Source organism: Streptococcus oralis (assembly GCF_016127915.1).
Classification (GTDB): domain Bacteria; phylum Bacillota; class Bacilli; order Lactobacillales; family Streptococcaceae; genus Streptococcus; species Streptococcus oralis_BO.
The window spans coordinates 1,007,672-1,065,342 of record NZ_CP066059.1; the positions used below are offsets into that span (position 1 = coordinate 1,007,672).

General features: G+C 41.7%; 56 protein-coding genes and 8 pseudogenes (2 of these 64 running past the window's edge). 17 read left to right on the plus strand and 47 right to left on the minus strand.

Going from position 1 to position 57,671, the window contains the following annotated elements; genetic code table 11:
* The 7 genes from I6H78_RS04865 to I6H78_RS04895 all read left to right on the plus strand — a co-directional run.
* Positions 1–77 carry the 3' end of a hypothetical protein gene (locus I6H78_RS04865; RefSeq protein ID WP_198458970.1) on the plus strand. The gene continues 238 nt to the left of window position 1, outside the view, so the window shows 77 of its 315 coding nt (coding positions 239–315); the start codon falls outside the window, past its left edge; it ends in the stop codon at positions 75–77.
* Positions 77–1,153, plus strand: coding sequence for an ATP-binding protein (locus I6H78_RS04870; protein WP_198458971.1), 1,077 nt, complete (start codon positions 77–79; stop codon positions 1,151–1,153). Before I6H78_RS04865 ends, I6H78_RS04870 begins: the two co-directional genes overlap by 1 nt.
* Positions 1,150–1,776, plus strand: a complete 627-nt coding sequence (locus tag I6H78_RS04875) for a hypothetical protein (RefSeq protein WP_198458972.1) — start codon at positions 1,150–1,152, stop codon at positions 1,774–1,776. Before I6H78_RS04870 ends, I6H78_RS04875 begins: the two co-directional genes overlap by 4 nt.
* A 158-nt stretch (positions 1,777–1,934) precedes the next feature.
* Entirely contained in the window at positions 1,935–2,516 is a 582-nt protein-coding gene (locus tag I6H78_RS04880; RefSeq protein WP_084925272.1) for a replication protein, read from the plus strand.
* Positions 2,513–2,773: a helix-turn-helix transcriptional regulator gene (locus I6H78_RS04885; RefSeq protein ID WP_198458973.1), complete on the plus strand. Its 261-nt coding sequence runs from the start codon at positions 2,513–2,515 to the stop codon at positions 2,771–2,773. Before I6H78_RS04880 ends, I6H78_RS04885 begins: the two co-directional genes overlap by 4 nt.
* 94 nt (positions 2,774–2,867) lie before the next feature.
* Positions 2,868–4,133: a tyrosine-type recombinase/integrase gene (locus I6H78_RS04890; RefSeq protein ID WP_198458974.1), complete on the plus strand. Its 1,266-nt coding sequence runs from the start codon at positions 2,868–2,870 to the stop codon at positions 4,131–4,133.
* A gap of 191 nt (positions 4,134–4,324) precedes the next feature.
* The gene (locus I6H78_RS04895; protein WP_198458975.1) at positions 4,325–4,843 is read left to right on the plus strand and encodes an HXXEE domain-containing protein; all 519 of its coding nucleotides are present in this window, start codon (positions 4,325–4,327) and stop codon (positions 4,841–4,843) included.
* A gap of 132 nt (positions 4,844–4,975) precedes the next feature.
* Here the strand turns inward: I6H78_RS04895 and rpsD are convergent, their stop codons facing one another.
* The 3 genes from rpsD to I6H78_RS04910 form a co-directional block, all read right to left on the minus strand.
* Positions 4,976–5,587: a 30S ribosomal protein S4 gene (gene rpsD, locus I6H78_RS04900; RefSeq protein ID WP_000092756.1), complete on the minus strand. Its 612-nt coding sequence runs from the start codon at positions 5,585–5,587 to the stop codon at positions 4,976–4,978.
* A 248-nt stretch (positions 5,588–5,835) separates the two neighbouring features.
* Positions 5,836–6,243: an SRPBCC family protein gene (locus I6H78_RS04905; protein ID WP_198458976.1), complete on the minus strand. Its 408-nt coding sequence runs from the start codon at positions 6,241–6,243 to the stop codon at positions 5,836–5,838.
* Between the two features lie 99 nt (positions 6,244–6,342).
* Positions 6,343–7,089: a LysR family transcriptional regulator gene (locus tag I6H78_RS04910; RefSeq protein ID WP_001010303.1), complete on the minus strand. Its 747-nt coding sequence runs from the start codon at positions 7,087–7,089 to the stop codon at positions 6,343–6,345.
* A gap of 108 nt (positions 7,090–7,197) precedes the next feature.
* Between I6H78_RS04910 and I6H78_RS04915 the strand changes: the two genes are divergently transcribed.
* The gene (locus I6H78_RS04915) at positions 7,198–7,716 is read left to right on the plus strand and encodes a DUF4865 family protein (protein WP_001148704.1); all 519 of its coding nucleotides are present in this window, start codon (positions 7,198–7,200) and stop codon (positions 7,714–7,716) included.
* Between the two features lie 220 nt (positions 7,717–7,936).
* On the opposite strand, the pseudogene I6H78_RS04920 reads toward I6H78_RS04915, so the two are convergent.
* From I6H78_RS04920 to I6H78_RS04970, 11 genes and pseudogenes are all read right to left on the minus strand, one after another.
* Positions 7,937–8,324, minus strand: a pseudogene (locus I6H78_RS04920) (replication initiator protein A); the annotation flags it as partial.
* A 3-nt stretch (positions 8,325–8,327) separates the two neighbouring features.
* Entirely contained in the window at positions 8,328–8,495 is a 168-nt protein-coding gene (locus I6H78_RS04925; protein WP_002892762.1) for a hypothetical protein, read from the minus strand.
* Between the two features lie 95 nt (positions 8,496–8,590).
* Positions 8,591–9,625 carry a sensor histidine kinase gene (locus tag I6H78_RS04930; RefSeq protein WP_000769389.1) on the minus strand — a complete coding sequence of 345 codons (1,035 nt, stop codon included), beginning with the start codon at positions 9,623–9,625 and terminating at the stop codon, positions 8,591–8,593.
* Positions 9,622–10,320: a response regulator transcription factor gene (locus I6H78_RS04935; RefSeq protein WP_000751223.1), complete on the minus strand. Its 699-nt coding sequence runs from the start codon at positions 10,318–10,320 to the stop codon at positions 9,622–9,624. Before I6H78_RS04935 ends, I6H78_RS04930 begins: the two co-directional genes overlap by 4 nt.
* Positions 10,321–10,400: 80 nt before the next feature.
* Positions 10,401–12,488 carry an SSURE domain-containing protein gene (locus tag I6H78_RS04940; RefSeq protein ID WP_198458977.1) on the minus strand — a complete coding sequence of 696 codons (2,088 nt, stop codon included), beginning with the start codon at positions 12,486–12,488 and terminating at the stop codon, positions 10,401–10,403.
* A 157-nt stretch (positions 12,489–12,645) separates the two neighbouring features.
* Positions 12,646–13,311: a potassium channel family protein gene (locus I6H78_RS04945; RefSeq protein ID WP_129313739.1), complete on the minus strand. Its 666-nt coding sequence runs from the start codon at positions 13,309–13,311 to the stop codon at positions 12,646–12,648.
* Positions 13,312–13,324: 13 nt separating this feature from the next.
* Complete coding sequence (locus I6H78_RS04950) at positions 13,325–14,704, minus strand: TrkH family potassium uptake protein (RefSeq protein ID WP_198458978.1); 1,380 nt, start codon at positions 14,702–14,704, stop codon at positions 13,325–13,327.
* Positions 14,705–14,737: 33 nt separating this feature from the next.
* Positions 14,738–15,502, minus strand: a complete 765-nt coding sequence (locus I6H78_RS04955; RefSeq protein WP_198458979.1) for a nucleoside phosphorylase — start codon at positions 15,500–15,502, stop codon at positions 14,738–14,740.
* 284 nt (positions 15,503–15,786) lie between these two features.
* Complete coding sequence (locus I6H78_RS04960) at positions 15,787–16,410, minus strand: TetR/AcrR family transcriptional regulator (RefSeq protein WP_198458980.1); 624 nt, start codon at positions 16,408–16,410, stop codon at positions 15,787–15,789.
* A gap of 39 nt (positions 16,411–16,449) precedes the next feature.
* Positions 16,450–17,532 (minus strand): ABC transporter permease, encoded by a 1,083-nt coding sequence (locus tag I6H78_RS04965; RefSeq protein ID WP_198458981.1) that lies wholly within the window; start codon positions 17,530–17,532, stop codon positions 16,450–16,452.
* Between the two features lies 1 nt (position 17,533).
* Positions 17,534–18,250, minus strand: a complete 717-nt coding sequence (locus I6H78_RS04970) for an ABC transporter ATP-binding protein (RefSeq protein WP_070657289.1) — start codon at positions 18,248–18,250, stop codon at positions 17,534–17,536.
* 228 nt (positions 18,251–18,478) lie between these two features.
* On the opposite strand from I6H78_RS04970, the pseudogene I6H78_RS09450 reads away from it, so the two are divergent.
* Positions 18,479–18,613 (plus strand): annotated as a pseudogene (locus I6H78_RS09450) (low temperature requirement protein A); the annotation flags it as partial.
* A 61-nt stretch (positions 18,614–18,674) separates the two neighbouring features.
* Here the strand turns inward: I6H78_RS09450 and I6H78_RS04975 are convergent.
* The gene (locus I6H78_RS04975; protein ID WP_198458982.1) at positions 18,675–19,922 is read right to left on the minus strand and encodes a carbohydrate-binding domain-containing protein; all 1,248 of its coding nucleotides are present in this window, start codon (positions 19,920–19,922) and stop codon (positions 18,675–18,677) included.
* A gap of 200 nt (positions 19,923–20,122) precedes the next feature.
* On the opposite strand from I6H78_RS04975, the gene I6H78_RS04980 reads away from it, so the two are divergent.
* Both I6H78_RS04980 and I6H78_RS04985 read left to right on the plus strand, forming a co-directional pair.
* Positions 20,123–20,899 (plus strand): polyphosphate polymerase domain-containing protein, encoded by a 777-nt coding sequence (locus I6H78_RS04980; RefSeq protein ID WP_198458983.1) that lies wholly within the window; start codon positions 20,123–20,125, stop codon positions 20,897–20,899.
* Entirely contained in the window at positions 20,892–21,575 is a 684-nt protein-coding gene (locus I6H78_RS04985; RefSeq protein ID WP_198458984.1) for a DUF4956 domain-containing protein, read from the plus strand. Before I6H78_RS04980 ends, I6H78_RS04985 begins: the two co-directional genes overlap by 8 nt.
* Positions 21,576–21,614: 39 nt before the next feature.
* Here the strand turns inward: I6H78_RS04985 and I6H78_RS04990 are convergent, their stop codons facing one another.
* Positions 21,615–22,178 (minus strand): sugar O-acetyltransferase, encoded by a 564-nt coding sequence (locus I6H78_RS04990; protein ID WP_198458985.1) that lies wholly within the window; start codon positions 22,176–22,178, stop codon positions 21,615–21,617.
* Positions 22,179–22,365: 187 nt separating this feature from the next.
* Here I6H78_RS04990 and I6H78_RS04995 point away from each other — a divergent pair, with 187 nt between their 5' ends.
* The 3 genes and pseudogenes from I6H78_RS04995 to I6H78_RS05000 all read left to right on the plus strand — a co-directional run bounded on the left by I6H78_RS04995 (position 22,366) and on the right by I6H78_RS05000 (position 23,299).
* The gene (locus tag I6H78_RS04995) at positions 22,366–22,674 is read left to right on the plus strand and encodes a rhodanese-like domain-containing protein (RefSeq protein ID WP_000468871.1); all 309 of its coding nucleotides are present in this window, start codon (positions 22,366–22,368) and stop codon (positions 22,672–22,674) included.
* Between the two features lie 9 nt (positions 22,675–22,683).
* Positions 22,684–23,028, plus strand: a pseudogene (locus I6H78_RS09385) (rhodanese-like domain-containing protein); the annotation flags it as partial.
* The gene (locus I6H78_RS05000; RefSeq protein ID WP_061587441.1) at positions 23,003–23,299 is read left to right on the plus strand and encodes a rhodanese-like domain-containing protein; all 297 of its coding nucleotides are present in this window, start codon (positions 23,003–23,005) and stop codon (positions 23,297–23,299) included. The pseudogene I6H78_RS09385 and the gene I6H78_RS05000, both read left to right, overlap by 26 nt.
* A 220-nt stretch (positions 23,300–23,519) precedes the next feature.
* Here I6H78_RS05000 and I6H78_RS05005 read toward each other — a convergent pair whose 3' ends face one another.
* The 15 genes and pseudogenes from I6H78_RS05005 to I6H78_RS05075 all read right to left on the minus strand — a co-directional run bounded on the left by I6H78_RS05005 (position 23,520) and on the right by I6H78_RS05075 (position 36,588).
* Positions 23,520–23,777, minus strand: a complete 258-nt coding sequence (locus I6H78_RS05005; protein WP_002880547.1) for a metal-sensitive transcriptional regulator — start codon at positions 23,775–23,777, stop codon at positions 23,520–23,522.
* 206 nt (positions 23,778–23,983) lie between these two features.
* A complete protein-coding gene (locus I6H78_RS05010) occupies positions 23,984–24,526 on the minus strand; it encodes a DUF3592 domain-containing protein (RefSeq protein ID WP_198458986.1) in 543 nt (180 codons plus the stop codon).
* Positions 24,527–24,602: 76 nt separating this feature from the next.
* Positions 24,603–25,265, minus strand: coding sequence for a hypothetical protein (locus I6H78_RS05015; protein WP_198458987.1), 663 nt, complete (start codon positions 25,263–25,265; stop codon positions 24,603–24,605).
* A gap of 2 nt (positions 25,266–25,267) precedes the next feature.
* Positions 25,268–25,935: pseudogene (locus I6H78_RS05020) on the minus strand (hypothetical protein).
* 104 nt (positions 25,936–26,039) lie between these two features.
* Entirely contained in the window at positions 26,040–26,714 is a 675-nt protein-coding gene (locus I6H78_RS05025) for a hypothetical protein (protein ID WP_198458989.1), read from the minus strand.
* Position 26,715: 1 nt separating this feature from the next.
* The gene (locus tag I6H78_RS05030) at positions 26,716–27,288 is read right to left on the minus strand and encodes a hypothetical protein (protein WP_198458990.1); all 573 of its coding nucleotides are present in this window, start codon (positions 27,286–27,288) and stop codon (positions 26,716–26,718) included.
* Between the two features lie 303 nt (positions 27,289–27,591).
* Positions 27,592–28,446 carry a VOC family protein gene (locus tag I6H78_RS05035; protein WP_198458991.1) on the minus strand — a complete coding sequence of 285 codons (855 nt, stop codon included), beginning with the start codon at positions 28,444–28,446 and terminating at the stop codon, positions 27,592–27,594.
* A 110-nt stretch (positions 28,447–28,556) separates the two neighbouring features.
* Positions 28,557–29,594 (minus strand): aldose epimerase family protein, encoded by a 1,038-nt coding sequence (locus tag I6H78_RS05040; RefSeq protein ID WP_198458992.1) that lies wholly within the window; start codon positions 29,592–29,594, stop codon positions 28,557–28,559.
* 144 nt (positions 29,595–29,738) lie between these two features.
* Positions 29,739–30,734 (minus strand): tagatose-bisphosphate aldolase, encoded by a 996-nt coding sequence (lacD, locus tag I6H78_RS05045; RefSeq protein WP_198458993.1) that lies wholly within the window; start codon positions 30,732–30,734, stop codon positions 29,739–29,741.
* A 10-nt stretch (positions 30,735–30,744) separates the two neighbouring features.
* The gene (locus I6H78_RS05050; RefSeq protein WP_198458994.1) at positions 30,745–31,911 is read right to left on the minus strand and encodes an SIS domain-containing protein; all 1,167 of its coding nucleotides are present in this window, start codon (positions 31,909–31,911) and stop codon (positions 30,745–30,747) included.
* Between the two features lie 268 nt (positions 31,912–32,179).
* Positions 32,180–32,584, minus strand: coding sequence for a PTS sugar transporter subunit IIA (locus tag I6H78_RS05055; protein WP_002875700.1), 405 nt, complete (start codon positions 32,582–32,584; stop codon positions 32,180–32,182).
* Positions 32,585–32,587: 3 nt separating this feature from the next.
* Positions 32,588–33,409, minus strand: a complete 822-nt coding sequence (locus tag I6H78_RS05060; RefSeq protein ID WP_000185284.1) for a PTS system mannose/fructose/sorbose family transporter subunit IID — start codon at positions 33,407–33,409, stop codon at positions 32,588–32,590.
* Complete coding sequence (locus I6H78_RS05065; protein WP_045616654.1) at positions 33,396–34,301, minus strand: PTS mannose/fructose/sorbose/N-acetylgalactosamine transporter subunit IIC; 906 nt, start codon at positions 34,299–34,301, stop codon at positions 33,396–33,398. Before I6H78_RS05065 ends, I6H78_RS05060 begins: the two co-directional genes overlap by 14 nt.
* A 26-nt stretch (positions 34,302–34,327) precedes the next feature.
* Positions 34,328–34,804, minus strand: a complete 477-nt coding sequence (locus I6H78_RS05070; RefSeq protein ID WP_000156956.1) for a PTS sugar transporter subunit IIB — start codon at positions 34,802–34,804, stop codon at positions 34,328–34,330.
* Positions 34,801–36,588: a glycoside hydrolase family 35 protein gene (locus I6H78_RS05075; RefSeq protein WP_198458995.1), complete on the minus strand. Its 1,788-nt coding sequence runs from the start codon at positions 36,586–36,588 to the stop codon at positions 34,801–34,803. Before I6H78_RS05075 ends, I6H78_RS05070 begins: the two co-directional genes overlap by 4 nt.
* 321 nt (positions 36,589–36,909) lie before the next feature.
* On the opposite strand from I6H78_RS05075, the pseudogene I6H78_RS05080 reads away from it, so the two are divergent.
* Together I6H78_RS05080 and strH are read left to right on the plus strand one after the other, a co-directional pair.
* Positions 36,910–37,626, plus strand: a pseudogene (locus I6H78_RS05080) (GntR family transcriptional regulator).
* Positions 37,627–37,928: 302 nt separating this feature from the next.
* Positions 37,929–41,684, plus strand: coding sequence for an LPXTG-anchored beta-N-acetylhexosaminidase StrH (gene strH / locus I6H78_RS05085; RefSeq protein WP_198458996.1), 3,756 nt, complete (start codon positions 37,929–37,931; stop codon positions 41,682–41,684).
* A gap of 56 nt (positions 41,685–41,740) precedes the next feature.
* On the opposite strand, the gene purB is transcribed toward strH, so the two are convergent.
* From purB to I6H78_RS05135, 11 genes and pseudogenes are all read right to left on the minus strand, one after another.
* Positions 41,741–43,039, minus strand: a complete 1,299-nt coding sequence (gene purB, locus I6H78_RS05090; protein ID WP_198458997.1) for an adenylosuccinate lyase — start codon at positions 43,037–43,039, stop codon at positions 41,741–41,743.
* 64 nt (positions 43,040–43,103) lie between these two features.
* Positions 43,104–44,546 (minus strand): PIN-like domain-containing protein, encoded by a 1,443-nt coding sequence (locus I6H78_RS05095; protein ID WP_198458998.1) that lies wholly within the window; start codon positions 44,544–44,546, stop codon positions 43,104–43,106.
* Between the two features lie 14 nt (positions 44,547–44,560).
* Positions 44,561–44,635 (minus strand): annotated as a pseudogene (locus tag I6H78_RS05100) (phosphoribosylaminoimidazole carboxylase); the annotation flags it as partial.
* A gap of 5 nt (positions 44,636–44,640) precedes the next feature.
* Positions 44,641–45,333 (minus strand): aspartate/glutamate racemase family protein, encoded by a 693-nt coding sequence (locus I6H78_RS05105; RefSeq protein ID WP_198458999.1) that lies wholly within the window; start codon positions 45,331–45,333, stop codon positions 44,641–44,643.
* A gap of 3 nt (positions 45,334–45,336) precedes the next feature.
* Positions 45,337–45,563, minus strand: a pseudogene (locus I6H78_RS05110) (phosphoribosylaminoimidazole carboxylase).
* Positions 45,564–45,847: 284 nt separating this feature from the next.
* Complete coding sequence (gene purK / locus I6H78_RS05120; RefSeq protein WP_198459000.1) at positions 45,848–46,939, minus strand: 5-(carboxyamino)imidazole ribonucleotide synthase; 1,092 nt, start codon at positions 46,937–46,939, stop codon at positions 45,848–45,850.
* Positions 46,926–47,417, minus strand: coding sequence for a 5-(carboxyamino)imidazole ribonucleotide mutase (gene purE, locus I6H78_RS05125; protein WP_000165788.1), 492 nt, complete (start codon positions 47,415–47,417; stop codon positions 46,926–46,928). The genes purK and purE overlap by 14 nt, the downstream gene beginning before the upstream one ends.
* Before the next feature lie 31 nt (positions 47,418–47,448).
* Entirely contained in the window at positions 47,449–47,565 is a 117-nt protein-coding gene (locus I6H78_RS09390; RefSeq protein ID WP_232619925.1) for a phosphoribosylaminoimidazole carboxylase, read from the minus strand.
* Between the two features lie 94 nt (positions 47,566–47,659).
* A complete protein-coding gene (gene purD, locus I6H78_RS05130; protein ID WP_198459001.1) occupies positions 47,660–48,922 on the minus strand; it encodes a phosphoribosylamine--glycine ligase in 1,263 nt (420 codons plus the stop codon).
* Between the two features lie 122 nt (positions 48,923–49,044).
* A pseudogene (locus I6H78_RS09470) lies at positions 49,045–49,113 on the minus strand (IMP cyclohydrolase); the annotation flags it as partial.
* A 65-nt stretch (positions 49,114–49,178) separates the two neighbouring features.
* Positions 49,179–49,688, minus strand: coding sequence for an HXXEE domain-containing protein (locus I6H78_RS05135; protein WP_000025438.1), 510 nt, complete (start codon positions 49,686–49,688; stop codon positions 49,179–49,181).
* A 167-nt stretch (positions 49,689–49,855) separates the two neighbouring features.
* Here I6H78_RS05135 and I6H78_RS05140 point away from each other — a divergent pair, with 167 nt between their 5' ends.
* The gene (locus tag I6H78_RS05140; protein ID WP_198459002.1) at positions 49,856–50,398 is read left to right on the plus strand and encodes a TetR/AcrR family transcriptional regulator; all 543 of its coding nucleotides are present in this window, start codon (positions 49,856–49,858) and stop codon (positions 50,396–50,398) included.
* A gap of 182 nt (positions 50,399–50,580) precedes the next feature.
* On the opposite strand, the gene purH is transcribed toward I6H78_RS05140, so the two are convergent.
* The 5 genes from purH to I6H78_RS05165 form a co-directional block, all read right to left on the minus strand.
* Complete coding sequence (gene purH / locus I6H78_RS05145) at positions 50,581–52,128, minus strand: bifunctional phosphoribosylaminoimidazolecarboxamide formyltransferase/IMP cyclohydrolase (protein WP_198459003.1); 1,548 nt, start codon at positions 52,126–52,128, stop codon at positions 50,581–50,583.
* A 15-nt stretch (positions 52,129–52,143) separates the two neighbouring features.
* Positions 52,144–52,689, minus strand: a complete 546-nt coding sequence (gene purN / locus I6H78_RS05150) for a phosphoribosylglycinamide formyltransferase (protein ID WP_198459004.1) — start codon at positions 52,687–52,689, stop codon at positions 52,144–52,146.
* Complete coding sequence (gene purM / locus I6H78_RS05155; RefSeq protein WP_198459005.1) at positions 52,686–53,708, minus strand: phosphoribosylformylglycinamidine cyclo-ligase; 1,023 nt, start codon at positions 53,706–53,708, stop codon at positions 52,686–52,688. Before purM ends, purN begins: the two co-directional genes overlap by 4 nt.
* 38 nt (positions 53,709–53,746) lie before the next feature.
* Positions 53,747–55,189, minus strand: coding sequence for an amidophosphoribosyltransferase (gene purF, locus I6H78_RS05160; protein WP_198459006.1), 1,443 nt, complete (start codon positions 55,187–55,189; stop codon positions 53,747–53,749).
* Between the two features lie 161 nt (positions 55,190–55,350).
* Positions 55,351–57,671, minus strand: partial view of a phosphoribosylformylglycinamidine synthase gene (locus I6H78_RS05165; protein WP_198459007.1) — the 3' portion only. It continues 1,405 nt past the right edge of the window; 2,321 of the gene's 3,726 nt are visible here — the last part of the coding sequence; the start codon falls outside the window, past its right edge; it ends in the stop codon at positions 55,351–55,353.

The following is a 57,671-nucleotide window of genomic DNA, read 5'->3' on the forward strand; positions in this document are numbered from 1 at the left end:
ATTTTGACAACCTTGAAGCTTGCGAAGTTGGTTACAATGTCTATTTCCGTGCTAATAATCTTAAAGAGGTTAAATAATGACTGATAAAGAGCTTGCTCAATACTTGCTCCAAGCCCTAAATATGGGACTTGGCAGTATTATGCAGGGAGAGACTAGCTACACTAATAGTTTTGATATTAAAATCCTGCAAGAAGGTTTTATGTTTATACCGAGACTACCATCGGGCTATATCATTGACGATGAACTTTATCAGAAGATTTTTCTGATTGCTAATGCTGCTCTCTATCCACGATATACAGTTCTCAAACAGAACTCTGCTTACTTTCTTTCTCTTGAAACTGATGATATCCACGTTCAAAGAGGATTATTTTTCCCTTGGAAATTAGGTATCTCTGAACGCTTAATAATTCCTGATTTAGATGAATTAGTAGGCAATCAAAAAGGGTATTTTATTCCAATCATGAAAAATCTTACTCTTGATTACAACAAAGTAACTTCGATGGCTATTGCAGGAAACAGTGGTTCTGGTAAGTCTTATGCTCTAACCTATTTTCTTAGCTTACTAAAAAATATTTCGGACTTGATTATTGTAGATCCAAAATTTGATACACCTTCCAGGTGGGCACGTGAAAATGGGATTGCAGTTTTTCATCCTCAGCGTAATCGCTCTAAGTCAGATTTTGTATCAGAAATTAATGAAAATCTAAGTTCAAGTTTGAATCTTATTCAAGAACGCCAAGAGATTCTATATGAAAATCCTGAGGAAGAATTTAAGCATTTAACAATTGTAATAGATGAAGTTCTAGCTCTTTCAGAAGGTGTCAATAAAACGATAAAAGAATCTTTCTTTTCCCTCTTATCCCAAATTGCTCTGCTAGGGCGAGCGACTAGGGTTCACCTTCTATTAGTTAGCCAACGTTTTGATCATAATACAATTCCGATTTCTGTTCGTGAGCAATTAAACGTACTAATCCAGATTGGAAATATCAATAAGAAAACAACACAATTTTTGTTCCCAGACTTGGATCCAGAAGGTATTGTTATCCCGATAGGGAAAGGTACAGGATTAATTCAAATCATTGATAATGAGCATCCATATCAAGTTCTTCCCTTGCTATGTCCAACGTATTACACTAAGAAAGGTATTTTATGATTGTTAAAACAAATTTCTTTCAAAGAACATTTAATATCACAGTTATCCTTCTAACCTATAGCTTGCTTTTCCTTTTAATTACATTAGGATTTAAACTCCTATATGATTTGATGGAAAATATTCAAAGTACATACTTATCTAATCTGTTTGCAACTATACGATATTGGATAAGTCAAGGTGAGTACTATACAAAAATCCTATCTATCCTCTTATCGTTAATTTCAGTAGCACTCATAATAATAGAGTTACTTCTGCGTTCTCTTTATGATACACCTGTCAACTACTTTAAATCTGCATATCAAACAATTCGACTAGCACAGTTTTTACGACAAGATGAGAATTCTCAACTAGCATTTTCAATTGATAACTCTTCTACTGTGACAAGGTTCAATCCTATTTTAAGAAAATTCAATAGAGCAACATCTAAGTGCGTTGTTGATGTAAGAAAAGATTCTGTGACGATTGTGATTAAGTATCCAAAGACGCAACAGGCTCAGAAATTATTGAGAGATATGGAAGCCTATATCAAAGAAGAAATTTCTAGTCGCAATCCAGACTATTATTTCTCTGCACCAGACAGGAAAGGAAATAAACTATGGTTTAAATCTACCAAGAGATACTAGTGGCAGTACTCGGTTCACGTAGTGAAGACCGAAAGTGCTGCCTTATCATAAAATCTAATTGACAGAACCAATGGGGTTACTACGACCCCCATTGGTTCAATAATCAATAATCACATGAATTGCAAAAACTTGGAAATTCTAATTGAAAGGAGGTATTCATGCCCAAAGATAAACGTTCGAATAAGTGGGCATTCCTGATTTATCAAGAAAGCGCGCCGGAAAATTATTTAGACGTCCTTGAAGAAATGCATATTCCATTTGTCCTGAGCCCTTGGCATGACAAAGACATCAACAAAGAAACTGGAGAATTTAAAAAAGCACACAAACACGGAGTTCTATTTTTCGAATCACTTAAAAGCTATACGCAGGTATCAGAGTTACTAACTGAGAAACTCAACACACCTTCTCACGTAGAAGTTGTCATGTCACCAAAAGGAATGTACGATTATTTCATACACGCAGAGAATCCTGATAAAACACTCTACAATATCGATGAAATTGAATCAGGTTGTGGTTTTGAATTGGAGCAATTTCTAATCACTAACAATAACGAACAATTTCTTTCAACTGTGATTGATATTATCGAAGTTCACAACTTTACTGAGTTTAACAATCTTGTTAGATATGCACGAGTTGAAAATCCTTCGCTGTTGAATCTCATCATTGATAAGACGTACTTTTTCGCAAAGTATCTGGATTCGCGTAGACACTCAAGTCATAGAAAAGGGAGTGAAAAATGACGAATAATGAACTCATAAAATTAAATCAAATTGAGCAGATTTTGAATTGTTTGCTAGCTTTGATGCAGAAACAAGAAAATACTCAAAAACATGTAAGTATACTTACTCAAAAAGAGCTGCTCTCGGTACTGAAAATTTCACCAAATACGTTGAAGTCTTGGGAGAAGACCGGACTAAGGCGTCTTGAACCACCGATTGAGGGAACTAGAACAGTGTTTTATAGAATAGAGGATGTACTGACCTATTTAACTCCTTGATTCTAAAAAAATGTGCTAAAATAGTAATATCACATAGAATAATGTGAGGTTGTTATTTTAGCCTTTTATATATATCCGAACGTGAAAGGCTACTATGCAGAAAGAAACTATCATTCACAACAATCGAAAAGTCATTAAAACTACCAAAAATAATGGAACTATTAGCTATACGCAACGTGGGGTGTATATTGGTGTAGATGTTAAGACTGGAAAAAAAGTTACATCATCTATAACTGCTAAAACTCTGAAAAGTCTGGACAGGAAAATCATTCAAGCTCGGATTGATTTTGAAGCAAAGGGATCAACTCTAAAAGAAACTTTGTTGATTAATAACTTCGAGGAATTAGCAGAAGCCTGGTTTGTCAGTTTTGTAACTTGGGTGACTTCTCAGAATACGATTAATCGAGTTCGAAGCTATCTTGACACCTATCTCATCCCTAAGTTTGGAGAATATAGGCCTGAAGAGATAAAATCTGCAGATATTCAGATTTGGGTTAATAAATTAGCCCAACAATCTAAAAAATCTGTTGAATCCGGTGTAAAGAAATCCAAAAAGGGACACGCAAAAGATTTCGGTGCAGTTATCTATAAACTCAGTGATATTTTCAATTATGGGATTACGAATTTCGAACTTTCTCATAATCCAGCTCGGACGGTAAAAATCCCTCCGAAACCGAAGGTGGTAAAGGAGAGAATCATGGTATTGCATGGAGAAGACTTGGCTACTTGGCTGAACTATCTTGATACTCTTCCTGATACTCGAGCAAATCGAAGATTTAAGGTTATCTGCGATACGTTACTAGCTTCTGCGCTTAGAATTAATGAGCTTCTTGCTTTAACGATTCATGATCTTGATTTTGATTCCAATGAAATTATCGTCAATAAAACGCTAATGTGGAAAGCTGGAGATAAGAAACTTGGAATCAAGGGTGAGATGATTTGCAAGAGCAGTGCTAAAACTGATGCTGGTAACAGGAGAGTTGCAGTTCCGAGACAAGTTTTGGATGACTTGAAAGCTTTTCATGCTGAGATGAGTGATTACTTTGTGAGTCATGATTTACCAACTGTGGACCTAATTTTCCCAACAATTTACGGTAACTATATGTGTGATAGAAATGAACGTGCAACGCTTAAAAAGCGTTTGACTGAGTTGGGACTGCCAAACTATGGCTTCCACCTTTTCCGTCATACACATGCTTCTTTGATGCTGAATGCTGGTGCAAACTGGAAAGAGCTCCAGATAAGAATGGGCCATAAGTCGATCAAAACGACAATGGACACTTATGCTGAATTAGCACCGAAAAAGAAGGCAGAAGCAGTTGAAATCTACCTCAAAGAAATTGCAAAATTGACGGCATAGCAAAATGACTACATTTATGACTACATTTTCTATAGAATAATCTAAAAACATTGATATGACGGTGTTTAAAGGGTGCTAAAATAACATTCACAACCTTTACAGAAGTTAAATAAGCACACCTAACTCAAAACGCCTTACTGGGCGTTTTTTGCTTTATTGGTTAGCAATCTATAACTTTTCAGGAGAGATTTATGGCATTTTATCTTTGGATGTTCCCGCTACTCTTTATCTTTCACGATATGGAAGAAATTATCGGTCTTGTCCCTTGGATTCATCTCAACGAAACCTTGCTGGCTCAAAAGGCTCCAGCTATTCTTAAAATCCACAAAGGAATTACAACAGAGGGATTTGCTCTTGCTGTTTTTGAGGAGTTTCTCATTGTCTTAACCATCACTTTATTAGCGTATTTTAGTCAATCTAGAGCGCTCGAATTAGTTTGGCTAGGAGGATTTGTGGCCTTTGCGCTCCATCTCTTGCTTCACATTGGACAATCAATTCTTCTTCGCAAATATATTCCTGCTCTCATCACTTCTATCCTTTGTTTTCCTATCAGTGCTTATTTGATTACAGACATTGTACATTTATGGCGAGTTTCGACTAGCGAATTTTTCCTATTTTCACTGGTCGCTTCAGGCATCGTCGTCATCAATCTCCTCTTTGCTCTCTGGCTTGGGAAAAAGTATTCCGCCTGGCTTGCCCATCACCATTAACAAAAGTTCCTTGCAATTTCATTTTGCAGGGAATTTTTTTATCCTCCTTCTCAGTTAAGAAGTGTTCTATAGTTTTTTAAGACAAAGCAAAAAGCCCACTGTTGTAGGCTTCTTACAATATAAATTCTTATCTTAAAGCATCTTGTTGTAGAATTCAACGACAAGTGCTTCGTTGATTTCTGGGTTGATTTCGTCGCGTTCTGGTAAGCGAGTCAATGAACCTTCCAATTTTTCAGCGTCGAATGATACGAATGCTGGACGTCCAAGAGTAGCTTCTACTGCTTCAAGGATTGCTGGAACTTTCAATGATTTTTCACGAACTGAGATCACTTGACCTGGAGTTACGCGGTATGATGGGATATCAACACGTTTTCCGTCAACAAGGATGTGACCGTGGTTTACAAATTGACGAGCTTGACGACGAGTAGTCGCAAGACCAAGACGGTAAACAACGTTATCCAAACGACGTTCCAAAAGAAGCATGAAGTTGAAACCTAGGATTCCGCCTTTGATTTTTGTAGCTTGTACGAACAAGTTACGGAATTGCTTTTCACCTACACCGTAAGTGAAACGAAGTTTTTGTTTTTCAGCCAATTGCAAACCGTATTCTGACAATTTAGAACGGTTGTTTGGTCCGTGTTGTCCTGGTACGTAGTTACGACGTGCCAATTCTTTACCTGTACCTGTAAGTGAAAGGCCAAGGCGACGAGCTTGTTTCCAAGATGGTCCTGTATAACGTGACATGTGTATGTCCTCCTGATATAAATAATATTTCGGTGGAAATAGTCACTTAGAAAGCCCTGATTCGTGCAGATGCCCTTCGCCTAAACAGCCAAGGTTACTTGTCATAAGACACCTGTTGACGAGCTTCATGCTTTCCTGCTGCTATTTCACACAAAGACTATTGTACCATGAAAAGCTAGATTTGTAAAGGGATTTATAAGTTGAACTAAATTATTTTAATATTGCAGTGTCAACAAACAGCACTCCCTCTATCTTTCTAAGTGGTTTTTTAGAATGAAAATAGAGTGAGGAACATCTGAAAAGACCTGACTTAAAAATTCTAGATGTTGCTTGTCTTCACTATTCAAAGATACAGTATGTTTTACATTTACAGTGCCATCATTATTCTCAATAATTTGATGACCAAAAAGAATATCACCGAATGGAGTTGCCGTTTTATCCCAAAATTCTTCAAGAGGTTTTACAAGCGTGAGCTGATATTCCATAGGGGGCATTCCTTCGAGTTCCATAGTTCCGTATGAACCCGTCTCAAATCCACCTTTTAATGTAATATTTTTTAAATCTTCTTCCCAATCATACCACTTTTCAATATTTTCATAGTAGGCCCATACATCTTCTTTTGATGCTCTTATGTTTAAACTAAAACTAAATTCCATTTTGACACTCCTTTTAATATAAGTGTACTTATTATAAAACAACTTATAATGTTTGTCAAATGATTTTTCATCATAGCATTAGCATTTCTTCTAAATGGGCTACCTGCTTTGGTTCTGCTTTTCATACTGATAAAATGGGATAAGAACGATGTCTTGGTCGTATGGCTTGATATTCGCTCTCTTATTTAGCCATTTAGGCAATAGTGCAATTCCTTTCCCGTTTTCAACTAAGCTGATAATATTCTCAAAAGAATCAATTTCTACAACTGATTTTAAATGAGTAAACTTCATTAAGCTTTGTTTTCTAAAAGGGCAATTTTTATCTTTATTAACGAATATAGGCATTTCCTCAGTAGCCTTTATATTGCTCGAACAAGCATAAACTGACTCGATATGCCCAATAATCTCATCATAATGCTTTAAATTTTCAATTTTTTGAAAGCAAAAAATTTTATCAAAGTCTTCCTGATGAGCAATGATTGGTATATCCGAAGTTTTTTGGATATTGATCTCACTTTTATTCAAATCAATTGTTTGTGAATTATTAATATCGTGATTAAATAACAATTCTGAAATTAAGATGGATATTTTCGAGGTTTCACATTTCTTTTTTAATTTCTCTAAATTGTTAGAAGTTTCCTTACAAAATTGATAAAATAAGTCTCCACTTTCTGTCGGGACTAAACCATTATATTTTCTGTAAAATAATTTCGTATCTAATTCAGTTTCAAGCACTTTCAATCTAGCGCTGAGATTAGATTGTGCATATTGTAAGATCTTTGAACTTTTGTTTATTGATCTTGTCTCATAGATCGTCACAAAAATGCTCATATCATTAAAATTCATTTAAAACACCTTATCACTTTTTGTGATAATTATATCATTTTTAAGTATTATTCAACATGATATAAATCATTTATACTGTGAATAGTTAATTAGAAAAGAGGTACCGCAATGCAAGCAATGCAATATACTATAAAATTACCAGCAGATTATGATATGGATATCATTAGACAACGTGTCCGAAATACAGGTCATTTGATGGATGGATTCGACGATTTGTTTTTCAAAGTTTATTTAATCTCTGAAAAATCTGAAGGCCAATTATTTAACAGTTACTGTCCGCTATATATTTGGAAAAATACCAACGGAATGACAAAATTCATATTTGATGGCTACTTTGATCATATTTTAAATTCGTTTGGCTGGCAAAATATTGAAATCGGAATAACTTCATCAGTCGAAATATCTGATCATTTTGACTCAAGTAAATATGCTACATTAGAAGTCATTGATATAGAAGAATCTGAAAGTTTAAAATCCTTTACCATTCACGAGCAAATGCAAAACAACGAAAGTGGCAAAGCCGTTATTTTCAATCCTGATAAATGGAAAAAATGTATCTTTACTTTTTATACCAATAAACCCGACACACAACTACCAACATTTGAAATTTTGCACATTTCACAATAAGCGCTTATGATAAGTTATAGGGAAACGCCTGAGTAAACACTTCTTCAGTATTTTGCACACTATGATAGTATACTTGCTCTTCCCAAAATTGTATGACCTTTACTGTCATTGGCTAAATGAAAAAATCGTTACGACATGTAACGATTTTTTGGCTATGCTATTAACTCAATTCGGCGATAATAGCCTTGAGCTTGTCTTTGGTGTAAACACTAGCCCCGTATAAATCTGACACCCCTCTAGTGTCAGATTTGAAATCACCTGATTTATCAACCATTCTAGCAACTGTGTCATCTTGTAAGAGACCAAGGTAAATTCGATTAGCTAGATTTCCTGATTTACTTGTAGATTGTTGAACCTCATGAATTAATCCATACTCTGTGAGTTGCTTCTTAATTCTTAATAGAGTAGATTTTGAACAGTTAAGGATCTTCATCAATCCAATTATTCTTGAAAGAAAGATCTAGTCTATCTTTAAGCATAGCATAAGCGGCTTTTGCATCTAACCTCATATCTTCATAAATAGGATTTTCAAACAAAACCTTTGGTAAGGCATAAAAGCGATCAGATGTCTGATAATGGCTGGCACTAATAAACTGAATTTGTCTCATCAATTACACCTCTTTCAGTCTAAAGTCACCGTTCACGTTAAATCCTATCAATCCAAAGGCCTCAAGTTCTTCTATACTTGCTATTATTTCTTTTCGTGTTGAACCTGTTTCCTTCATCAAAAACTGGATTATCATCTCTCTTGAAATTCTCTCCTTACTTTTTCGTCTCATAATTTTACCTCCCAAAACACAAAAAAGAGCTAACGGAATTTTCCGTTAACTCAATATTTTCTATTTACCTCAAAACCTAGACACTTACTACGGCTTTATTTCAAATTAAGACTGAATGTAAACTTGCTTCCTAAGCCATATTGACTTTCTGCTGTGATTTCGCCACCAAGCTGATGGGCTAGTTCGCGTGCGATCGCAAGACCTAAGCCATGTCCACCTGTCTTCATATTACGCGAAGTTTCTACACGATAAAGTCGTTTAAAGATCTTTTCCAAATCTTCAGGAAGGATCCCCTGACCCTCGTCTTTCACACTGATTGTCAGCTCTTGTTCTGTTAATTGGGCAAGAACCTCGATTCTGGTTCCTGGTTCTGAATATTTAAAGGCATTGTTTAACAAATTGACCAGAATGCGAGAAAGTTTGTCAGAATGGCTCTTGATTTTCGCTGACTCAGGTGACACTTGAATGTAAACATCCCGCTCCTCTTGTTCAATCTGGAGTTGAAATTCACTCATTGACTCAATTAGCAATTGATCTAAAAAGACCTCTTCGACTTCTTCATCAGCAGTATCTTGAGGTTGTGTGTTAAGAGTCAAAACATCCAATTCCTCCACTAGCTTATTTAGACGCTCAGTTTGCCGACCAATCGTGGCTAAGTAGTGGAGCCGCTCCTCTTCCTTAATCACTCCATCTAGAATTCCCTCTACAGTAACCTGAATGGAGGTAATGGGAGTTTTAATATCGTGAGAGAGCTGCGCAATCATCATTCTCTTTTCTTGCTCGCTCTCATCAAGTGATTGAAAGGTAGCTTGCAAATTGTGAGACATGTCATTAAAAGCCTGGCCCAGCTCTTGAAATTCTAATGGGCCCTTGGTTTCGATTTCTGTGCTGAAATCCTTGCTTGCTATATCCTGAGCTTGTTTTTTCAAATGTTTCAGAGAAGAGAACACAGGCGACAAGAGAAAGATGCTCACTGCAGCGCCAATGAAACTAGCAATCAAGGTCATTCCAACTAGAAAGTAAACTTCACTTTTCTCGATCAACATTCGTTGGACTGCCCAGAAAACGACCAAAATCGTTAGTAGAGTCGACACTAGATACCCCACTAAAATATAGTTTTTTAATTTCATTTTCTACCTCTTGGTCTTTCCATCTTATAGCCCAAACCCCAGACAGTTTTGATAGCAGGAGCATTGGAATTCGTATACTTGGTCAACTCTTGCCTCAAAGCATGGATATGAACATTGAGTGTATTGGTATCATCCACATAGTCCTCTTGCCATACCTTCTCGTAAAGTTCCGTCTTTGAAAAGACTCTCTCGGGATTGCTGGCTAATATCCATAGAAGTTCAAAGGATTTTACTGTCAATTCCAAAGGTTGCTCCCCAATGCGAACTTCATGAGTCACATGGTTGATTACCAAGTCACCAAACTCGATCTGTTCTGTCTCTCCTCCACGGCTAAGGCGACGCAAGATATTATTCACTCTTAAAACCAATTCGCGTGGGCTAAAGGGTTTGACTATAAAATCATCTGCCCCCAAACTTAATCCATAAATCTTATCCTGTTCGCTTGTCTTAGCAGTTGTAAAGAGGAAGGGTTGATCCGGAGCGATATACTGAACTTCACTGATAAAATCATAACCATCCATATTGGGCATCATAATATCTGTGATAATGAGGTCGATAGATTTTTTTCTGAAAAGTTCTAATCCCTCCTTACCATCATGGGCGACCAAAACATCGTAACCTGCCTGTATAAGATAGCGGTTTTGAATATCTAAAATATCTATCTCATCATCAACCAGCAAAATTGTCTTTTTCATCTGACACTCCTTCGATAAAAACAGTGTTATACTTGCTTTAGTATAACACTATTTTCTCTAATGTTTCAATGATTTGAATCTTAATCTTCTCGTTTGGTTGTCAAACCCAAGAGTCCAACAAGACCTGCCAAGGCTAGACCAAAGATACCAAGGCCAGCTGTAGCCGTTTTAGCTTCCCCAGTATTTGGTAACATAGCTTTATCATCTTTTTTCATCATATTAGCCATCGGGCTAGAAGCTGGTTGATTAACCTTCATATCTGACATATGGTGATTTGTACCCATCATACCCTCAGTCGTACCTGTAGAGCCTGTTTCAGAAGGCTTCGTATTCATCTGACCTTGTTGAGATGGTATTGTCGCCATTTCTTTTCCACGAAGCTGAATCGTTACTTGACGAGTAGCAATCAGATTGGTCAAATCAGGTTTGCCATCTTTAGAACCATAGACTTTAACAGTAGCTAGGTATGTATGTGTTCCGTTAGCTCGAAGTTGATCCAGCAAGGCCTGACCATCTTTGCCAACCGTATTGCCATTCAAATCCACTTCGTAGAAATATTGACCTTTAGCCAAGCCTTCAAGTGGCAATAGAGCAGGATTTTTAGCTGTTCCGTTGTCTGACCATGGGGCTTTGTCTGAAGCTTTTAACAAGAGGCGAGTCAACATACCATCTCCACCAAAAGCTTCGTATGGAATAACTTGGTTAACACCTGCCAAGAATGGACCTGGAACATTTGCTTTTTCAAGGTAGCTAGCCGGAACATCAATGCTATTTTTGATGTTATTAGCAACAGAGTCTTTAACCTGATTTGGTGTGGTTGAAGTGTTCAAATTAACAGTCAAATCTTTAGTCGCTACCAGATTAGTTAAGTCAGGCTTGCCATCTTTTGCACCGTACACCTTAATAGTAGCTTTATAGCTTTGTGTACCATTTTGTTTCAAGAGGTCAAGCAACTCTTTATCAGATTTTCCTTGGGTGCCGGCCAAGTCCACTTCGTAGAAGTAAAGGCCTTTGCCCAATTTCTCTACTGGTGGGAGAGCGGGATTTTTAGCTGTTCCGTTGTCGGACCATGGAGCCTTATCAGATGCTTTCAAGATAAGGCGAGTCAACATGCCATCACCAGCGAAGAATTCGTATGGAATGACTTGGTTGACACCAGCTGTAAATGGACCTGGGAAATTAGCTCTATCCAAGTAAGAAGCTGGGACATCTACTGTATCTTTGGTGTTTTCGGCCACACCTTTTTGCACTTCAGCTGGAGTGGTCAAACCATTCAAATTAACAGTCAAATCTTTAGTCGCTACCAGATTGTTCAAGTCTGCCTTGCCATCTTTTGCACCGTACACCTTGATGGTGGCCTTATAACTTTGAGTGCCGTTTTGTTTTAAGAGGTCAAGAAGCTCTTTATCAGATTTGCCTTGGGTGCCGGCCAAGTCCACTTCGTAGAAGTAAAGGCCTTTGCCCAATTTCTCTACTGGTGGGAGAGCGGGATTTTTAGCTGTTCCATTGTCTGACCACGGAGCCTTATCAGATGCTTTCAAGATCAGGCGAGTCAACATGCCATCACCAGCAAAGAATTCGTATGGAATGACTTGGTTGACACCAGCTGTAAATGGACCTGGGAAATTGGCTCTATCCAAGTAAGAAGCTGGGACATCTACTGTATCTTTGGTATTGTCAGCCACACCTTTTTGCACTTCAGCTGGGGTGGTCGCTGGTTGCGCTTCACTGGCTTCACGGTCTTGTCCAGAAACTGTAGACGCAGGACTTTCCACAGGTTTAACTGCATCTTCTGTTTGTTTCTTAGAGTCAGGTTGTGCTTGCACTTCTTCTTTTGGTGCTACTGCCGGCTCTTTAGCAGTTGCGTCCACTTTTTCTGAAGAGCTTGTCGGATCCAAACTTGCTTTAGGTGTTGGAATAAACTGTTCTGAAGGAAGAGCTACATCGACTGCTTTTTTGAGAATCTCTGCTGGTAAGTCGCTCTTTTCACTCACCGAAGTTGCGTCTGGCACGACTTGGGCAGGAGTCGGATTGACGATATCAGCGCGTGCAGAACTTGGTTGACCGACTAGGACAAAGAAGCCACTAGCCACAACAACTGAAGCAACACCGACACTGAGACGGCGAATAGACCAACGAGTATATCTCTGATTTGGATTGAATTTCATAGGATTCTCCTTAGAGTTTTCTTTTTTTTGATGACTCTAGTATAATCTCCTAAAATTAAAAAGGATTAAGAAAAAGTTAAAATTTTTCTTAAATCCCTCTTATAAAATACTTATATTGACTCGTTAATTATTTGGAAAGAGAGTAGCCCTTCCTCTCCTACTCACTTAGCTCTGCCAAGGTGTCCAAATGTTGGTTATTAATGACGGCCATGATGTAGGCATCTGCCTTCAAGAGGTCATTGGGTCCGAATTGGACATCCAGAGGAGCATTTTCGTAGGAACGAAAGCCAAGTACGTTGAGGTTGTATCGCCCACGTAAATCTAGCTGACTGAGACTTTTACCTACCCACGATTGAGGGATTTTCATCTCGACAATCGATACATTCTTGTCTAGCTGAAAGACGTCTACGCTGTTATGAAAGAGGATGGTCTGTGCCAATGAGCGTCCCATTTCAAACTCTGGTGAGATGACTGCGTCCGCGCCAATTTTTTCTAGAACCTTTTTAGCTGTATGGCTTTTGACCTTGGCAATAACGGTCGGCACTCCTAGACTCTTGCAGTGCATAACCGCGAGAACACTGGACTCCAGATTTTCACCCGTTGCGACAACTACGGTATCACAGGTGTCAATCCCCGCTGATAGAAGGAGTTCTTCATCCGTGATATCTCCAACTACCCCACGCGCCAGCACAGGTTCAAATTGATTAATGCGTTCCTCGTGGTCATCAATAGCAATGATATTCATGTCATGCTTGGCTAGGGCAGCCAAAACACTGCTCCCAAAAATTCCCAAGCCTAAAATTCCAATTGTCCGATCTGACATCGTTCTTCCTTTCTTATCCGATAGTGATATCTGCTTTCATATAGTGAATCGTATCTTTCTTGTCTGGCTGGTATTCTGCTACACTGACCAGTAGTGTCAAGGGACCAATACGGCCGATAAACATCAATAACATAACGATGCTGAGGGCTATCTGGCCTAGCTCTGGTGTTAAATTTGCCGTCACCCCAACTGTCGCAAGGGCTGAAATGGTCTCAAACATGAGGTAGATAAAGCGCGGATTTCCCTCTGCTGTTATTCCTAGCAGGATCAAGCCCAGCAAGAATGTTAGCAAGAAGATAATAAAGACACTGAAAGATTTTTGCACAGTTCGGGGTTCAATGGTCCTCCGAGCCACATTGGCATGAGGCAAGCCCAATAGTTCGCTACGAGCAAAGACCAACAAGACAAAGAAGGTCGTAATCTTGAGCCCCCCTGCTGTCCCTCCAGGCGCTCCGCCCAGAAACATCTGTAGGATATAGATGAACAAGGTAACTGGTCGAGCCTGGGTGTAGTCAATGGAAGCAAAACCTGCCGTTCTCATACTAACTGTTTGGAAAAAGCTAACCAGCACTTTCTCTGGAGCGCTGAGATTTCCAATCGTTCCAGGATTGTTCCACTCGATGAACAAAGTCGATACGGTTCCAAAGAGCAGAATTCCCGCCGTTAAAAAGAGAACCAACTTGGTATGGAAACGCAGGCGGCGTTTTTTCTTTTTCCCAAACTGGGTCGCTAGGTCAAACCAGACCATAAATCCTAGACCACCCGTGATAATCAAACCTGCAATCACTAGATTGATCAAGGGGTCCGTTTGAAAAGCTACCAAACTCGTACTTCCAAAATTATCAAATCCAGCATTACAGAAGGCTGAAATAGCCAAAAAGATAGAGGTTAACACCCCTCGGCCCCAGCCAAATTCAGGAATAAAGCGAAAACTCAAGAGAAAGGCACCAATTCCTTCCACCAGAAAAGTCGTCAGAAAGATCGATCGGATGAAGTCCTTTAGAGACTGGGTTTCTCCATAAGCAAAACTTTCTTGAATAGTCTCACGGCCACGAAGACTGAGCTTTTGCTTGCCTTGGATGTAAAAGATTCCGATAAAGGTCATGAGCCCCAAACCACCAATCTGGATCAAGATCATACAGATCAACTGGCCCCAGATATTGTAAGTAGACGCCACTGGCTGGGTAAAGAGCCCTGTCACACAGACCATAGACACAGTCGTAAAGAGATGGTCAAAGTAGGTCGCTTGTGACGTTCCTGCTTGCACAAAGGGGAGGCTTAAAAGAAGCGAGCCTAAGAAGATCACTAGGGCAAAACTTAAAAAGATGCGACGGGCTGGCGACAAGCGTCCCAGTATCGTCTTGATTTTTTCCAAAAATGATTTGAATAACATAGCTACATTCTACCATAAAAACAGTCAGAACACTCACATGTGGTGCACAATGGCAAGACAGAGTTCGAGTGCCTTATCAAAAGCTTCTGAGCCCCAGTCACGACTGTCGTAGTTGTCTAAATCTGCTAAGGAATCTGCGGTAAAGAGCAATTCCCCCCAGACAACTCCACGTAGCTGAGCTACTGCCGCTAGAGCCGAGCACTCCATCTCCACAACAGCACAACCTTCTTCCTTACGATAGGCAACCTTTTCAGCCGTCTCTCGGTAAAAACCATCTGTCGTCCAGGTCATAACTTCCTCATAAGGAATGCCTCTTTGCTCCAAGATTTGCTCAATGGCAGAGATAGCCTCAATCTGCATCTCCATATAACGAGAAGGCGCTACATAGTGGTAGCTGGTCCCCTCATCTCGCAGAGCGCGAACAGGGACGAGAAAGGCATTCTCCTCTATATCAGCTAGGACGCCACAGGTTCCAGTGGAAATGATTTGCTCCACACCATAACCAATCAACCAATCCATAAACTGGGCCGCTGGGGCAGAACCTACGGGCGCCTGGGCCAGACAAATCTCCTCGCCCTTGTAGTTGAGGACGTAGACTGGATAAGTCTTGGTGGCAGAAACGAACTCACCAACACAATCCGCTCCTACTTCCTGAGCGTAGAGGTCAATCGCTTCCTCCAAAAACGCATAGATGCACTTCTTTGGCAACTTTAAATCCAGCCCCTCATGTGTTGGCATAAGGACCGCCTGGGGATTATCATCAAACTCTAAAATGGGAATCGCATGCTTCTGAATCATAGCCCACCTCCTCTAATTTTGTACTATTGTATCAAAAGCTGACGAAGTGTCAAGGAGTTGTCTTTAGCAAGCCAGAAAACTCCTCTTCCATACATTTAAGAAATCGTTGCTCTGCTGGAGAGGTCGGTTTCTGTTTTAGTAAAGTGATTGAGGACTATCACCAAAATACCAAATTCAATAATAAAAAAGCACGAATCTGCATCAGGTAATGTATACCCTTTTATATTATCTTGTACAAGAAGCCAAACCAATAGAATCTAGCCTCCATTTTGTCTAGGCCTACTCTATTTCCACAAACCACCTAAAATCTGTTTTTCTAATAAGTCTAGGTCTTCTTCTTTTATTTCTCCATTGTCGCTAACGACATAAAGCTGAGCGAAGTAAGCAAACAATGGACCAACACAAATACGAACCATTTGAGGAATCGTTATCTCTGGATTTACACGTGGATCTGCCAGCAATTCTTTATGAAGCACTCGAAGTTTATCTTGAATAGCATTCCAGATAAAAATCTGTTCATTTTTTAGTTTTTTATTTGAAAAACTCTCCTGCAGAATGATTTTCATCAAAGCACGATTTTTTTTGAGATAGCTCATACGATCGTGGACGAGATAACGAACCCTCTCTTCTGTCGTTTCAAAAGCTAAGAGTTCCTCAAAAAAACTACCGAAAATGCTTGGGACTACAGGATGTAAAATAGCCGTCAGTAGATCATCCTTCGTCTTAAAATACTTAAACAAAGTTGCCTGGCTTAGTCCAGCACGCTCAGCTATGTGAAGAGTTGAGGTCCCATGGTAACTCCTAGTTGATATGAGATCCACTGCTGCCTGCATGATTTTTTTCTTTCCTTGAGGGTAATTCGCTTCTTCTAAGTAATCTTCAAACGATTCAAAAACAGTCTTATCCATCTAATCTTCACACCTTTTTAGCATTATTTATGTTGATTTCTAAACTTTACGATAACGACGCAATCCAACAATATTGAGAATTGTTAAAATAATCAAGAAAATCATTAAAACACCAAGATTTGGCAAAATATCACCAAGATTGTGTCCGTAAAGAATAATCTGGCTTATTGCATCACCAGAATAGGTTAATGGCAAAAATTTCCCCACAGTTGGAGCCCACTCTCCCATGGATGACAATGGAATAATCCCTGAGAAAAAGAGTTGAGGCATAATCACGAGAGGAATAAATTGCATCATTTGGAATTCTGATTTTGCTAGAGTAGACAAGAGAATTCCAAAAGCTAGTGCTACAAGAGCCAGTACCACATTAACTATTATAACATTTAAAATATTTCCTACAACTTCTACATCTAGTAGCCAAATTGCTGCTAAGACGACAACTGCCGTTTGAAAAATCGCAATAATACCGTAAGACAACATATAGCCATAGACAATTTCAGATCGTTTCACTGGTGTTGCTAACAAACGTTCTAGTGTTCCACTGGTGCGCTCTTTCAAAAGCGCCATACCTGAAATCAAAAAGACAAAGAAGAAAACTACAAAACCTATCAAAACCGGAATCATACTGGTAAAGAAGCTTGTATTTTCATCTCCATACTGGTAAGACTCCTTGATTACTGGTGTTTTTGCGTCCGAGTCCAATTGTGGAAGAGCTTGTTTAACACGAGATACTAACTGATCGGTGCCTTCACTGGCGATACTCGTTCGTAACACTTGTCGTATCATAGATGTTTTGGAGGCGTCTGTGTTTGCGTAGTCGACCTGGTACTCACCGTTTTTATAAGAAATCACAGCATCGACTTTTTCATTTGCTAGCGCTTCTTTGGCTTGATCTAAGCCTTGATAAGTCTCGACGTCTACATGATCGAGCTCATCCATTTTCATTACCAAACCAGTTGGTAGATCTTGTGTTGCCAACTTGACATTCACGGTTGTACTAGCTGAAAACATGAGGTTCATCAACCACATGATAAAAACAGGTGCTATAAACATCAGGGCTAGAGTTCGTTTGTCACGAAGTAATTCTTTGATGACTTTTTTTGCAATCGCTATTGTTCTCATTTTACTCACCTTCTGCTTTTAAAAATACTTCTTCAATACTTGAAACTTGATAACTTTCTTTTAAGTGTTGCGGTGTATCAAAAGCAATGATTTTTCCGCCTAATAATAAGCCGACCTTATCCGTCAACTCTGCTTCATCCATAACATGGGTAGTAACTAATATCCCTACCCCATTGTCTCTAAGCGCGAATAATTCTTTCCAGATTTTCTTTCGAAGAGAAGGGTCGATTCCAACTGTCGGTTCGTCCAAAATCAAGAGTTGAGGATTTCCTAACAGCGCGATAGCAAGAGACAAACGCCGTTTCATTCCTCCAGAATAACCAGATACCGCCTTGTTTAAGTAGTCTGTCAGATCTACTACTTGAGCTATATGAGCAATTTCCGCCTTTAGGTCTTTTTTAGAAAGCCCCTTTAGCTGACCAAAAAATTCCAGATTTTCTTGGCCTGACAAGGACTCGTATAAAGCATCTGATTGGGCCATATAGCCAATATCTCCTAAAATATGGCGATTGGGCATAGTGTGATTTAACACTAAAGCTACGCCTCCATCAGCCTTTTCCATTCCTAACGTAGTCTTAATCATAGTTGATTTACCAGCACCAGACGGACCAATTAATCCTATAATTTCTCCTGGCTGCAATTCAAAGCTGACATGATTCAGAACTATTTGATGGTCAAAAGATTTTACTAAATCTTGTAAATGTAGTAATGTTTTCATTTACTTTCTCCTTGGTGAGCGATTACTCACTTACTAAATATAAACCTATTATAGTGAGCAATCACTCACTTGTCAAGAAAAAATCTGAATTTTTTTAAAAATAAAGCACCAGATATTATTATCTGATGCTTATAATGGATAGCTATTGCTTTTAGAGCTGTTTCTAAATCTCTTTTCGATACTCTGAAATGGTCTTTCCTGTCCACTTTTTAAAGGCCTATTCTTCCTCTGCTTTTCTCAGCCAATCCTACCATCGTCATTGCTATCGCAACTCTAATGACCTTGGCGATGGAAATTCATTTTACTCATTTTTATATGAAACAGACTAAGAAATTTTCAAGACCTAATTGGGAGTTGTTTTAGCTATAATCCATCTCTCAAACATAAAAACTCTCCCTTCTCTTTCGAGAAAGGAGATTCTTTTTTATCCTCGTCCGCCAGGGGCTGGACCGCCAGGACCACCATTTCCTTGAGGGCCTTCATTTGGTCCACCGCCTCCAGGCATAGAGTTGACGATTTCCGTTTGTTTTTCGCCGTTGAGATAGATATCCCCGCCTGTGTAGGTCGCTGTTCCATCAAAGTCAAAACCTGTTTGACCAATCATTTTAATGGTTCCACCTGTAACCGTGATATCCCCGTTTGAGTCGATTGGGTCTGTATCCCCTTGACCAACTTCTACTGTCAGGTTCCCACCGTTCATGGTAAAGAAAATCTCACTTTGTTGAGCATTTTTGTTAGCCGCATTGACACCATCATCTGTCGCATAGACATTTATATCGCCGTCGTTTATGGTGATGGATTTTCCTTCTATCCCTTCTGTTGAATTCTTGACGGTATAGGTACCGCTATCAATCACTAGGTTACCAGAAGCGTGAATTCCATCATCTCCTGCTGTGACTGTGATATTGTTGTTGGATAGGTACATGGTTCCGACTGAAGTATCCTCGTCATTGTCCACCTTTACGCCATCTTCTTTGGCATCGATGGTCATAGTCGTACCAGTGATGTTGAGTTCATCATTAACATTAAAGGCATCGCCAACTGCTGTGATGTTATAGGTTCCACCCGTGATATGGAGGGTGTCATTGGCCTTGATACCATTGTTCTTCTTGCCATCTACATTGAGAGTTCCTTTCCCGTTGATGGTCAAATCTACCTTAGAAAAGAGAGCTGCGTCTGCATTTTCGTCGCTGTTAGAGCTTGAGTCAGAGAGACTGTTGGTAGTTCCCTCTGCTAGAGTTAGGTAGACATGACCGGCTGATGTCGCTGAAATTGCTGCATCTGTATTGGTCATACTTGCACCTTTTAGGACTAGGTGAACATCTGCAGACTTATCTGCCTCGACCTTGATCTGCACTCCGTCAGACTGACCTGAAATCACATAGGTTCCAGATTTTGTGATGGTCACTGTTGATTCAGAGACTGTCACCCCATCTCCAGAGACGTTTGCTGATGAGCCAGATAACTCAATCTTAGAAGCTGTGCTTTCGTCATAAGAAGTATCATTGTCCTTCTCTGTAAAATAGGAAGATTGGTTTGTCTTTGTTGCAGTTGTTGTGGCACTATTAGTCGTTGCATTAGCATTGGATGTAGTTGTTGACTGGGCACATGCTGCCATCAGCACCATTGCCGTTAAACTCGTTGCGAGTAGGGTCCATTTCTTTGATTTCATAGCTTTTTCCTCTCCTTCGTATGATATAGCTAGACAGTCTACAGAAGATTCCTGAAACAAAACTAAAACTTTTCTGAAAGTTTCCTTAAATTCAGTTTCAGTTAAGTTTCGCTTAATAAAACTTTTAGAAATGTCCTCTAGACTTGTTCCAAGCAAGTTTACCTTGTTTAATCTATGATTTATCTGAAGGAGAAAGACTTATGAAACCCCTAGAAACAAGCTTTGAACGGATCGAAACCAAGTACATGGTTTCTAAAACAGACCTACACGATTTAATAGAAGATTTGAAAGACTACCTCATCGAGGACGACTATCCGACTTCGACTATTTCCAATATCTACTTTGACACAGAAGATTTTCAGCTCATCCAAGACTCCTTGCAGGATCAGCATAAGAAGGAAAAAATCCGTATGCGGACCTATCTCGCACAGCCAAACGCTGACAGCCCCGTCTTTCTAGAAATCAAGTCCAAAGACGAAGCCGGTATCGGTCACAAGCACCGCGTCCTATCCCAGTCAGATACCATAACCCAGCTCATCACCAAGGGTTGGGGAGGACACCTGATCAAAGATAGCTTTCTGGTAGCAGAGGTTCAAAAGCTACGTCAACGTTACAGCAAGGCTCTCAAACCACGTATCTATATCTCTTATGACCGTTTTTCACTAAAAGAAAAAAAGAAAATCCAAGGATTCCCCTACCAGAAAATTCGTGTTACTCTTGACCAAAACTTGACCTATCGTGATAAACAGATCTGCCTATTTGCTGACAAAAAAGGCCTGCCTCTCTTAGAAGACGACCTGGTCATCATGGAAATCAAAGCGCCTGGTGACAAACCGCAATGGCTACAGGATATCCTTGATAAGTATGGTCTGGTAGAGCAAAAATTTTCAAAATACTCCTGCGCCTACCATAAATCACAAGGACTAGCCTATGCCCCACAACCTATCGGAGAAAGTGTAGGTAATGCTTATGTCTAACCTTTTTAACTCTATTTTCAACGACGCAACCGCCACTGCTGACCCCCTCCAACTCCTACTCGCCCTTGTCATCAGCCTTTTTCTAGGACTAGCACTCAGCTGGGCCTACAAGCAGCGGACTCTTTACACACGGGAATTTGTCATCAGTTTGACCCTTTTACCTTGTTTGATGACGCTGGTCATCTTCCTCGTCAATGGCAGTCTCGGAACGTCGATTGCAGTAGCAGGGACCTTTAGTCTCATTCGTTTCCGTTCTGCCACGAGTGGCTCTCGAGAGCTAATCGCTATCTTTCTAGCCATGATCATCGGTCTGGCGGCAGGGACAGGCTACCTTCTCTTAGCCGTTCTCTTCACGGTCTTTATCCTAGGTATTTGGCTCCTTTTGGAAAAACAACAGAGCAAGAGCAATCACCAACGTCGTAGACTCTTAACCATCACACTTCCCAATAAAGAAGACCGCCTAGATACTATTCAGATCGCGCTGGATCAATTTTGCACCGAGTCTGACCTTATCTCAGTAGATACCAGCAACTCTGGTAAATCCTTGCAAACCGTCTACGAAGTCGATCTCAATCCTCAAGTAGACGACTTTCAACTGACGAGCTACCTGACAAGCAAGATTTCCCAGTGCGATGTTTCCTTGACTAAAAAAGCCAAAAAGAAGAAAAATTTATAAGAATTAAACTCATAAAAAGAACAGCTTGGGCTGTTCTTTTTAGTTTTCTTTTACTGGGATTTCCTTGATAACACGCGCAGGATTGCCAGCTAGGACGACATTGTCTCCAAAGGACTTGGTAATCACGGCCCCTGCTCCAGCGACGACGTTATTGCCCAGTGTCACTCCAGGAAGGACAATGACGCCACCTCCAGCCCAGAAATTATCTCCAATGGTGATGGGCTTGCCATATTCGACACCTGAATTGCGTTCATCCGGATCCAGTGGATGGAGTGGGGTTAAAAACTGACAGTTGGGGCCAAGCATGGCGTTGTCTCCGATGCGAATCGGACAAACATCCAGCATGGTCAAATTCCAATTAGAATAAAAATTTTCCCCTAGATGTATATTGACTCCATAATCGACCACCAAGCGTGGATTGATATAAAGATTTTGCCCAGTTGAGCCAAACCAAGTCTTGATCATCTCCGCCCCTTTCAAGGGATCTAACTCCTGGTTGAAATCCGCCTGCTTCTGACGTGCTGTCTGAGCCAAGGCCCGCAACTCGGGATCAAAGGGATGATAGGGTTCTCCCGCTATCATTTTCTGGTATTCACTGGTCATCTTATCACCTCACAATTAGTTTGAGGCCATCATATCAAAAAGACTTTGAAAGGTCAAGAATAAGCCGGTCTAGGACTTCTTTCTAGACTCTCGAAACCATTCCCCATCCTAACTCAAAACAACTTACTTGACAAAAGCTTGACTTCATGGTTTAATATACCCCATAAGGGTATATTTGGAGGTGCCTATGTTTCACTTATTATTTACAAAAATTGACAGTATTTCTACCAGCGAGTTAGAAGCTAAACTCAGAGAACCAATTCAGCTACTAGATGTTCGGACGCCTATGGAATTCCGTAGAGGTCATATCAAAAATGCCAAAAATGTTCCTTTAACGGAAATCGGTTCTTACACACCTGCGACAAAAGAAACACTTTATGTCATTTGTCATTCTGGTGTGCGAAGCAAACTAGCTGCGAAGAAGCTAAAGAAAAAAGGCTACGATGTCATCAATGTCCGAGGCGGTATGAGCGCTTGGACAGGCAAGGTCATCTAGAAGCATAAAATAATTGGCTGCGCAGCCTTGAACCTTATCGAAGGTCTAAGCGACAATATCCAATGGTGTCCGCTCGAAGACGATCTGACTAAGGGCCAAAATCCCTAGATGTACGGATAAGTGGCGAATTTCAGGGGGGCGACCCAAGGTCGATACCATTCATATCCCCCTAAACAAATTATGGGAGAACTTGGATGAACCAGACGCCTGCATCAGCGTTTTGCGTAGCTAGATCACAGAGCGTATCCTCCAGCGGCAGGAATTGCCATCCAAAACCTTGACGACGCTTATTCACAATATAAAATGGCTAATCCAGAAGGAGTCAAATATGGAAACGAGTATCAGCATGGCTGACTTTTATGAAAAATACCTAAATGAAAATCTAAATCTTATCGATGTACGTGAAGTGCATGAATTCCAAGCAGGACATGCACCAGGTGCCAAAAATCTTCCGTTAAGTACCTTGGAGCAAGGTTACAAAGAACTCAAACCTGACCAGGAATACCATGTCATCTGTCAAGGTGGAGTACGCTCCGCATCTGCTTGTGAATTTCTAAGCGCCCAAGGCCTCACCGTTATCAATGTTGAAGGTGGTATGAATGCTTGGCCCGGTCAAGTAAAATAAGCAAAAAACCGATTAAGTTCCTTAATCGGTTTTTTCATTTCTGCAACCCAATGATATAGGGCTCGTAGCCCGTCGCATCTAAAAAGAAGCAAATTGATGGTATCTAAAAAAAGGTTTTCTCATTGGTATTGGGGGAACTCATCCGTTTGTCCGACATGATTTCTTTATCGAAATAGACTTAAATGCCTTTGTCTGCATTGTTTATCAATAGCAAATTAGTTTACTTCCGTTTAATCAGGTATCGGATGGCCTTTTCTAGGCGTTCCTTTTGAGCCTCGGGGTCGTCTAGTGGTTGGTTGATACAGTCAGTGAGATTTTCAGTAATGATCATCTCAATCACGCGCTCAACGCTAGATTTCACTGCTGTCAACTGCGTAACAATATCTGCGCAGTCACGATCTTCTTCAATCATCTTTTGAATTCCACGCAACTGGCCCTCTGAACGTTTCAGACGTGTTATATACTTTGAGTTTGTCATTGATTTATCCTTGGTCACTTTTTCTTCATTATATCTCGAATAAGGGGCTTTGTCAAAATTCACTTCCTGTCTGTATTTGTGGGTGGAAACCTTTCCTCTGGATCAGACAGAAAAGATTGGTGAGCATGAAAATGGAAAAGAAACTCTGTCCTCCTTGAAACTCGATGGGAAATAAAATTTCCTATTAACCAACTGACTTTTATGACTTATAACTTGGACAAAAAGGCTAGGATCACTATCCCATAGACTAGAACTAGAGCCAGCCCAAATCCGATACCAAACCACTTATAAAACTTGTCCATTCCGCTATAACGTTCGACATAGGCCCTGTTCGGCTTGTCTGGATCATACCAGACTGTCAGCTCCGAATGAAGGGGGAAATGGGTCTGCATCAAGCGTTTGAAGGAAACAAAGGAGTTGCTATAGCGAGTGATCGAAGGCGCCAGCATATCTTCTCTTGTATAGTCCTTTAAAAATTTAGTAGTCCCCCACGGAATTGTGACCGTTTTGAACATAAAATACTGCAAGGTTTTCTTATAAGCAATCCCATCCACCGTGTATTCGACGATAGGTGAATACCCCTCACGAAAACGGCTATAGCCGATAACCGTTCCAGGAACGGATGACTTGGCAAGGCGAACCAACCTCTGATCTCGAAGATAGAGGAAAAGAAAGGTCCCACACACAAATACTAAAGATAGGAAGATGACGATTGTCCCAACTATCAAACCAATCACTTCTTTAGTCATATGAACTCCTCCTGTTATTCTATACAGTAAAATCTCAAAACTAACTCATCCAAAAAGGACATCGATGTCCTCGAGTCTACTCTTCAGATTTTTCTTTTGACTGTTTTTCTCTCAAATCTTTTACAGATTTCGATATGATATCTCTCACCTGTTCGTCAGTAAGTCCTGGAATCTGGTAATAAGGATTATTGGATTCGCTTTTTGACGGTTTTGTTCCTGAACTTTCGGTTTTAGAATTTTGTTCAGTCGAAGACGAGGATTTCGACTCTGAGGAACTGGATTCTTTGGTCTTATAGGAACTGGACGACTCAGACTCAGAAGACTTGGACGTTTCAGGCGCTTTAGAATCAAGCTTAGGCGGCTTGTTTACTTGGTCGTTCGGCTGTTTTACAGGTTTATAGAATAGCCCAAAAGACAGCAGCAAGGCCATCAAGATCCCAATACCAGCCAAGGTTCTTTTATTGGCTTCAGCCGAGGGAACCCTTACTCCCTGTGTGCTGAGTATTTTCCATTCTGGATGCTCTTTTTCTATGGTTTTTTTCTGTCTCCTAAGAGGACCAAGTAGAAAATGATTAAAAGGCACAATCGTTACCATAGCCACCGTTATAAGCGGGACATAATTGGAATGACTTGATACCAGTAGAACATCGAGTATAGCGAGAAGAATGAAGAGGAAACGCCCCACAAACTTACGAACTTGATGCTCTTTTTTGATCTGCAAATATCTCTCTTGTGACATTATCAGCCTCTCTTTTCTACTTCTTCCCTAAATATCACTTTCCCTGCTCATACTTCCGCACAGCTAAGAGCCAGCGGATAGGATTGTTTTGGAATAAGAAAAGGTACAACAAGGCAGGAAAAAGACCTATCAATAATGAAAATAAAATTTGTGCATCAAATTTCTCCTGCCTTATAAATGAATTTACAATATTTGGTATGGTAGCAATTCCTATAAATGCTAAAAATAGAATTACTAACTGTATTATTAGAAAAACTATCATCTTCCCAAACGTCGCTTTTTTCTTACTAAAATTTTCCCAAAGCAGATTTGAATAAACGGCTTTCGCAAACTGTTGAGAACTTGCCCCTTGAACCTGTTTCACCTCTTTATACAAGGCCTCTTCCATCATCCATATAAAGCCAAAGCAGACAAAGAATTGGGCAACGATATAAGGCGGAACCATCCAGCTGTTATATCGAAAACCGGAAAAAGCTGGTATAGCGACCATTCCCCCTATTAAACCTAAGAAAATGAAAACCAACATCAAAGGAATAATGGCCCTATTAGACTTCCTAGCCCCTTCCGTATTTAACAAAACACTCTTATCGGCTACCAGAGCCTCTTTTGTTCTCGTGTTATAGTAAACGGCCTTATCACCGCTCTGTCCAATAAAAATTATTTTTCTCATATAAAATCACCACAGTTTCCACCAATCACTACAATCAGAAACTTCAATTTTTATCATAGGTCGTTGATGAAACATCATCAACCACTGGTAATGGTAATAGTGTTTCACTCGTGTTTATAGTCCTTCTCTTCCCTAAAAATCACTTTCCCTTGTTCATACTTTTGTACAGCCAACATCCAGCGGATAGGGTTGTTTTGGAATAGAGCAATTACGACCACTGCTGGAAGTACCCCTGCCACTGGTGAAAATAATAATGAAAGATCAAACCACTCATGGTTATAATAAGGAATAAGCATTCCTGGTATTCCAAATAAACTTACAATTCCTAAACAAAACAGAAGAACCAAGATAACAAACGAGAAAAAGAAAATTTTACCTAATGTTGCTTTCTTATCGGAAAATCCTTCCCAAAGTAAATTTCCATTCACTGCAACTTTAAATTGTTCTTCGTTTGCCAAAACTGTGGAACGAACATTTTTATACAATGCTTTTTCCAACATATAAATACTTCCAACAAAAACTAAAAATATGGCTAGTAAAATGATTGGAATCATCCTCTCGTTTAATCTAAATGGAGAAGTAAAGGAAAAAATAGCAAGTCCAACACCTCCACCAAATAACGCAAAAAGTAATATCAAAGGAATAATAGCCTTATTGGTCTTCCTAGCTCCTTCTGTATTTAACAAGGCGCTCTTATCTGCTACAAGAGCTTCTCTCGTTCGCGTGTTATAGTAAACGGCCTTATCACCGCTCTGTCCAATAAAGATTATTTTTCTCATCTTATAATTCGCCCTCTTTCCCTCGGCTACCGTCCTGTAATGTCTCCATCAGCTCCTTGAACAGTCGTTTGCGTGTTTTCATCCGAAATTCATAGATCATATAAACAAGCGAAAATATCCCTAACATATAAATAATCAAGAACTGAAAATCGGAGTAGCTAAAATAGCGATAGATGGAAAACACAATCATGAGGAAACAAAAAATCTCAACTAGGACAGTCCATCTAGATTTTCTCCTAAGTGTTTTGATATTGGCTTTTGTGAGCCGGACTTTTCTAAATCTATCTGTCTTCATGTTGCGTCGGGTAGATTTGGCAAGGAGAATGGTCCCGAAAATCAAAAACAGAGACATCAAGATAAAAAAGATCAAATTGAAAGGGGAGGAGACATCTCCAAAGGTTTGGTTGAGCAACTTTGACAGCCGTTGCAAGGAATAGATTGCAATAGGGGCTGCTATGGCTGAATAATTCATGCCTTGTTTTGCACTGTAGAATACTTGATTCCCCAAATCATAATAGATAAAAGAGTCCTCCAGAGGGCCCATACTAATTAAATTTTTTACACTTGTGTCCATCTTATTTCTCGTCTCCTAAACTCAATACGGATGTTCAAACAAAGTTCTACTTTCTCTTAAAAGCATCGTGACAACGATTGCCAGCAGTCTAGCCGATTTTGGGTGTTTACCTTCCTAGAGAAAGAAAAGTTTATTAGTATTATAGCATGAACCCCTAGAAAAGGGAAAATATCCCCGACCAATGCCTTTGCCAGAGCCAAGAAAGCTTTCGTCATTTCATAAAAAAGCGGACAAGTCCGCATTCTAAAAACAGAATGCGAGCTTATCCGCCTTTTCCTATGTCTATGATGTGTTTTTCACATCTCATCGTGCCAAGCGAATGCGGGTCACAATCCCATCTGGGTCTACCAAATCCAACTCACTCGAATTTAGCCACTTGATCGGTGCTTCTAGCTCTTGTGCTTGCTGAACGATGTCCAAGAGTTCTTCCTTTCTTTCGACCTCAAGGACGTAGTAGGCCAAGCCTGGCAAGCCTTGCTCACGCGGAGCCAGCCCTTTTCCAGCCCATTCGTTGACAGCCAGGTGGTGATGGTACTGACCAGCCGCTATCCAACTAGCACTAGGAATGCTAAATTTATCCTCTAGCCCTAACACTTTTTGATAAAACTGGCTCGCCGCACGACTATCCTTCACCGATAGATGGATATGCCCCATTCTCGTCCCTTCAGCTAGGATAAAGGGATCCACCTTTTCCCCTAACTCATAGATGTCCTGTGCCGCAAGGGCTTCGGTCACACCGATAATGCGACCGTCTTCTCGAATATCCCATGAAGACACTGGCTTATCACGGTAGAGTTCAATGCCATTTCCTTCCAAATCCTCTAGATAAATAGCCTCACTGTATCCATGATCTGCACCCCCGACCAGAGGAATCCGCAAGTCACTTAGGTGTTTCAAGACATCTGCCAAGGCTTTTCGCGTCGGCAACAAAATCGCCAGATGGTAGAGCCCATAATGCTCCCTTACTTCGCCAGCCTTTTCTGCCTGAATCAAGTGAACCAAGGCTTTTCGACCAAGTCCCAAAATCGCTTCTGTCTCTGTTTGGGATAAAATCTCCAAGCCAATAATCTGGTGATAAAAAGCCGTTTGACTCGTCAAATCCTTGACATTTAAAACCGCCTCTGCTAGATAAATGTGGCTTTGGTATGCATAAGTCATAGGGTTTCTCCTTTTATTTGTTGTAACTTTATGTATTACATCAATTATAAACTATTGAGATAAAATGTCAACGAAGACAACTCAAAAGAGCTGGAAACCAGCTCTTCTTTTTATTTTACAACAAGCTCGTAGCGAGTTTTGCTGGTGAAAGTTTCCCCTGCTTTGAGAATGACTTGGTCTTTGAGGTTGCTGTGAATGGCATCTGGTAAAGCCTGCGCTTCAAGGGCAACCCCATTGTGTTGCACCATTGGCTGGCCTCCGATGATGACACTCTCATCCACAAAGTTTGCTGTGTAGACCACAAAGCAAGGGGCCTCTGTCTTGAACAGCAGGAAACGACCTGAGTTTTGGTCATAAAGGAAACCAGCATTGTCATGACCTGCAGGAAGAGCAAATGGGTGATCCAAACCAGATACCAACTGGATTTGCTCATCTTCCTCTGCAAAGATATCCTTCAACAAAGCTCCATTGTAGATGTGTTTCACCACATCACGAGTAGCATCTGGAGTCTTAGCCGGAACACCGTCTGGAGCGATTGGGTAAATGCCCTCCGTATTTAGCTGGAAGACATGGCGGTCAACTGTCTGCGTGAAATCACCAGACAAGTTGAAGTAACTATGATTTGTCGGATTGACAAGCGTATCCTGATCTGTCGTCACCTTATAGCTGACTTCGTAGGCACCAGTTTCTTCCAAGTGGTAGCTGATCCAGATCTTGAGATTGCCAGGAAATCCTCCTGTCCCGTCTGTACGCTCGGTGTAGAGGGTCAAGCCATGGTCGCTCACCTCAGTCAATTCAAATAAGCTCGCATCCCAACCTGTTGAACCACTGTGGTTACAGTTGCTAGCATTATTGACTTCAAGAACATAGGTCTGCCCATTGAGCTCAAATGTCGCACCTGCAATACGGCCCGCTACAGGACCTACACTTGCTCCATGCTTGGGACTATTGCCTACATAGCTATCAAAATCATCAAAGCCCAAGATCACATTGGCAAAGTTTCCAGCCTTGTCAGGTGTGACATAGCGCAAGATGGTCGCACCATAAGTCATAACTTCAAGCTGGTAACCACCATCAGTCTCAAAGCGATAGGCCAAGACATCCTTGCCCTCATGATTTCCAAATACACGCTCTGTGTATGCTTTCATTCTTCTCTCCTTTGATCCATTTCTCTTAAGTAAACAAACCATAGAGAGTGTCTCACCATCTATAGTTGTAGTTTTATTTTCAGAATCCTTTGTCAGAAAAACTTGAGTATTTTCTTAACAAAAGGGGGTTCTTCTATACTTGTTTTATGCTTCTACACGTTCAGTCCATGAAGTCGCTGTGGTTTGGAGAACCTTGTTAAGTTCGTCAATGTTCTCAAATCCAGTTGTCCGAAGCCATTCACGAGCTGCTGCCTCACCGTCTTTGATGTAGGCTTCAACGGATCCAGCCCATGTAGCACGGCCACAAAGAACGCCGTTGAAGTTTGCGCCTGATTCGTGGGCAAAGACAAGTGTTTCTTGGAAGAGTTTAGCTGACACACCTGCACTCAAGTAGATGTATGGCAAGTTAGTCGCTTCATCTTGCGCTTTGAAGAAGGCTGCTGCTTCTTCACGTGTATGAACGATTTCACCATCACCAAAGCCTTCAACATATTTAACGTTGACTGGAACTTCTACTTTCAAGACATCGATGTTGAAACGTGGGTCTGAGAAGACCTTCATCGCACCGATAACTTTATGTGGTTTTACTTTGGCGTATTCTGCAGAACCTGCGTCAGCGATTTTTTCATCGTAAGCCAAGATTTCAAGGAAGAATGGAATGTCTTCCGCCACACACTCAGAACCGATACGTTCGATGTAGGCTTGTTTTTCTTGGTTGAGTTCGTCAGAGCTGTCTACGTCATAGTAAAGCAAGAACTTAACAGCGTCTGCGCCTTGTTCCTTGATGCGTTTTGCAGACCAAACATCCAAGCAGTCAGGCAAACGTTTGGTGCTTGTTGTATCGTAACCAGTTTTCTCATAAGCAAGGAGAAGACCAGCATTTGGATCAAGGGCTTTAGTAGCTGGAAGACCATACTCAGGGTCAAGGAGCATAGATGATGCGTATTTTGTCAATTCATCTGCAACCAAGACTTTAAGTTCTTCCATTTGAGCAACTGTTGGTTCTTCCGTTTGGTATTGAGCCATAAGGCGTTTCAAAGCACCACGTTGGTCAAAGGCAAGAGCTGAGATGATTCCATTTTCATCAGAGAGTTTTTGCAGGCAGGCTTCTTTATTAGGACTTAATTGTAATTTACTCATAGACACTTCCTTACTTTTGATATTCGTGAATGATCACACCTTGTACCACACGGTTTACAGTGCCAGTAGGAGATGGTGTATCTGGTTTATTTTCTACCTTGAGTGAAGTCAATAGGGCAAAGAGTTGGGCATAAACGATGTAAGGGAAGACACGGTAAATATCGTTCAAGACACCGCCACAACCAAGGGCTACTTCTTTGACATTTTCAAGACCAAAGGCTTGATCACTCAAGAGCACGACACGACGAGCAATCTGATCACCAGCCACTTCACGAACCAAGTCCAAGTCGTACTTGCGAGTGTAGTCTGTCGTTGTACCAAATACCAAAACAACTGTATCTTCGTTAATCAATGATTTTGGACCGTGACGGAAGCCAACTGGGCTTTCATACATGGTCGCCACTTGACCAGCTGTTAATTCCAAAATCTTGAGCTGAGCTTCATGAGCAAGGCCGAAGAAAGGACCTGCACCCAAATAGATGACACGATTAAAGTCTAGGTCAACAAGCTCTTTAACATCTTCTGCATTGTCTAGAATCTTACGCGCAAGGCTAGACACAACTTCAAAACGTTCAGCTTTCACAGCAAATTCTGTAGGATCAAAGACCAAGAGAGCTGTTAGCATCATAGACGTAAAGCTAGAAGTCATGGCAAATCCAGCGTCATTAGAAGCAGCTGGTTGCAAGAGCAAAAGATTGCGCTCATCGCCATGGGCTTGAAGAGCCAATTTCCCTTCTGCAGCACATGTAATGGTCACTTGATAGAGGTCATCAACCAAGGCTTTAGCCAAATCAACCGTCGCCACACTTTCAGGTGAATTCCCACTACGAGCAAAGGAAACAAGGACAGTCGCCACATCTTTTTTCAGATAAGTTTCTGGATTGGCAACAATATCAGTTGTCGCAATGGCATTGAAATTCCATTTGCGCTCGTCATAGACTTCCTTAAAATATGGCACCAAGGTATCTCCCACATAAGCAGAAGTACCAGCACCCGTCAAGATGACCTTGATATAGTCATGCTTATCAGCGATTCCTTGTAGGAAGGCTGCAATTTCTTCACGTTTTGCTTGATAGGCTTCAAAAGCCTCTTTCCATACATCAGGCTGTTGGTAGATCTCACGAGTCGTGATTTCTGCACCCAGTTCAAGTAATTCTTCTTTTGTGTAATTTAGCATAGAGTTCCTCTAATCTATTATTGTTTCATTCCTATTGAAAATATGGGAATGGGATTTACTCCCATTCCCATGTATATTCTATACAAGCTGTTCTAACGATTTTCACGTTGTCACATCGTATACTCAATGAAAATCAAAGAGCAAACTAGGAAGCTAACCACAGGCTGCTCAAAGCACTGCTTTGAGGTTGTAGATAGAACTGACGAAGTCAGTAACATATATACGGCAAGGCGACGCTGACGTAGTTTGAAGAGATTTTCGAAGAGTATTATTCATCTTCGTCATCATCGAAGCCCGCTAACAAATCATTGACTTTCACAATGCTTTCTGCAGCACGGCTCTTGTAGTCCGCATCTGCACCTGTAAGGCTGGCATTGATAAATTCAATCACCATTGGAAGATTCATCCCTGCATAGAGTTCAATGTCGCGACCTTCCATAATCAAACGGCTTACCACGTTACATGGTGTTCCACCGAGAAGGTCCGCAAAGACTAGGAAATCATCCAATCCTTCGATAGCAGCTTCAAATTTTGCAGTAAATTCTTCTGGACCATCTTCTGGAAGAAGAGCCACTGCATGAATGTTGTCTTGTGGACCCATAATCATTTCAGTGCTACCTTTAAGTTCTTCACAGAAACGACCATGACTCACCAAAATTAACGATTTCACCATAAATTATGCGCCCATTCCAAGCAAGAATTTACCGATGAATGAAAGACCTACTGCAAGAACGATAATGATACCGATCGCTTTAGTAGAGTTCATACCTTTCTTACCAAGCAACCAGAAGATAAAGGCAGTAAAGATTGCTGGAAGCAAACGTGGGAAGATTGAGTTCAAGATGTCTTGGAAGTCAATCATCTTTTCACCGATTGGCAATTTGTAAGAAATGTCAAAGTTGATCATTGTTGCTACAAGAGCACCCATCATGAAGACACCAAGTACAGATGCAGCGTCAATCAAAGCTGTCAAAGTACTTTGCATGTTGTTGATAAGGTTAACCCCTTCTTTGTAGGCAAATTCCAATTGTTTCCAACGGAAGATGTCGTAAGCAACTGCAACTGCGATCCAAAGGAAGATACCCCATGGTTGGCCAGCGATAGCCATAGTTGCTGCGATAGATCCCATGATAGCAGGTACAAGTGAACCAAAGATTGTGTCTCCAAGAGGAGCAAATGGTCCCATCAAACCTGTCTTGATACCGTTAACGGCATCTTTTGAACCTACACCATCTTTTTCTTCCATGGCAAGGTCAAAACCAGCGATAATTGTGTGGAAGAATGGAGAAGTATTGAAGAATTGAGTATGAACTTTCATCATTTCTTTCAATTCAGGAGTTCCATCCCCATACATTTTACGCAATTGAGGCAAGATCATGTAAAGGTAACCAGAAGCTTGCATACGTTCGTAGTTCCAACCTAATTGGAAAGTAAACAAGCTACGTTTGTTGATTTGATTAAAATCTTCTTTTGTAAGTTTGTAATTAGAATTCGTCATCTTCGATTTCCCCACTTTCTGATGGTGTAGAAGGTGCTGCTACAGCTACTTTTTGGCTGTTCTTAAAGTGAACAACTGCAAGGAAGATACCTACGATAGAAACACCGATCATAGACAAACCTTTGAAGTTGTTAGCAAAGCCAATCTTTTCAGCAACATCAGCAGGAAGAGTACCAAGGATACCCGCAACAGCGCCACCAAGACCTGTTACATATGAGTAAAGAACAGTCAACATAGCTGTCAAACCGAATCCCATTGCAAGGTAGTGAAGGTTACGTTTAACTGGAAGGTAACGAAGCAAGATTGCAAATCCAAGACCTGGAAGCATACGACCTGCAAGAGTCAAACCATCTGCAACCCATTGGTATTCTTTAACAAGGTCTACTACTGATTGTACGAAAGCACCACCAAAAGCAAGAGCGAAGAATACTGGAAGGGCACGAGAAAGAGCCCATGGAAGCGCACCAAGTAGGTAGTTGCGTTCGATACCTTTGTAGTCAAAGCGTTCAATCGCAGCATCAATACGGTGTGCAAAGAAAGTAGTTGTCATACGTCCAAGAACGTCGAAGTATGTCAAAAGTGCTGCTACTGGTACAGCGATTGTTGTAATCGCAAGATCTGTATCAATACCTTGAGAGATAGAGAATGCTGTTGCAAGAACCGCACCAGAAGTTGCGTCGATACGAGAGGCACCACCGAAGGTACCAACCCCGAGAACGAACAACTGCAAGCTACCACCGATAAACAAACCAGTTGTCACATCTCCCATGATCAAACCAGTAATGAAACCAGCGAATACAGGGGAACCTGCAGATGAAACGATTGTCAACTCATCACAGATTTGATAAGCTGAGTACAAAGTGAGAAGTAAAATTTGCCACCATTGTATCATAACAATGACCTCCTAAAAATTTTTTCCTATTTTAATAAACTCAAAAAGTCTGATACGGGATCGTTTGGAACCATTTGAGCAGTGAGTTTCACACCTTTTTCTGCCAGTTTGTGGAAGTCTTCCACATCCTTATCTACCACGTTGATAGAACGTGTGATAGGGCGAGTTTCTGGTGTTTGAGACATATTGCCGACATTGAGTGTTTCAAGCGGAACGCCTGCTTCAACCAAACCAAGGAAACGGTCTGGTTTACGTGCAACGATAAAGAGACGTTGGCTATCGTATTTACCAGCAAGGATATTTGCTGCCGCTTTCTCAATTGGCAAGATACTAAGTTTTACACCTGGTGGTGTAGCAAGTTTCAAGCCGCTCTTTTCAATATCGTTGTTAACGACTTCATCGTCTACAACCATAATGCGCGAAACGTTTAGTTTCCCTGCCCAAAGATTGGCTACTTGACCGTGGATCAAACGTCCATCGATACGGCATCCTACAATTGTCATAAGTTTTCCCCCTTTATGTGTTTTAGTGTAGGTTTACGAGTTAAATGAATCTCTTCTTTATATTCGCCTTCAGTTTCAAAGATGATAATGCGGTTATCACCTTCCTTGAGATAACTATGAGGGATATAAAGTGAGAGGGTCGGGCCGACATTCCAGAAACGTCCTAGGTGACGCCCGTTGACAAAAGCAACTCCCTTACCAAACTCAGATAAATCTAAGTAGGTATCCTTCGGCTCTTCAACGGTAAAGTCGAAAGCGTAAAAGGCCGGTTGTCCTTCTGTCCATCCTTTTGAAAAATCAATTTTCTCAGGATTATCCAATGGAAGTGGATATTGTTTCCAATTTAACATGAAGTGTAGATCCTTGCAGACACCTGTACGAATTCCTTTACGTTGCGTATCTGCCAAGAACTTATGTCCGTAGTTAACACGCCCCATATTTTCGACCAAGATGTCAATCTCTGAAAAACCTTCTCGATTTCCCTGACAGTAGATATCTTCACCAATCTCTGTCTGGTATTGAGTAGCAATCCATTGACCATCTACAAAGAGTTGAGCTCGGTCACGTCCATCGATGATACGGAGACGTTCCTCTTCTGCATCCCAACTTGCCTCAGTGCGGTAGAGAAGGTAGCCATAACTTTGACCAAGTTCTTCCATCGCTTTTGGATAGAGGCTTTCAGTAGGACTAGAGAGATTATCCAGGGTTTCAAACAAGGAAACTTTTTCGACTAGTGGAATAGACCCTATCTCCATGCTTTCCTTATAGTGCGGTTCCAACTGTGGATACTCTGGGAAGTGTGTTGCCATCATCTTCTTGACTGCTAGGTATTTAGCAGTTGGATTTCCTTCTTCATCGAGAAGGGCATCATAGTCGTAAGATGTGACTTGTGGCAAATCCAGAGTTCCTCGAGCTGAGCAACCATTCATGAAACCAAAGTTTGTTCCACCATGGAACATGTAAAGGTTGATAGAGCCTTGCTCCAATACCTCTCGAACAGCCTCTGCCAATTCTTTTGGATCACGAGTGATGATGGGTTCTTTCCAACGGTTGAACCAACCATCCCAGAATTCCATACACATGAGGGGCCATTTTTTGCCATGCTCATCAAAGAATTCCTGCATCTGTGAAAAGTTGTACGGAGCTTTAGAACCGAAGTTCCCTGTCACAAAGAGGTCATCTTCGATCAAGGTTCCGGCTTTCAGAGTAGCCCTCCAAGGACCATCTGAAGTAAAGAGTGGGCAATCAATCCCTCGGTCTTCCATCAATTTCCGAATCGCTCGTAGATAAGACTTATCTTCTCCATAAGAGCCATATTCATTTTCGACTTGCATCATAAGAATGTTTCCGCCATTATCCAACAAGCGAGGCACAAGCCTTGGCAATAATTGGTCATAATAGCGAGCAACAGCCTCGATGTAGGCTGGGTCGGACGAGCGAATTCGCATGTCCTTGGTCAAGAGCCAAGCCGGCAAGCCACCAAATTCCCATTCTGCACAGATAAATGGAGACGGGCGTACAATGGCATAGAGACCCAGATCTTGTGCTATTTGAAGAAATCTCTCCAAATTTCTGGCACCTTCAAAATCAAACTCCCCTTCAACAGGTTCGTGTAAATTCCAAGCCACATAGGTCTCGACTGTATTAAAGCCAAGCGCCTTTAAGTTATAGAGAGAATGATACCAATCCTCTGCTGGAATCCTAAAATAATGAATGGCGCCGGACAAAATCTTGAACGGTTTTTCGTCTAAATAGAAATCGTCCTCAATTTTAAATCTTGTCATGTTATTACCTCTGACGAATTAAGTTTGCGCTTTCATTTATTATAATATTAACTATAATCAAATCTTTTGCATTTGTCAATAGGTTTTAGAAAATTATTTAAAATTTTTCTATTTTTTTACTTACTGTTTACCGAAATTATCTAAAAATAGCATGAAAACGATCTTTTTATGTATGATAATTCACAAGAACATCAAATGAATTTTTTTACATGTAAAATAACATTTTTAGTCTATTATTTTAATTTTTTGACCTTAATACTACTCTTTTCTTTATATTTGTGGTAAAATCAAAATTGGAGAAAGAGAATCGAGGTGAAATTTATGGCTATTCCTAAATACCAATATATTAAAGATGAATTAAAAAACAAAATCATCTCTGGTCAATTTGCAAGTGGAGATAAATTTTATACAGAAGCCGAATTGATCGCGATGTACGATGTGAGTTCAATCACAGTTGTACGTGCTTTGAATGACCTTGCTAAAGACGGCTACATTGTCCGCCAACAAGGTAAAGGTACTTTCGTTTCACGTGCCCGTAAGCACAAACTCGTTGAGTTTTCAGATGTCGAAATCTTTGAAACAAAAGACGATAAAGTTACTGTCCTTTCTATCGAGCGCGGAAACAAACTTGAATATTTAGATAAACTTGGACTACGTGGAGATCAATTCTACTATAAGATTGAACGTATTCGTCAGACAAACGACGTGACATACATCTACCACACATCTTATATTCCTGAGCAATACATCAATGCCAACTATCCAAATCTTGACTATTATAGCTCTATCTATACACGTTTCAAATTGGATTACCGCATTCACATGAGTGATGAACATTTTGAGGAAATCAACGAAATCGCATTCCCAACACCAGAGCATGCTGCTTCTGTACTCGGAATCGATACACAATTCCCAACTGTCTTCCAAACGAAGACTACAAAACTTGAGGCCACTGGCTAAGTCCTTGCCTATAGTGAAACTTATAAGCGAGCAGACTACTACAAAATCAAATTCATCTCATGTAACCGAGGTCATTAAGAAAAAGCCTGAGCCTAGCTCAGGCTTTTTCTCTATTCATTATAGCACGAGAAAGAAGTTGTGAAAACGCTATGAAGGGCTCTTATTTAATTAGTAGCATTTTTACTAAAAACAAGGTAAAATTTCGTTTGGTTTTTCCTCGGTTTTATCCCTTATTAGCAAATTTCTCCTAAATCTTATGATTTCCTCTATTTATTATAGTTCTTATATAAACCCACTTGACATTTTACTCCGCAGATAATAAAATAAAATTGGTTTTATGTAAACGCTATCATATATGATAATAACAAGGAGGTTTTGTCATGAAACTAGAAAAGAAACAGCGCTTCTCCATCCGTAAATACGCGGTTGGGGCAGCTTCTGTACTTATAGGATTTGCTTTTAGCGCACAAGTCGTATCTGCCGACGAGATTACTCCAGCTCCAACAGCTGTAGAAACTGTTCAAACGATTCAGGAGAGTCCACAAGCAACCGAAGAAGCTGTAGACTCCAAGGTTCCAGAAAAACTGGAAGAAAAGGCTGACAAACCTGTAAAAGAGGAGGTCAAAGAAGACCAGGAGGCTCCTCAAACAGTTGCTCCAACAACCGAAGAGTCAAGCGCACCAGTTGTGACAGAAAATGCTGCTCCAACTCCTAGCGCCGAGAAAAAAAACCCTGCCCCAGCTGAAACTCCTGCCGAAAGCACTTCTTCCGAAAAGAAAAATGAAGTCGTCACACCTGTAGTAGCCGCTCCTAGCACAGAACGAGCAGCTCAGGTAAATGAAAAACTGGCAAAACGAAAAATGATCTCAATCGACGCTGGACGCAAGTACTTCTCTCCAGACCAACTCAAAGAAATCATCGACAAAGCCAAACACTACGGCTACACGGATCTTCATTTACTAGTTGGAAACGATGGCATGCGTTTCATGTTGGACGACATGACCATCAAAGCCAATGGCAAAACCTATGCAAGTGACGATGTCAAACGTGCACTCGAAAACGGAACTGATGCCTACTACAAGGATCCAAACGGCAACCATTTGACAGAGAGTCAGATGACGGACTTGATCAACTATGCTAAAAATAAAGGTATTGGTCTCATCCCAACTGTAAACAGCCCTGGGCACATGGATGCGATTTTGCATGCCATGAAAGAATTAGGTATCCAAAAACCGAACTTCAACTACTTTGGTAAGGAATCTGCTCGTACTGTTGACCTTGATAACAAAGAAGCGGTTGCATTTACCAAAGCTCTGATCGACAAGTATGCTGCTTACTTCGCTGGCAAATCTGACATCTTCAATATCGGACTAGACGAGTACGCCAATGATGCTACAGACGCTAAAGGCTGGAGCGTTCTTCAAGCCTATAAATGGTATCCAGAAGATGGTTTCCCAGACAAGGGTTATGATAAATTTATCGCCTACGCTAATGACCTTGCTCGTATCGTCAAATCTCACGGACTCAAACCAATGGCCTTTAACGACGGTATCTACTACAATAGCGACATTAGCTTTGGAACCTTTGACAAAGACATCATCGTTTCAATGTGGACTGGTGGATGGGGCGGATACGACGTCGCTTCTTCTAAACTTCTAGTTGAAAAAGGCCACCAAATCCTTAACACCAACGATGCTTGGTACTATGTTCTAGGACGGAATGCAGATGGTCAAGGCTGGTACAACCTCGACCAAGGACTCAATGGTATCAAGAATACTCCAATCACTTCTGTACCAAAATCTGATGGGGCTACTATCCCGTTCATCGGTGGTATGGTAGCTGCTTGGGCGGACACCCCATCTGCACGCTATTCACCATCACGCCTCTTCAAACTCATGCGTAGCTTCGCAAATGCCAATGCTGAATACTTCGTAGCTGACTATGAGTCTGCTGAGCAAGCTCTGAAAGAAGTCCCAACAGACCTTAACCGCTATACTGCGGAAAGTGTCGCAGCTGTCAAAGAAGCTGAAAAAGCCATTCGCTCACTCGATAGCAACCTCAGCCGTGCCCAACAAGACACCATTGACCAAGCAATCGCAAAACTCCAAGAAGCTGTCAGCAATTTGACCTTCACACCAGAAGCTCAAAAAGAAGAAGACGCGAAACGTGAAGTTGAAAAACTTGCCAAAAACAAGGTAATCTCCATCGACGCTGGACGTAAGTACTTCTCAGCTGAGCAACTCAAACGTATCATTGATAAAGCTAGCGAACTTGGATATTCTGATGTGCATCTCCTCCTAGGAAATGATGGACTTCGCTTCCTACTTGATGACATGACCATCACAGCTAACGGAAAAACTTATGCAAGTGACGATGTCAAGAAGGCCATCATCGAAGGAACAAAAGCTTACTACGATGATCCAAACGGAACCACTCTTAGTCAAGCTGAAATCACTGAATTGATCGAGTACGCAAAATCAAAAGGCCTCGGACTCATTCCAGCAATCAACAGCCCAGGCCACATGGATGCCATGCTCGTCGCTATGGAAAAACTTGGAATCAAGAATCCTCAAGCCAACTTTGACAAGGTCTCTAAAACAACCATGGACCTCGAAAACGAAGAAGCGATGAACTTTGTCAAAGCCCTCATCGGCAAGTACATGAACTTCTTTGCAGGCAAGACAAAGATTTTCAACTACGGTACAGACGAATATGCCAATGATGCTACCAACGCGCAAGGCTGGTACTACCTCAAATGGTATGGACTCTATGGCAAGTTTGCTGAGTACTCTAACACCCTTGCTGCCATGGCCAAAGAAAGAGGCCTTCAACCAATGGCCTTCAACGATGGTTTCTACTACGAAGACAAGGATGATGTTGAGTTTGACAAGGATGTCATCATCTCTTACTGGTCTAAGGGATGGTGGGGCTATAACCTTGCAACGCCTCAGTACCTAGCAAGCAAAGGCTATAAACTCCTCAACACCAACGGAGACTGGTACTACGTCCTAGGCAATCACAAACCAGATGAAGCCTACCCACTATCAAAAGCACTTGAAAACTCTGGTAAAGTGCCATTTAACCAGCTTGCATCTACCAAGTATCCAGAAGTAGACCTTCCAACCGTCGGAAGCATGCTTGCTATCTGGGCAGACAAACCAAGTGCTGAGTACAAGGAAGAAGAAATCTTTGAACTCATGACTGCCTTCGCAGACCACAACAAAGACTACTTCCGCGCTGACTACAATGCTCTCCGTGAGGAGCTTGCTCAAATCCCTACTAACTTGGAAGGATACAGCCAGGAAAGCTTGGATGCCCTAAATGCAGCTAAAGAAGCTCTCAACTACAACCTCAATCGCAGCAAACAAGCCGAGTTAGACGCTCTTGTAGCCAAACTCAAGGCAGCCCGCCTAGGCCTCAAACCAGCGACAACTCACTCAGGAAGCCTCGATGAAAATGAACTAGCTGCCAATGTTGAAACCAAACCGGAACTCATCACAAGAGCAGAAAAGATTCCATTTGAAGTTATCAAGAAGGAAAATCCGAATCTCCCAGCTGGTCAGGAAAAAATCATCACACCAGGTGTAGAGGGCGAACGCACTCATTACATCTCCGTCCTTACTGAAAATGGGAAACAAACAGAAACGGTTCTAGATAGCCAAGTAACCAAAGAACCTGTGACCCAGGTGGTTGAAATCGGCGCCCCTATTACTCACAAAGGAGATGAACACGGTCTTGCTCCAGCCACAGAGGCAAAACCAAGACTGGACATCCAAGAAGAAGAGATTCCGTTCACTACCGTAACACGTGAAAATCCACAATTACCACTCGGACAAACGCAAATCGTCGTTACTGGTGTAAATGGCCGTCGTACGATTTTCTACTCTGTCAGCACTACTGCTGACGGTAAGAAAGAAAGAACCCTTGTCAATAGTGCGGTATCGCAGGAAGCGGTCGCTCAGGTTGTCGAAGTCGGAACTGCCGTTGAGAAAGCTGAGCAAGCTGAAACAACTACTAGCAAAGCAGATGAAAAACAACTCCCTGCAACAGGAAGTCAAGACTCTGCGGGCTTGGTCGCAGCAGGACTCATGGCCACACTAGCAGCCTACGGACTCACTAAGAGAAAAGAAGATTAATCCCTTCGATAAGCATACAAAAAAGCGAGATTAAATCTCGCTTTTTATTGTTAGGATTAATCACCAAGTCCGATACGTTCAAAGATATCATCCACTCGTTTAGTGTAGTATGCCGGGTTGAAGATTTCATCAATTTCATCTTGAGTGAGGCGTGATGTCACTTCTGGATCTGCTTCTAGAAGCGGTTTGAAGTCTACTTGGTTATCCCAAGAGTAGGCTGTTTTTGGTTGCACCAAGTCATAGGCTTGCTCACGAGTCATGCCTTTTTCAATCAAGGTCAACATAGCCCGCTGACTAAAGATAAGACCAAAAGTTGAGTTCATGTTGCGGATCATGTTTTCTGGGAAGACCGTCAAGTTCTTGACGATATTTCCAAAACGGTTGAGCATGTAGTCAATCAAAATAGTCGTATCCGGTGTGATGATACGCTCAGCTGATGAGTGAGAAATATCACGTTCGTGCCAGAGAGCCACGTTTTCATAGGCTGTAATCATGTGACCACGGATAACACGCGCCAGACCTGTCATGTTCTCAGAACCGATAGGGTTGCGTTTGTGAGGCATTGCTGAAGACCCTTTTTGCCCCTTAGCAAAGAACTCTTCCACTTCGCGCTGCTCAGACTTTTGCAGACCACGAATCTCCGTTGCCATACGTTCGATTGAAGTCGCGATGCTAGCAAGAACCGCAAAGTACTCAGCGTGAAGGTCACGAGGAAGGACTTGTGTAGAAATTTCTTGAGCACGGATACCCAATTTGTCGCAGACATATTGCTCTACAAATGGTGGAATGTTGGCAAAGTTCCCAACCGCACCAGAGATTTTACCAGCTTCCACACCAGCAGCCGCATGCTCGAAACGCTCGATATTACGTTTCATTTCGCTGTACCAAGTTGCCAATTTCAGACCAAATGTTGTAGGCTCAGCGTGCACACCATGAGTACGACCCATCATGATGGTGAACTTGTGCTCCTTAGCCTTATCAGCGATGATGTTGGTGAAGTTTTCAAGGTCACGACGAATGATGTCGTTTGCCTGCTTGTAAAGATAACCATAGGCAGTATCCACCACGTCAGTAGAAGTCAAGCCATAGTGGACCCACTTGCGCTCTTCACCAAGAGTCTCAGAAACCGCACGTGTGAAGGCAACCACATCGTGACGCGTCTCCTGCTCAATTTCCAAAATACGGTCAATGTCAAAGTCCGCCTTTTCGCGAATCAAAGCCACATCTTCCTTAGGAATTTCTCCCAATTCAGCCCATGCCTCATCAGCCAAGATTTCCACCTCAAGCCAAGCACGGTATTTATTTTCTTCACTCCAAATGTTCGCCATCTCAGGGCGAGAGTAACGGTTGATCATGATTTCTCCAATTCTATATATTTTTCTCTCTACTTTAACGTTCAGATAAATTAACCTCTATGATTTAAAATGGCAGGTCATCATCAGTCCCCCATGAGCCAAATTTATTTGCCTCTAGTTTACTTTTTTTATGCTCTAGTGAATTTTTTTGTTCTATTAACCGAGCTTCGTCATAATCTAAAATATTCCTTTTTTCCTCTAATTGAAATATCTTTCCATCTGTTCCTACATCATTCAACCATAAATCAGCCTCTATCTTGGAACGCTCCAAATAGATTCGTTTTAACTCATTATCAATAGATTTTATTTTATTTTGAACTTCAAACATCTCATCAAAGTCCGAGCTGAATGGATCACTATTTGAATAAAATGAACTAGGGTTTGAATTGAATGAGCTGTTATTCGGATAAAATGAATTAAAGTTTGAATTGAATGAGTTGTTATTTGGATAAAATGGGTTAGGATTTAAATTGAATAAATCATCATCCTCATCATCATTGATACCACCAAACAAAGAATTTTGTACTCTATATTGCTTAGCATCTTCATCCGATAACTCATTGACTAGTTGAATAAAACGCTCACTGTTTATTATGTATAACTCTTTACAAACTTTCTCTTCAGTATTTTCAATAGGATTATTAATATCATAGTCTACATTTAGATTCCATAACTCTGTCATTAACTCTATTCTTGGACCAATAGTTCTCCCGCTTTGCTTATAAAGCAAGTCGGATTTCCTATCGGAAATACCATCATTAGTTACAAAAATTACTTTGTTTCCAAGTGATTTTCCATCCTTAGAAAGTTTATGTAACAGTTCTTCCCATAATATATAATCTCCATATTTTCGTGAATATGTCAATCCTGCATAGGTACGATTGGGACTTTTTTCGTAATCTTTTTTACTATCATTTATTCCTGGAGGTATCTGTTGTTCGTATCTCTTTCCCCCTTTTTCCTGAACCTTGTCAATCCACTCTTGGGTTAACTTTTCAGCTACTGAATCATTAATTATTTTTTTTAAGCGTTCTTGTAACTCACTTACATCCTTTGTATATTTTTCATCAAAGATTTTATTAATTTCAGCTTCTAAGTCATCAATTTTCAAGATTTCCAAGAGTTTAGTTTTTACTTCTTTTTTCTGATTTTTATTTCGTAAAAATCCAAGAGGATCTTTACCACCCTTATCTTTAAAATTTTCTACCAAACTCCGAATTTCATTCACTATACTTTCTGCATAAGAATCTCGTTGGATTTCCGTTACCATTTTGATAGACTGCTTGTTAAAATGATATTCTAATCCAACTATATAAGGTATGAATAGATGGTCTTTAACAGCTTCTATTGTGTCTAAATACTTTTCAGCTAAGTCTGTCGGTAATCCCAAAATATCTGAGAGGATATTCGTATCTAAAACAATAAGGTTATTTTTTTCTCGCTTAAAATCAATAGAAGTTAATTTTTCTATATAGAACTCCGGAAAAAGTTCTTCCATACTTGCCATATTAATTATTCCTCCTAAAACTCAACCACACTATCCGGCACATCACTAAACACTGTCACATGCCCTACCCTACGGTTGTGCTTGTCTTCTATAATCATTTATTCACCACCCACTCCGCCGCTTTCTCTGCATGAATCACTGTTGTGTCGTAGAGAGGTAGGTCAGTGTCGGATTGCTTGACGAGGAGACCTATCTCGGTACAACCCAAAATAACAGCTTCAGCGCCTGCTTTTTTCAAATCATCTATAACGGCAAGATAAGTCTGCTTTGAACTTTCTTTGATATCACCTAGACAGAGCTCGTCATAAATAATTCGATTAACCTCTGTAATGCCTGCTTGATCTGGAATCAGCACTTCTAACCCAGACTCTATTAATTTCTCCTTGTAAAAATCTTGGGTCATGGTGTACTTGGTCCCTAGGAGGCCGACTTTTTGAATACCGTCAGCCAACAAGGCCTGCGCAGTTGCCTGCGCAATATGCAAGATTGGAATCGTAATCTTTCCTTGTATCTGCGGAGCAACCTTGTGCATAGTGTTGGTACAAATAACGATGAAATCCGCACCAGCTTGCTCCAAGCGCTTAGCAATATCTGCCAACAGTTGACCGCTTTTCTCCCAGTCTCCGACTGCTTGATAATGCTCAATCTCTGCAAAATCAACACTATAAAGTAGAATCTTAGCAGAATGCAGGCCACCCAGCTCTTTTTTGATGGTTTCGTTGATGATTTGGTAGTAAGATGTGGTACTTTCCCAACTCATACCACCAATCAGACCGATAGTTTTCATAGACTAATTAAACTCCTCCTTGCTTGTCACAACCGACGGATAGTGTGGTAAGCTACTTAAATCTGTATCCAATGGCAAATCATAGATAGCCAGATAATTGTTTGGATATTGAATCTTTAATTCCTGATATTGGCTTTTACTTTTTCATGGTCGGCACTGGCAAAGAGCACTTCCACAACGGCGATTTCTTTTCCTTCCTCCACAAAAGCGTTGACAATAATTTGAATCATAAACTGGTTTCCATTTAGCTTTAAAGATTATCATTTTCTGAGTCTTCATGTATAGAAAATTCAAATGAAATTCTCTCAGGATGTCTAGGCAGGCCGTAACTACTCAGATAATCCTTAACTTCCTTCACGGAACAAAAATGTTCTAAGACTAGCTGATTGCCAGCTCTCTCTAAAATATGAATCCCTCTCTATCCGCAATCTCTGGAACAATCAAATCGTCCGTATAAGTCAGTGTTACGGTCGTTATTTCATCATCTGGCAATTCATCAAATTCTTCTGCCATTTCAAAAATCAATCCCTTCCCCAAACTCTTCCACACTATCCGGCACATCACTAAACAAAGTCACATGTCCCATCTTGCGGTTGTGCTTCGCTTCTATTTTACCATACATATGGAGGTGGGCGCTTGGATTTTCTGTGACATATTTTTCAGCCGCCTCGACGTGTTGCCCGAGGACATTTAGCATGACTGCTGGCGCATGCAGTTTGATGGCTGGCAATGGTGCTCCGAGAACACCCAGAATATGAGTATCAAACTGGGAGAAGTCGCAGGCTTCGATAGAGTAGTGCCCAGAGTTGTGTGGTCGTGGGGCAATCTCGTTGACGATAATGTCATCAGCTGTCGCAAACATTTCCACACAAAGTGTTCCAGACAGATTAAGCTGTTCTGCGATTCGCACAGCCATAGCTTTGGCTTTTTCAGCTAGACTTTCTGAAATGCGGGCTGGCACGATGGTCTTGGACAGGATATTGTTGCGATGGATATTTTCCTGAACCGGAAAAACTGTCACGTCCTTGCCATTACCAGACACGATGACTGAAATCTCAAGGTCAAAGTTGACAAATTCTTCCAAGACACAGTCTGCTGAGTCGGCTAGTGCAGAAGCTTCTTTCAAATCTGCTTCCGAGCGAATAACCTTTTGTCCATGCCCATCGTAACCACCAGTCGCGGTCTTGAGGACATAGTCTTTCGATAGGTCGATGTCTGCCAAGTCTTGGCTTGAAGTCACAACCTTGTAAGGTGCCACAGTGACTTGAGCCTTGTTTGAGAGGAAGTTCTTTTCAAAAATACGATTTTGGGAAATGCGGAGCAGATCTGTCCCTTGAGGGAGCTGACCTTCCTTGATAACCGCATCCAAGCCGTCAGCATCGACATTTTCAAACTCATAGGTGAGGACATCGCAACGCTCAGCCAACTGACGGAGGGCATCCACATCGTTATAAGGAGCCACGATGATCTCCGCCACGCGAGAGGCTGGGCAATCCGCCGCAGGATCCAGCGCGATGACCTTGTGCCCCATGTAGATAGCAGAAATGGCCATCATCTGACCCAGCTGACCGCCACCGATAATTCCGATTGTTTTAGATGAGCTCATTTGTAGACTCCTCTGCGATTTTCCCTTGCTCTTCTGCGAAATCTGCCAATGCTGTCGCGATAGCCTGATCCTCTACTGACAGGAGACGGAGGGCAAAGAGGGCAGCGTTAGTCGCTCCTGCTTCACCGATAGCCATAGTCGCAACAGGCACACCACCTGGCATCTGAACGATAGAGTAGAGCGAGTCCACGCCACTAAGAGCGCGCGACTTGACAGGTACCCCGATGACAGGAAGGGTTGTTTTCGCTGCGACCATCCCTGGCAAATGGGCTGCGCCACCAGCACCTGCGATAATGACCTTGATGCCACGGCTACGAGCTTCTTCGGCATGTCTGAACATGAGGTCTGGTGTACGGTGGGCAGAGACAACCTTCTTTTCGTAGGCTACACCGAAACGGTCTAGGACTTCGGCAGTTTTTTGCATGGTTGCCCAGTCGGATTTTGAGCCCATGATAATGGAAATTACTGGTTTAGTCATAATATTCCTTTTCTTTCCTTTCTTTTTTCAATCACCTTAAGTTGTGAGGGACGGCAGCAGCCACCAAAGGTGTCTCATACCTAAATCGGAAGCCCAAGGTCTTCCGATTTCCCTGAACGATTGGATTATCATCCAATCGTTCATTCACAACGGCGGTGATTGTTCTATATTAGCTCGCTAATGCTCGCAAATCAAACGACCATTATCGTATTTGGCGACTTCGTCGCGCTATTCTTATATCTTTACTTAATAGCCTTGCTTCCGATATCTGTTCGGTAAAAGAGACCTTCTGTGTTTTGTTGGGAGAGTTCTTGGTAGATGGTATCTTGGGCGTCTTTGACGGTGTCTGCTGTGGTAACTAGCATATAGACACGTCCGCCATTTGATAGCAATGCTCTGCTATTTTCCGCAAACTTAGCCCCTGCGTAGTAGGTGATGATGTCGCCATCGGTTTTGGCTGACAACTTGACACCCTTTTCGTAGTCTAGCGGGTAGCCCTTGGATGCGACAACCACGCCCAGAGTCACACCCTTATCCGTCCAAGTGATGTTTGGCTCCTTGCCATCAAGAATATCCGTGATATTTTGCGCAAAGTCAGATGTCAATCGTGGTAAGATAATCTGGGTTTCAGGATCTCCGAAGCGAGCGTTAAACTCGATAACCTTAGGTCCATCAGCTGTCAAGATAAGACCTGCGTAAAGGACACCCAGATAAGGACGACCTTCTTTGATCATCCCTTCAAGGACTGGCTTGACAATAGTGTCAACCGCTGTGTCAACCACGCTCTGTGGCAAGTGAGGAACTGGTGCATAGGCACCCATCCCGCCAGTGTTAGGGCCCTTGTCGCCATCGTAAGCACGTTTGTGATCCTGAGCCGTTGGCATGATGTAGAACTTGTCCCCATTGACAAAGGCAAAGAGGGAGAACTCTTCTCCGTCAAGGAATTCCTCGATAACCACACGCGCACCGCTATCCCCGAATTTATTGTCCAAGAGCATCTCGTGAGCAGCTTCGACCGCTTGCTCAACCGTCTCCGCAACGACGACACCTTTCCCGAGTGCCAAACCATCTGCCTTGACAACGATAGGAGCGCCTTTCTCCTCGATATAAGCCTTGGCCTCCTCGAAATCTGAAAATGTGCCATAGGCTGCTGTCGGAACATCGTATTTGACCATGATTTCCTTAGCAAAATCCTTGGACCACTCCAGCTCCGCTGCAGCCCTAGTCGGACCAAAAGCCTTGAGACCAGCTTGGTTAAAATCATCTACGATTCCAGCAGCAAGGGCATCATCTGGCCCGATAAAGGACCAAGCAATATCGTTGGCTTTTGCAAACTCAATCAATTTAGAATGTTCGGAAATAGAGATGTCCATCAATTCCAAACCATCCAGAGTCATTCCGTCATTTCCAGGAGCTACAAAAACTTTTTCAACGTCTTTTGACTCAAGCAACTTCTTAGCAATCGCATGTTCACGACCACCCGAACCGACAACTAACAGCTTCATCTCTCAACCTCTTTTGCGAATTATTTACTAATATTATATCACAAACGTTCGCTTTAATCTTGTTTTGCTCCGCGTTTTTACGCAAAAAAAGGAAAGAAACTGTTTTCTTCCCTTTTATTTTCTTAATGTCTAAAATGTCTCACTCCTGTGAAGACCATAGTCAAGCCGTATTTGTCAGCAGCTTCGATAGATTATTGGCTACTCATTAACCAGTTATATCAGAAAGGTTAAAAAGTAGCTCTCATTTAATCGTTTTTCATTTCGCATATTTTTCTAGATGTGTTTGGATTTTTGGCATAATGAGATGCATTATTTTAAGATTCGTAAAAGCTATTATCATGGCTAATAAAAGATAGACAAAGACTGATAACAAAGGAACGTCAGAAGACCAATAGTGGGAAATAATCATTAGAACCATTGGCAATTCTAGGGTTACTGTGACGACTCCAGGAACATAACCCCTAAATCGCATGCACATGATATAATGGATTATGAAATGAGATGTATAAGCTATTACAAAAGATAAATAGAGTAAAGTGTTGTGAGTTATTTGGCAGAATCCAGAAATAAACACCAGGATGATAAATTCCTCCAACACACCTACTGCAAAAGCGGAGCCTTGCGTAACGGAACCAAAGAACGGTTTCTTAAAAGTTTCTAATTTTTGATGATGCCGTGTTTTCCACAAGGGCATAAAAATCATTTCTTCAAAATCGTGTAAAATAAATAAAATAGGTAGCATCCAAACATTAAAAAGAATGCTCATATCTTTACCTCCTTAATAACAACTAACAATTGTACAATGTTAAGAATAAATGATAATCATATATCACGCGCAACACTTTTAGTATAAAGATAAACTGTTACAAAAACAAGAGGTTAAGAGAAATTGGCACAGTTTGATCAAAAGTGTGACAGGAAAGGAAAAATATCATGGAATATCAAATGCGGCAATGGCTGGAAGAAGCCTTGTTCGATTTATTAGCAACTAAGAAGTCTCTACAAAATATCAGCATTGCTGAACTCAGCGAACATGCTCAAATTGCTAGACGAACGTTTTATCGTTATTACCATTCAAAAGAGGAAGTTCTTACGAACTATTTAGACCGCTTAATTCAAGACTATATTATCGAACTTCAAACAGCAAAACTGACTAATTTTGAAGATTTAGTGAACCTTTTCTTTCAGTATTGGAGCCAGTACACTGAGCCATTAAAAATTTTGCAAGACGCAAACTTGCTCGTGCTTATCTTGCAAAGGTCTTATGATAAGCTTTCTGCTGCTTATACCACTGTCATGGCACCTTGGCATGTCACAAATAGTAATCAAAGACAAATCACCTATGATAGTAGATTCATCGTTGGAGGTCTCTACAATATTTTTGATGAATGGTTAAAAACAGATTACCACACAATGCCTGTTAACGAGCTAGTCACAACAACCTTAAACACCATAAAACGTATGAAAAATAGTTAAGTGAGAAACTGAGTTTTTCGAGATTAGTCATGAACAGCTCTGACAAATCATTTTAATAATTTCTAACACTAAAATGCTTATTGTTTTAGACATACAAAAAGAGAAGAACACTTACGTCTTCTCTCATTGCTAGCGATAAATCATTCATCATAGTTGATAATGAGCTAATTTTTAAATACCCATCAATGTCTAAAATGTCTTACTCCTGTGAAGACCATAGTCAAGCCGTATTTATCCGCTGCTTCGATAGATTCTTGGTCACGGACAGATCCACCTGGTTGGATGATGGCTTTGATACCTGCTTTAGCGATTTCTTCCACGTTATCCGCGAATGGGAAGAAGGCATCCGAAGCAAGCACAGCGCCATCAAGGCGGTCTTTAGCTTGGTCAATGGCAATACGGACTGAAGCTACACGGTTAGTCTGACCCGGGCCAACACCAAGTGTCATGTGGTCGTTGGTCACGATGATACCGTTTGATTTCACATACTTGATTGCCTTCCAAGCAAACTCAAGAGCTGTCGCTTCTGTCTCAGTTGGTTGGCGCTTGGTCACCACTTGCCAGTCAGCTGGGCTTTCTTTCACTACGTCTTGGTTTTGCACGAGGAGTCCACCAACAACACCTGTGTATTCTGCTTCCACTTCACTGGCATCTTGAGCATCAAATGGCAAGGCAAGGATACGCAAGTTTTTCTTTTTGTTGGTCAAAATGGCTAGCGCTTCATCCGTATAGCTCGGTGCGATGATGATTTCAAGGAAGACGCCATGCATCTTCTCAGCTGTCGCAGCATCCACCTCACGGTTAAGGACGACAATTCCACCAAAGATAGACACTGGGTCAGACTCATAAGCATAATCCCAAGCAATTTCGATGTCATCAGCTTGACCAATTCCACATGGGTTCATGTGTTTGAGAGCCACAACGGTTGGACGGTCTTTGAAATCACGAATGATACGAATCGCCGCATCAGCGTCACGAATATTGTTGAATGACAATTCCTTACCGTTGAGCTGTTTTGCTGAAGCAATCGAGTAGTCAGTCGGCAAAGCTTTTTGGTAGAAGTCGGCGTCCTGTTGAGGATTTTCCCCATAGCGCATGGCTTGCTTGAGGTCATAGGTCAAAGTGAGTTTTTCTGGTTTTGCTTCGCCCACTTGAGCTGTGAAGTATTCCGCAATCAAAGCATCATAAGCCGCAGTGTGACGGAAAACCTTGGCTGCCAAACGTTGACGAGTTTCATAAGTCGTTTCACCATTTGCTGCCAATTCGTCCAAAATCACAGCATAGTCAACAGGGTCTACCACAACCGTCACGCTGGCATGGTTTTTAGCTGCTGAACGAAGCATAGATGGCCCACCGATATCGATGTTTTCAACCGCATCCGCGTATGTCACGTCTGGTTTGAGGATGGTTTCCTTGAATGGGTAAAGATTTACTACAACGAGGTCAATCAATTCGATATTATTGTCCTTAGCTGCTTGAAGATGGCTGTCCAAGTCACGACGAGCCAAGAGCCCACCATGAATATTTGGGTGAAGGGTCTTGACACGACCGTCCATCATTTCTGGAAAACCAGTCACATCGTCAATAGCAATGGTCTCCACCCCAGCATTGTCAAGGACAACCTTGGTCCCACCTGTCGAGATGATATCCCAACCAAGTTTTTTGAGTTCTTGGGCAAATTCAACAATGCCCGCTTTGTCTGAGACGCTGATTAAGGCGCGTTTAGTCATGTTATTTCCTTTCATTTACTTATCCAACAATTCTCTAATAACTTCTGGATACAACTTGTACTCTGCCTCATGAATACGAGCTTCAAAGCTTTCGATGGTATCATCAGCTAGACGTGGAACACGGACTTGTTTGATGACCTTGCCTGTGTCCACACCTGAGTCCACCCAGTGAATGGTCACGCCGCTCTCAGCGACATCAGCTTTCCAAGCGTCCTCAATCCCATGAGCGCCTGGAAATTCTGGTAGGTAGGCTGGATGAATGTTAATGATCCGACCTTCATAAGCCGACAATAAGGTTGGGCCGACAATTTTCATATAACCCGCCAAACAAACCAAGTCAATCTGGTGCTCATCCAAGAGTTCGACAAGAGCTGCTTCATAGTCTGCCTTGTTCTCAAACTCCTTGAGTTCAAAAGCGTAGGATAGGACACCAATCTTTTCTGCCCGCTCTAGCACATAGGCGTCACGATGGTCTGAAAAGACAAACTCCACCGGAAACTCTTCAGCAATCACCTGAAAATTTGAGCCATTACCAGAGGCAAAAACCGCTATTTTTTTCATTTGATGATGACACTTTCGTTTTCTTTCTTAACGATGCGACCAATTTCATAGACTGGTTCATCCAACAATTCCTTGACGCGATCTACATTTTCAGGGCTAACTGCAAGCATGAGTCCCACACCCATATTGAAGATTTCAAACATTTCTTCATGCTTGATTTCACCGTATTTTTCAAGAGCTTTGAAAATCGGAAGCACTGGAACTTTACTTTCCTCAATTTCAGCAGACAAGTCAGCCGCAAACATACGAGGAACATTCTCGATAAAACCACCACCTGTGATGTGGGCAATACCGTTGACCAACTCTTCCTTGATGAGTGGCAAGACAGCCTTGACATAGATACGAGTCGGCTCAAGTAGGACTTCCTTGAGTTTCTTGCCTTCCAATTCTGGCAAGACTTCCTCACCTGTATAGTCGGCAAAGACACGACGCACGAGTGAGTAACCATTTGAGTGAATCCCGCTCGAAGCAAGTCCGAGAAGGACATCACCTTCAGCTACTTTTGAACCGTCTATGATTTGAGATTTTTCAGCCACACCGACTGCAAAACCAGCCAGATCGTAGTCATCTTCACCATACATACCAGGCATTTCAGCCGTTTCCCCGCCAATGAGGGCGGCGCCTGCCTGCACACAACCTTCTGCCACACCAGCAACCACTTGTTCTAGTTTAGCTGGTTCATTCTTGCCAGTCGCTACGTAGTCAAGGAAGTAAAGAGGTTCCGCACCTGCAGCGATGATGTCATTAACACACATGGCCACACAGTCCTGACCGATGGTATCATGCTTATCGTATTTGATAGCCAGCATGAGCTTGGTTCCGACACCATCAGTCCCTGAGATCAAGACCGGCTCTTTGACACCTGTTTTTGAAAGGTCAAACATGCCACCGAAACCACCAAGAGCTCCCATGACACCTGCACGCTCCGTACGAGCCACGTGCTTTTTGATCCGCTCAACAACTTCATAACCTGCTTCAACATCTACACCAGATTGCGCATAAGCATTTTTATTTGTCATCTTCTCTTCCTTTCCTTTCATGGAGAGTCTTTATCCGTCTATTTGTAAAAACTGATCTTGTCATCCAAACTTCTACGATAGTCTTCTTCATAGTCGTAGAGAGGCGTTGGGTAGTCACCGTCAAAGTAAGCGACACAGAGACCACCATTCGGCGCATCTGTTTCAATCCCAATGGATTCAATCAAGCCATCAATCGAAAGATAGGTCAGGCTATCCGCACCAATGATTTGGCAGGTTTCTTCTACCGTATGATTGGCCGCAATCAGCTCCTGACGCGTCTGGATATCAATCCCGTAGAAGCATGGATAAGCTAGCGCAGGACTTCCAATGGCAACGTGAACTTCTGTCGCACCTGCTTCTTTCAAAAGCTGAACGATACGGCGAGAGGTTGTCCCACGAACAATGGAATCATCAATCATCACCACACGTTTACCTTTGACAACGCCCGAAACAGCAGACAGTTTCATCCGCACCCCTTGCTCTCGCAATTCTTGAGTCGGTTGGATAAAGGTGCGTTGCGTGTATTGGTTTTTGATGAGACCCATTTCATTTGGCAAACCGGATTCTTCTGCAAATCCCATAGCTGCGCTGAGCGAGGAATTTGGTACACCGACCACAATATCCGCTTCGTGCTCAAATTCACGCGCTAGTTGCGCTCCCATTCTCTTACGGGCCGTATGGACATTGACACCATGGATATTGGAGTCAGGGCGAGCAAAATAGATATACTCCATAGAACAAATCGCCAACTGGGTATCATTCGTATAACTATCGTACTGGATACCATTGTCATCCACGATTACAATCTCTCCTGGTTTTACATCACGAATCCACTCAGCACCGATGACTTCAAAGGCACAGGTTTCAGACGAAACCACCACCGCTCCGTTTGCCATTTTCCCGATAGAAAGCGGACGGAAGCCATTAGGATCAAGCGCAGCAATCAACTTGTCCTCAAACAGCAGGATATAAGCAAATCCACCTTTGACGAGACTGAGCGCCTCTTTGATTTTGCCCATCAAGTTCGGATTGTGACTCCGACGAATGAGGTGGGCCAAGATTTCCGAGTCCGAAGTTGAACTGAAAATAGCTCCTCTTTGTTCCAATTCTTTCTTGAGCGATTCGGCATTGGTCAGGTTTCCGTTGTGAGCAAGTCCAAACTGCATATCATGAAAGCGAAAGAGGAAGGGCTGGATATTATCTACAGAAGCTTCGCCAGCAGTCGCATAACGAACATGCCCAATCGCGCTCGCTCCAGTCAGTTTATCCAAATTAGCTGGATTTCTGAACACTTCTGATAAAAGCCCCATATCACGATGACGCTTCAATTGCCCCTGATCATTGGAGAGGATTCCTGCCCCCTCCTGACCACGGTGCTGAAGACTGTGGAGACCAAAATAGGTCAATTTAGCAGCATCTGGATGCCCCCAGATACCGAAAACACCACATTCTTCATTAAGAGATTTTACTTCGTATGTCATTTTTTATACCTAATTTTTATTTTTGCATCATTCCTTCAGTAGAGCCGAATGATACGGTAGAAGCTCGTTTCACTCGCAAAATAAAGCATTTGCAATCAACACGAACTAGATCTACATGACTTTTACATTACTGATACTATCTATTAGAAAATCTGCAAATCTTATTTTCCAGTAAAGTATTTAACCGCCGACGCAAACAGGTGCTGGTCTTTATTGCCTGGGATATTTTGGAAAAGACCGTCTTCATAACGTTCTGAGTGTCCCATTTTACCGATGATTTGGCCGTTCTTGCTGGTAATTCCTTCGATGGCATTTACAGAACCATTTGGATTGTACTTAGAATCCATGCTTGGTTTGCCGTCAAAGTCAACGTATTGGCTGAAGATTTGACCATTGTCACGGAGCTCTGCAAATTCCTCAGCCGTCACAACAAACTTTCCTTCACCGTGCGACACTGGAATGGCATGGATATCGCCCACTTGCACTCCAGCCAACCACGGTGAGTTGGTATTGGCAATCCGAGTTTCCACCATCTTGGCCACGTGCTGGTTGGCATCATTGTAGAAAAGGGTTGGGCTAGTACTGCTGGCATCCTCGAAGTTACCGTATGGAAGAAGACCTGATTTGACAAGAGCTTGGAATCCATTACAGATACCAATAATCAAGCCACCACGAGCGATAAAGCCATCAATAGCCACACGCACTTTTTCATTGAGCAGGATATTGACAATAAACTTAGCTGATCCATCTGGCTCATCCGCAGCTGAGAAACCACCCGCGAAGAAAAGGATATTAGCCTTGCCGATATTGTCAACCATAGTTTCAACTGACTTGACAATAGCCTCTTCATTCAAGGTCACGAATGGCACCAAGTTAATCTCTGCACCTTCTTTTTCAAAGGCCTTGGCTGAATCATATTCCGAGTTGGTTCCTGGGAAGACTGGGATGTAAACCACTGGTTTTTCAATAGTTTCTTTAGCTTTAATGACTATCTCAGAAGCGATAGCTGGCACTGCTTCCAGTTCTTTTGCTTGAGCAAATTCAGTTGGGTAAACTTCTTCCAATGTCCCTTGGAAGGCACTGTCAAGCTTGTGTCCATCTAGCTTCACACCGTTGACAAGGAGTGTAAAGTTGGCACTTGTTTGTCCAATCTTCTCCACTCCAACGATTTCTTCAGCCGAGGTGAAGACAAATCCACCTAATTGAGCTGTCAAAGCCGTTTCAAGTTCAGGCAAGGTTACCTCTGCACCGATATGATTTCCAAAGGTAGCAAGAGCCAAGCTTTCAAGGACACCACCGTATTTAACAGCTGATGCAGATGTCACTTTGTGGTCAGCTTGGATGGCTTCAAATTGAGCAAGGTTTTTCTTAATCAAATCAAAGTCGATATCAGCAGAAAGAGCTTGACCTGGGATGTAGTAGATATTTTCACCAGCAGTCTTGAACTCAGGAGAGAGCACCTTACGGCTATCTGCTGTCGTTACCCCAAAGGCAACCAAGGTTGGTGGCACCGTCAATTCTTCAAATGTACCAGACATAGAGTCCTTACCACCAATAGATGGCAAGCCAAGTTGGATTTGTGCCTCGATAGAGCCTAGAAGGGCTGCTACTGGCTGACCGAAACGCTCTGCTTGTTTATCCATTCGCTCAAAATACTCTTGGTAAGAGAATCGAGCCTTAGACCAGTTGGCGCCAGCAGCAACCAAACGAGCAGTTGCTTCGATAACCGCATAAGCAGCGCCATGATATGGAGACCATTCTGCCACATAAGGGTTAAATCCTTGAGCCATGACAGAAGCAGTATGCGTTACACCATGTTGAACTGGCAATTTCTGAACAGAAGCTTCAGTCGGTGTGAGTTGGTAACGACCGCCAAGTGGGTGATTGACTGTTGAACGACCAACAGAGCTATCAAAGATGGTCTGCAAGCCTTTTTGACTTGCATGGTTGATGTCAGATAGTACCGCAAGAGTATCAGCTTCAAGGGCTTCAGTACTTGTCTTGCGCTCTTCTGGGAGTTTGACATCCTTGTCCACAACCTTGGTATCGACAACGACACGCACACCATTGGTATCAAGGAAACTGCGTTCCAAGTCGACAATCGTTTCACCATTCCAGTGCATGACTAGATTTGGTTTTTCAGTCACTGTCGCAACCACAACAGCGTCAATATTTTCTTTGTTACATTCTGCAACGAAGGCATCTACATCCTCAGGATGAACCACCACAGCCATCCGTTCTTGTGATTCTGAGATGGCAATTTCGGTTCCATTCAAGCCTTGGTATTTAAGAGGAACCTTGTTGAGGTCTATTTCAAGACCGTCTGCCAATTCACCGATAGCTACACAGACACCACCTGCACCAAAGTCGTTAGATTTCTTGATAAGACGAGTGACAGCGCCATTACGGAAAAGACGTTGAATCTTGCGTTCTTCGATGGCATTCCCTTTTTGAACCTCTGCTCCAGCAGTCTCTACAGACT

Bases quoted from the DNA above. Each gene is read 5' to 3' on its own strand.
- I6H78_RS04870 (WP_198458971.1), top strand. From the start codon at position 77: ATGACTGATAAAGAGCTTGCTCAATACTTGCTCCAAGCCCTAAATATG.
- I6H78_RS04875 (WP_198458972.1), top strand. From the start codon at position 1,150: ATGATTGTTAAAACAAATTTCTTTCAAAGAACATTTAATATCACAGTT.
- I6H78_RS04880 (WP_084925272.1), top strand. From the start codon at position 1,935: ATGCCCAAAGATAAACGTTCGAATAAGTGGGCATTCCTGATTTATCAA.
- I6H78_RS04885 (WP_198458973.1), top strand. From the start codon at position 2,513: ATGACGAATAATGAACTCATAAAATTAAATCAAATTGAGCAGATTTTG.
- I6H78_RS04890 (WP_198458974.1), top strand. From the start codon at position 2,868: ATGCAGAAAGAAACTATCATTCACAACAATCGAAAAGTCATTAAAACT.
- I6H78_RS04895 (WP_198458975.1), top strand. From the start codon at position 4,325: ATGGCATTTTATCTTTGGATGTTCCCGCTACTCTTTATCTTTCACGAT.
- rpsD (WP_000092756.1), bottom strand. From the start codon at position 5,587: ATGTCACGTTATACAGGACCATCTTGGAAACAAGCTCGTCGCCTTGGC.
- I6H78_RS04905 (WP_198458976.1), bottom strand. From the start codon at position 6,243: ATGGAATTTAGTTTTAGTTTAAACATAAGAGCATCAAAAGAAGATGTA.
- I6H78_RS04910 (WP_001010303.1), bottom strand. From the start codon at position 7,089: ATGAATTTTAATGATATGAGCATTTTTGTGACGATCTATGAGACAAGA.
- I6H78_RS04915 (WP_001148704.1), top strand. From the start codon at position 7,198: ATGCAAGCAATGCAATATACTATAAAATTACCAGCAGATTATGATATG.
- I6H78_RS04925 (WP_002892762.1), bottom strand. From the start codon at position 8,495: ATGAGACGAAAAAGTAAGGAGAGAATTTCAAGAGAGATGATAATCCAG.
- I6H78_RS04930 (WP_000769389.1), bottom strand. From the start codon at position 9,625: ATGAAATTAAAAAACTATATTTTAGTGGGGTATCTAGTGTCGACTCTA.
- I6H78_RS04935 (WP_000751223.1), bottom strand. From the start codon at position 10,320: ATGAAAAAGACAATTTTGCTGGTTGATGATGAGATAGATATTTTAGAT.
- I6H78_RS04940 (WP_198458977.1), bottom strand. From the start codon at position 12,488: ATGAAATTCAATCCAAATCAGAGATATACTCGTTGGTCTATTCGCCGT.
- I6H78_RS04945 (WP_129313739.1), bottom strand. From the start codon at position 13,311: ATGTCAGATCGGACAATTGGAATTTTAGGCTTGGGAATTTTTGGGAGC.
- I6H78_RS04950 (WP_198458978.1), bottom strand. From the start codon at position 14,704: ATGTTATTCAAATCATTTTTGGAAAAAATCAAGACGATACTGGGACGC.
- I6H78_RS04955 (WP_198458979.1), bottom strand. From the start codon at position 15,502: ATGATTCAGAAGCATGCGATTCCCATTTTAGAGTTTGATGATAATCCC.
- I6H78_RS04960 (WP_198458980.1), bottom strand. From the start codon at position 16,410: ATGGATAAGACTGTTTTTGAATCGTTTGAAGATTACTTAGAAGAAGCG.
- I6H78_RS04965 (WP_198458981.1), bottom strand. From the start codon at position 17,532: ATGAGAACAATAGCGATTGCAAAAAAAGTCATCAAAGAATTACTTCGT.
- I6H78_RS04970 (WP_070657289.1), bottom strand. From the start codon at position 18,250: ATGAAAACATTACTACATTTACAAGATTTAGTAAAATCTTTTGACCAT.
- I6H78_RS04975 (WP_198458982.1), bottom strand. From the start codon at position 19,922: ATGAAATCAAAGAAATGGACCCTACTCGCAACGAGTTTAACGGCAATG.
- I6H78_RS04980 (WP_198458983.1), top strand. From the start codon at position 20,123: ATGAAACCCCTAGAAACAAGCTTTGAACGGATCGAAACCAAGTACATG.
- I6H78_RS04985 (WP_198458984.1), top strand. From the start codon at position 20,892: ATGTCTAACCTTTTTAACTCTATTTTCAACGACGCAACCGCCACTGCT.
- I6H78_RS04990 (WP_198458985.1), bottom strand. From the start codon at position 22,178: ATGACCAGTGAATACCAGAAAATGATAGCGGGAGAACCCTATCATCCC.
- I6H78_RS04995 (WP_000468871.1), top strand. From the start codon at position 22,366: ATGTTTCACTTATTATTTACAAAAATTGACAGTATTTCTACCAGCGAG.
- I6H78_RS05000 (WP_061587441.1), top strand. From the start codon at position 23,003: ATGGAAACGAGTATCAGCATGGCTGACTTTTATGAAAAATACCTAAAT.
- I6H78_RS05005 (WP_002880547.1), bottom strand. From the start codon at position 23,777: ATGACAAACTCAAAGTATATAACACGTCTGAAACGTTCAGAGGGCCAG.
- I6H78_RS05010 (WP_198458986.1), bottom strand. From the start codon at position 24,526: ATGACTAAAGAAGTGATTGGTTTGATAGTTGGGACAATCGTCATCTTC.
- I6H78_RS05015 (WP_198458987.1), bottom strand. From the start codon at position 25,265: ATGTCACAAGAGAGATATTTGCAGATCAAAAAAGAGCATCAAGTTCGT.
- I6H78_RS05025 (WP_198458989.1), bottom strand. From the start codon at position 26,714: ATGAGAAAAATAATCTTTATTGGACAGAGCGGTGATAAGGCCGTTTAC.
- I6H78_RS05030 (WP_198458990.1), bottom strand. From the start codon at position 27,288: ATGGACACAAGTGTAAAAAATTTAATTAGTATGGGCCCTCTGGAGGAC.
- I6H78_RS05035 (WP_198458991.1), bottom strand. From the start codon at position 28,446: ATGACTTATGCATACCAAAGCCACATTTATCTAGCAGAGGCGGTTTTA.
- I6H78_RS05040 (WP_198458992.1), bottom strand. From the start codon at position 29,594: ATGAAAGCATACACAGAGCGTGTATTTGGAAATCATGAGGGCAAGGAT.
- lacD (WP_198458993.1), bottom strand. From the start codon at position 30,734: ATGAGTAAATTACAATTAAGTCCTAATAAAGAAGCCTGCCTGCAAAAA.
- I6H78_RS05050 (WP_198458994.1), bottom strand. From the start codon at position 31,911: ATGCTAAATTACACAAAAGAAGAATTACTTGAACTGGGTGCAGAAATC.
- I6H78_RS05055 (WP_002875700.1), bottom strand. From the start codon at position 32,584: ATGGTGAAATCGTTAATTTTGGTGAGTCATGGTCGTTTCTGTGAAGAA.
- I6H78_RS05060 (WP_000185284.1), bottom strand. From the start codon at position 33,409: ATGACGAATTCTAATTACAAACTTACAAAAGAAGATTTTAATCAAATC.
- I6H78_RS05065 (WP_045616654.1), bottom strand. From the start codon at position 34,301: ATGATACAATGGTGGCAAATTTTACTTCTCACTTTGTACTCAGCTTAT.
- I6H78_RS05070 (WP_000156956.1), bottom strand. From the start codon at position 34,804: ATGACAATTGTAGGATGCCGTATCGATGGACGTTTGATCCACGGTCAA.
- I6H78_RS05075 (WP_198458995.1), bottom strand. From the start codon at position 36,588: ATGACAAGATTTAAAATTGAGGACGATTTCTATTTAGACGAAAAACCG.
- strH (WP_198458996.1), top strand. From the start codon at position 37,929: ATGAAACTAGAAAAGAAACAGCGCTTCTCCATCCGTAAATACGCGGTT.
- purB (WP_198458997.1), bottom strand. From the start codon at position 43,039: ATGATCAACCGTTACTCTCGCCCTGAGATGGCGAACATTTGGAGTGAA.
- I6H78_RS05095 (WP_198458998.1), bottom strand. From the start codon at position 44,546: ATGGCAAGTATGGAAGAACTTTTTCCGGAGTTCTATATAGAAAAATTA.
- I6H78_RS05105 (WP_198458999.1), bottom strand. From the start codon at position 45,333: ATGAAAACTATCGGTCTGATTGGTGGTATGAGTTGGGAAAGTACCACA.
- purK (WP_198459000.1), bottom strand. From the start codon at position 46,939: ATGAGCTCATCTAAAACAATCGGAATTATCGGTGGCGGTCAGCTGGGT.
- purE (WP_000165788.1), bottom strand. From the start codon at position 47,417: ATGACTAAACCAGTAATTTCCATTATCATGGGCTCAAAATCCGACTGG.
- purD (WP_198459001.1), bottom strand. From the start codon at position 48,922: ATGAAGCTGTTAGTTGTCGGTTCGGGTGGTCGTGAACATGCGATTGCT.
- I6H78_RS05135 (WP_000025438.1), bottom strand. From the start codon at position 49,688: ATGAGCATTCTTTTTAATGTTTGGATGCTACCTATTTTATTTATTTTA.
- I6H78_RS05140 (WP_198459002.1), top strand. From the start codon at position 49,856: ATGGAATATCAAATGCGGCAATGGCTGGAAGAAGCCTTGTTCGATTTA.
- purH (WP_198459003.1), bottom strand. From the start codon at position 52,128: ATGACTAAACGCGCCTTAATCAGCGTCTCAGACAAAGCGGGCATTGTT.
- purN (WP_198459004.1), bottom strand. From the start codon at position 52,689: ATGAAAAAAATAGCGGTTTTTGCCTCTGGTAATGGCTCAAATTTTCAG.
- purM (WP_198459005.1), bottom strand. From the start codon at position 53,708: ATGACAAATAAAAATGCTTATGCGCAATCTGGTGTAGATGTTGAAGCA.
- purF (WP_198459006.1), bottom strand. From the start codon at position 55,189: ATGACATACGAAGTAAAATCTCTTAATGAAGAATGTGGTGTTTTCGGT.